The organism is Paenibacillus sp. BJ-4 (assembly GCF_020404765.1).
Classification (GTDB): Bacteria; Bacillota; Bacilli; order Paenibacillales; family Paenibacillaceae; genus Paenibacillus.
In genome coordinates this window covers 173015-230685 of sequence record NZ_JAIVEM010000097.1, presented here as the reverse complement: position 1 = coordinate 230685, position 57671 = coordinate 173015, and the positions used below count along the sequence as shown (strand labels likewise).

Sequence of the window (57671 nt, the reverse complement as noted above, 5' to 3'; positions counted from 1 at the left end):
CTTTCCCAGCGCAAAGCCAAGAAATTTGAAGTGTTTCTGCGCTACGACGCTAACGACCTTGCTCTTCTGTGCATTCATCTTGAGCTTTAGCCTGTTCTCCAGATATGCCCCACATGATTCCAGAAGCCGTGTGGCCGCTCGCTTGCTCTTCGCCAGCACGACAATGTCATCCGCATAACGGTGTAGCGGACTTTCACCGCCTAGTTATCGCCCATGCCGGGCGCACATGTAAAAAAGGCTATCCGCAATTGATGATTTGCGGATAGCCTTTTATTGTTATATGTCTAATCTGACAGTTGAACATTGCTGCGAAGTTAAGCCTGCGAATGCCCCAGCTTGGCCGTCAAATTACGCAGGGCTATGCCTCGATGACTGATAGCCTGCTTTTGTTCCAACGTCAGCTCAGCCATCGTCTTCTCATACTCAGGCAAATAAAACAACGGATCATAACCAAACCCGCCGCTGCCTGCGGTTTCCGTTGTTATCCAGCCATCCACCGAGCCGGTCGATTCCAATGTCTCCCCTGTCTGCGGATTATACAGAATTAAGGTACAGACGAATTGAGCCGGACTTAGCAAAGGCTGTTCTGTATCATCACCAAGCTGCTTCGATTCCAAAACATCGAGCAGCTTAATATTGTTTTCGTGATCGCTGGCACCTTCTCCAGCATAACGGGCTGAGTATACGCCCGGCGCACCGTCCAGCAAGTCCACACACAGGCCGGAGTCATCGGCCAGCACGGGCAATCCAAGCACATCTCCGACCGCTTTGGCCTTTTTCAGCGCATTCTCCGCAAAGGTTTTGCCATCCTCAACCACATCAGGAATGTCGGGATAATCGTACATGCTTTTGACTTCCTTGCCGAGCGGAGCAAAGGCATGTGCAAATTCACGTACCTTGCCTTTATTCTTCGTAGCGACAATGACAATCGGGCCGTCCAGTCGCATCAGACTCCAGCCCCGATCTTATCAGCAATCGGGCCGAGCACTTCTTTTTGACGCTCGATCATTTGCAGAATCCCTTGTTCACCCAAGCTAAGCAGCTGATCCAACTCGTTACGATCGAATGGACTTTCTTCTCCGGTACCTTGCAGCTCGACGTATTTGCCGCTGCCAGTCATCACCAGATTCATGTCGACCTTGGCCTTGGAATCCTCTTCGTAGTTCAGATCCAGCAATGCTTTCTCACCAACAACCCCTACGCTGACAGATGCCAGAAAATCCGTAATTGGAAAAACAGGTAGCTTGTGCTGGGTGGCAATTTTATTGACCGCAATCGCTAACGCTACGAATGAGCCGGTAATTGAGGTTGTGCGCGTTCCACCATCTGCCTGAATAACGTCGCAGTCCAGCGTAATGGTCCGTTCACCAAGCGCCTGCAAATTTACAACCGAACGCAATGCTCTTCCGATCAGACGCTGAATTTCCATGGTACGGCCCGTCAGCTTGCCACGCGCGGCTTCGCGCTGGTTACGGCTATGAGTCGCCCGCGGAAGCATGGAATACTCTGCGGTCACCCAACCCTTGCCTTGTCCCTTCATGAAGGGCGGAACGCGTTCTTCCACAGTAGCTGTGCAAATGACTTTCGTCTCGCCAACCTCTATAAAAACAGAGCCCTCCGCGTATTTATTTACTCCTGCTGTCAATTTCATCGGGCGCAGCTCATCACCGTTTCGTCCGTTAGATCTACTCATGCTTTTTCCTCCTACGTCGTATGCAACCTGTTCTTATATGTTTATTTTACCAAAGTGTGCAGGCAAAAGCACCCTCAAGGACGATTCCCCGCCCTTAAAGAGGAATTTCGTTAATGTGCTGCGGCTTGGCTACAGGTTCTCCATAATTCTGATTATTTTGTCCAATAACACTTTTCTCACCATTCAGTTCAATCCGAATTTTCGTTTTGGCCGCATCCTCTGAATTATCTGCTACTGTCAGCACGACCGATTCCAGAAATTCCGCAGGTACTGCCTCTCCCTTGGCGAACATATCATCTGAGAGTGACACCGTAATTACGTTGTCCTTGGAACGTTCTACCGATTTTAGCGCCGTCTCCCCTGTCATCACTTCCTGTAATCCGTCCTCCATCTGCGGTCCTTGAATCAATTGATGCAGCGCGGACTGGACACGATCTTTTTCCGGGCTGACCAGCCGTGTGACGGGTACATAATATTGAACTCCGGCTGGAGATGAGGATGAGAAATATACCGTGACCGGACTGGAATCCAGCGGTGACACGCCATGACCAACCTCCAAATTAATGCCTACTGCGCGCGTCAACGGATGATCCAGCGGCGTGCCGTCAACGGGCATTTCGTTCAGCTTTTTGCCATCCACCCAAATCTGTACGCTCTCAATATCGGGGCGGTCGGTCAGGGTCCAGGTCAAGCTTTCCATTAATTTGCGTTCTTCCTGTGGCTTATAGTTTGCAAAAGATTTATTGAATTCGACGACAGCCAGCTTGTTGTTCTTGTCCACTGTCACACTCTTCACTTCTGTACCTTGGGGCAATACGCCTTTGAAACCCTCTGGCAATAATCCGGCATACGGCCCACCCTCAACCAGTGTTTCCAGCGCCGACTTGGCATCTACCTGAACATCACCTGTAGCAATTGGTAAAGATATTGGGGCCAGCAAACCGTTATGATCTTGCAGAAAGACAGCTCTCAGTTGCCCGGTGCTCACAGGTTCTTTTCCGCTCACGGCCTTGATCATGGACTGCTCTAGCGTGGACGGCGGGGGATCAATAGATGCTGACTCATTGCCGAAGAGACTGCATCCGGACAACAACAGGGGTAGGGAAAGCAGCCCTGCTACAGAGGTCATACGCCATGGGTGTTTTAGGTTCATAAGTGAAGTTCCTCCCTAACAATTTTGTACAGATTGTACTAATATGTATACGAGCCCCGCGTAAAAAATAACTACTTTTTAAGCTGACTGGACACACTGGTCATATCGCAGCAAAAATCTGAATCTATACGAGGAGGGGAACTACAGCTTTATGGATAAGAAAAAAGCACCTTATAGCCTGAATAGTAAAAAGGTGGCTGATGCCACCCGTGAATGGCTGCACAAGCGTGGTGTAAGCATGACTGAAATCGCAGAACTGGTCATGCTGCTACAGAAAAAATATTACCCAAACCTAACGATGGAAGAATGCATGGAAAATGTAGACAAAGTCCTGATGAAGCGCGAGGTTCAAAATGCAGTGCTCACCGGCATCCAACTGGACATCCTTGCCGAACGGGGCGCCCTTCTTTCCCCGTTGCAGGATATGATTGAGAATGATGAGGGACTGTACGGGGTCGATGAAATTCTGGCTTTTTCCATCGTGAATGTGTATGGCAGCATTGGATTTACCAATTACGGTTATGTCGATAAACTCAAACCGGGTGTGCTGGAACGCCTGAATAATAAGAGCCTCGGGCCAATCCATACGTTTCTGGACGATATTGTGGGCGCTATCGCAGCTTCGGCCAGCAGCCGTATCGCCCATCGCAAACAGGCAGAGCGTGAACAAGAGCTTGGGGAAGAAAGCGCACCAAATACAACACGTTAGACAACAACAGATAGATATAGGGTAAGAGGAGAACAGGACATGGCAGACCCAACTGAAAATGTAAATGACGAATATACAATCCGCATGATGAGGGCTGATGATTATGATCAGACTTTTGCACTATGGAACGGTTTGGAAGGATTGGGATTAAGCGAAGCAGACTCGCCGGAGCGAATTGCACGCTTTTTGCAGCGAAATGAAGGACTTAGCTTTGTATGTGAGTATGAAGGCAGTATCATAGGTACGATTATGGCAGGACATGATAGTCGTAGAGGATTTCTGTATCATTTGGGCGTATCCACAGAGCATCGTGGTCAAGGAATTGCCCCGTTGTTGGTGAATGAAGCGTTGTCTGCTTTGTTGCGAGAGGGCATCGATAAGTGTCATCTTTTTGTGATGGAGCACAATGAAGCAGGGCAACGCTTCTGGTCGGCAAACGGCTGGGAGAAACGGGATGGAATTTTATTATATTCCAGAGGACTGGATTCCAGAAGGCTGGAGTAGCGAGCGTTTATTCATGTAAACAGAAATGCCAGGTCTGATACAGCTTAGAACCGATCAGACCTGGCACATGAAGTGCACCTGATGCATTGCTATTACTACAGTCCGCTTATTTTTGCGGACGTAGCGTACGTTCTACAATTCCCAATGTGGCTTGACGGGAAAAAAATCGGGAAAACTGAGCGACCCAATAGTTTTGGCGACCGGAAATGATGTGACTTTGGCCTTTTTGAAATGCTCTTAGCGCATTTTTCACAACCGTGTCAGGCGTTTCTCTAATGCCAACAGATGCTTCACTTGCGTTAACAACATCAAAAAATGGAGTTTCTGTTGAACCTGGGCAAAGGGCAAGCACTTTTAACCCTCGTTTTCGATTTTCGGCCCAGAGCGCTTCGCTAAAGGAAAGCACGAATGCTTTGGTTGCTCCATAAACGGCCATATACGGATCAGGCTGAAATGCAGCTGTGGAAGAGACGTTGATGATTCCCCCATCTCGGTTACGCAATAAATCAGGCATAAAAGCATGTGTAATATCTACTAAAGCAGCGACATTGAGCATGATCTCCTCATGCTGCCTTTCTCCTGAGACCTGTTCAAAGTACCCATAAGTAGCAAAGCCTGCATTGTTGATTAAAAGATCCACCTTCAGCTGATGTTTTTGAACCTCCTGATGCAATGTTTTTGATGCTCCTGCTACGGAAAGATCAAGCGGAAGCACTGTTGTCTTTACGTTATATTTTGCGGAAAGCTCTTTGGCGAGCGCCCTTAATTTCGTTTCATTGCGTGCCACCAATATAAGATTACATTTTTTAGCTGCGAGCGAATAGGCGAACGCCTCGCCAATACCGGATGAAGCCCCCGTGATCAGAGCCGTTTTATTTGCATACATAAACATGATGATGACCTCCATAGTATTGTTGTTTTTTTTTAGAAACATTGTTACCACTACTCTATAATGAACTGAAGCCATCTATTATGACGACCTCAGCACATTTCAAATCTTATAATTACAATGAGGGGACCTTACATGCAGCCAGCGTCTGCTTCATTGTAAATGCATAAATCTCTTGGGCCACAGAGGCATCCGAATAATGGCCTGCAAAATGCAGGTGTATAACCCCGTGTAAAGCAGACCACAGCATTCGGACGACCAGCAACGGATCTTGCTCCGCCAATTGACCCTGCTCCATAGCGTGTACGACGGTTTGCTGGAATCGGGACAGGGCTGTTGTCGTACCTTCCAGGCTCTGTTCATCCGGCTTGAAATCTGATAAGGCCCCGCCAAACATCATTTTGTAATAAGCCGAATGAAGCTGCGCAAATTCCCAGTACGCCCAGCTTAAGGCTTCCAAGTCAGTGAGTGTGTTTTCGGTGACGGGTACTTGCTGAAAGGCTCCCGCCAACAGTCGGCATCCATCCAAGTACATCTCGTTGGCCAGACCATCTTTGCTGCCGAAGATACTGTAAATAATTTTGGTTGAACAGCTTAATTTCTGCGCAACCCGTCGTACGGTCACGGCCTCAGGCCCTTCCTCTACAAGAAGGATGCATGCGGCATCAATAACATTTTTACGAAGCAATTGCTGCTGCTGAAGCTTCACTTCCGAATAGGTTTTATAGAGCTGCGATGACTCAGACATGATTTACACTTCCTTTTACTTAGTTGTTGCTCTTTTGAAGATACTGCCATTTTCAATATAAAACCTTACTCATGATCACAGAAACAGTGTTTCCATTAAGAATCATAGTATTCTAATCCTGATTGTTTGTCAAATAAAAAGAACGCAAATAAGTAGATACACTTACCGCGCTCTCGCTGAATGTTAAAAATGAAACTATGGTTGACGTTTTACGCTCAATAGGCAATGCCTACACGTGCATGTATAAATTCGTCACTCTTCCATTGACGATAGGTAAAATCAGCCGTATCCGCGGTAGTAATTTGAGAACCGCCTTCAGGCAAAAAATCTTTCTCCACACGATAAATTCCTGTCCGCGCACCGTCCGGCAGATAGGTTGGACAGACAATGGTCCAATCCAGCGTCGAAGCACGCAGCAATTCGTATACTCGCCGATGTTCCTCTGCCGCACGGGTACTGCGTCGCCGAGTCTCGGACGACTCATACCGATACAAGCCCGGCTCGGTGCGACTTTGCAAAATCCCTGCTGTCCCTACCGTAATAAGACGGGCAACAGACTGCTTCTGCATGTGCCGGATCAGCAGGTCGATATTCACGGATAAGGTTGTGAACCCATCCGTGTTCAGTGCACTGATGACAGCCAACGCCCCGTCCGACAGCGCTCGCGCTACATCCTCGGTATGGGTAGCATCCCCTTGCACGATCTGAAGCTGCGCCCCGTATTTTAATGCGTATTCCTCCAGCTTGCCTGGTGAACGGACAAGGGCCGTAACGGTATGACCGTCCGCCAATGCGTATTCCAATATAAACCGCCCTACGCGTCCGGTGGCTCCCAGCAGCAGCAGATTCATAAAAGCCTCTTTCCCGGCATGCATGCCGCTTTGTCATGTTGCTTAGTCTAGTTGCTATGTTCGGTAGCTATATTCGGTAGCTTTATGCGGTAACTATTCCCGGCAAAGGGGTAAAGCGCGTAATCTGCCCCGTCTCGCCCATCCAAACCCGATCCCGGCGTACCAGCTCCACCAGATGAGCCAGCGTCTCCGACATAGCAAACCGCAGTTGGTGTATCCCCAGCTTGCCACCAAACACGGCTATACATAGCTCATAGGCGGTACTCCCCTCCGGCTGAATCAACTGCTGGAACTTCTCCAGCCGTTCTTCATGATGCGCCAGCAACGCTTGCGTCCGTTCATGAAAATAGTCAAACGGATTGCGATGTCCCGGATAAGCCCACGCAACCTCCAGCTCGCCCAGTCGCTGCAAACCGTCTATATAAGACTGCAAGGGCTGGGCATCACTTCCCGGCAGCAGACCGATATTGGGTGAAATCTGCGGCAAGACCGCATCACCGCACAGGATCACGCCGCTATTCGGCTCGTACAAGGATACATGCCCAGGCGCATGCCCTCCTGTCTCGATAGGTTGCCAGCTGCGTCCGCCCAGCTCCAAACAGGCATTCTCCCTCATAGGAATGATCGTAATCTTAGGCTGTGGATTCACTTGCGAATACGCCTGCAGCATATGGGCTACCAAGTCGGGCACCTGCTCCAAAGGGAAGCCATGACGGACAAAAAAAGCGGGAAGCGTATGCTCCATCGCAGCAGTCGATGCCTGGCCGCCCCACATCGTTATCGCTTCCTGATGGCTTCGAGCTGACATATGTACGCGCGCCTGGCTTTGCTGCTGCATCCAGCCTGCCAGCCCGTAATGATCCGGATGATGATGAGTCACCACAATGTCCGAGATATCCGCAAAGGATATCCCTAGCTGTTGGAAGACGTGTGTCCATTCTGACTCTGTGTCCAAATTGCGCGGACCAGGGTCTACAATTGTAAAGCCGTGCTGTCCCTTGAGCACATAGCTATTCACCCAACGCAGCGGAAAGGACATCGATATTTTGACCTGAAAGCCTCCATCTATTCCTTCACACGGTGTAAGCTCTGGCAATTTCATGGCTTCCCATCCGCCTTTCCGTTTCAAGCCCGCATGCCGACAAAAATCATTCGGGGCGAAGCCTCTTCGATGTATTGATCTTCGTTATAGCTTCCGTGCACCTGTTCTACGGTTAATCCGGCTTGCTCCAGCAATGCCCGGAATTTTTCATATGGATACAGCTTTACCCGCTCATGATACACCCGCACGGATTCTTCCCCTGTAATAGGATCCAGACCAGCCGCAGCTTCAGCAGTCGCAGCCGATTCGGATGAGCGAATTGCGATCTGTTTTTTCACAAATCCATCTTCAATCACCCGATGCTCCTCAATCCAATTCCCTTCATCCTCGCGTGATGAATGCGGCACCAAATGGGCAGCTACATAGGCAGGGTTCAAATAATCTATGATAAAGCGTCCTCCCGGCTTCAGCAGTCGATAAATTTCCTTTAATACTTTAAGCTGCTCTTCATCCTTCTCAAAATAGCCGAAGGAGGTGAACAGATTCACCACCGCGTCAAAGCTTTCATCCAGTGGCACCGCTCTCATATCGCCTTGATGCCAGCTTACCCGGCCTTCGGGATCAGCAGCATGCGCCTCTCTCAACAGCACACCGGACAGATCCACACCTGTCACCTGATAGCCCGCATCGGCAAGTGCAAGCGAATGACGTCCCATCCCACAGCATAAATCCAATACGCTGGAGCCCTGCGGTAATTTGAGCCAAGAGATCATTTTCTGCACTTCCTGATAGGCTCCCTGAAAGTCGCGATGCTTATATACCAATAAATAATCTTCCCCAAAGCTCTGCTCGTACCATTCTGCCATATCGTTTCTCCTCCATGAGCTCATTTCACTCTATTACATATTATATTAGCTTTTTCAAACTGGAAACTCAAAAGCATTACGAATAAGGATGTTGAAAAATTCTGAATCAGGAACATGTTACAATAATCGTAATTGAGCTTAAATATTCATAGGAACTTCATACCAGCTTCATGCGGTTCACTCCATTTTATCATTAAAATGAATCGTGATGAATCGTGGGAATGCCTTTTGAGCGTATTTCATGAAGGAAAGGAGCGGCAAAGCTATGATTCAAATTGGACTGACGGGCTGGGGCGATCACGATGATCTGTATCCGACTGGCAGCAAAGCTAATCAAAAATTAGGCGTCTATGGAAGCCATTTTCCGGTGGTGGAGATGGATAGTTCTTTTTATGCGGTGCAACCGACGGATCGCATGGCACGCTGGGCGACTGAAACCCCTGACTCCTTTTCATTTCTCGTTAAGGCCTATCAGGGCATGACCGGACATACACGCGGCAAGCAGCCTTATTTTAAAACAATCGATGCAATGTATGAAGCATTGCATGCATCCATACAGCCTCTCCGCGAAGCGGACAAGCTCAAGGCGGTGCTGTTTCAGTACCCACCCTGGTTCGACTGTACACGCGAAAATGTCGCCTTACTGCGAGACACAAAAAAAAGGATGGGAAAGGTCCCATCCGTACTTGAGTTCAGACATCAAAGCTGGTTCACACCCGAGTTTCGGAAACAAACGCTGGCATTCATGCGCGAGGAAGGCTGGATACACAGCGTATGCGACGAGCCACAGGCCGGACCAGGCTCTGTTCCCATTGTGCCGCAGGCTACAGACAGTAATCTGACGGTCGTACGTCTTCATGGACGTAATGGTTCCGGCTGGAATCAAAGCTCCGCACCCAACTGGCGAGAGGTTCGTTATCTGTATCGGTACAACGAACAAGAGTTGATCGAATGGCGAGACAGATTGCTGGAGCTGGAGCAGCAAAGCCGTGAGATTTGCGTTATTTTCAATAACAATTCGGGAGGAGATGCCGCCGCTAACGCCAAGCAGCTGATGACGTTGCTCGGCATAGATCCCAAGCCTTTTCCCCCCCGCAAACCACCTCAGGAGAACGAGGGGCCAGAGCAGCTTGAATTATTTTGAAGGAGGGGCTGTGGCAGATCGATCGGGAATAGCCTCCCTGAGCTTGCAATCGTTAGCCAGCAAATGCGGATCGTCAGGCAAATAACGTAAAGCCGCCCGGTTATGCTCGTACGATGCGTCCAACTGACCCAAATGGGCATGGCAATGACTGAGCCGCACGTGGGGCAACCAAGAGTAGCATGGTAGCGAAACAGGTCTTACATCAGTAGCATGGTGCTGCTGCTCCAGTGCTTTTTCGTACCAGTACGCCGCGGTGCTCCATTCGTTGCGCGTGAAAAACCAGTCACCGATCATGCAGCATAAATCTGCTTGTGGCACACCGTATCGGAAGGACCGCAGCAGACTATCCAACTGCTGCTCCGGCTTGCCGAGATGGAGATAACATTCCGCCAATCGCGCGCAAGCGGTAATCCGATCCTCCCGGTACCCGCTCGGCTCCGCCAACAGACGGTTGAACGCCTCTGCTGCCTCGGCATATTCCTTACGGTCAAAGCATTCATTCGCGTAAAAATACAGCAATCGCCCCTCCAGCTTGCCGCTTTCGCTGATCCACCGGGCGAGGATACGTTGATTACGGAGCGTGTGGTCGCCCATTCGGCGGTGCGTTACAGCCACATCCGAATGGACGATTCGTCCCTCGGATATCATCAATTCCTCATGCAGACGCCCTTCCCAGCGGTATTGTCGTTCTCGCTTCACGAGGCGGATACGGCGTGAGGTGAACAACAATTCACCCTGCTCTCCTTCTGCCAAATGAAGTGGCATCACCACTGCGTCGATATCCGCGGACAAACGCTGCTTCAAGGAACGCAGGCGCTCGCGATCGGGTCCCAGCAGTACATCGTCCGCATCCAGCCACATGATATAGGAGCACGTCGCCTGATCGAACGATGTGTTGCGGGCGGCTGCAAAATCATCATCCCAGTCGAACGTATACAGCCGATCCGTATAACGGGCGGCTATCGACTTCGTCTGATCCGTTGAACCCGTGTCCACGATGATGATTTCATCCATCAGATCCGCGACTGAGTCCAGACAACGACCAAGTGTCTGCTCCTCGTTTTTCACAATCATACACAAGCTGATAGTCATTGCTTGTCCGGCTATGGGTTGTTCAGTCATGACTGCGCCTTGCCTAACTGTTCTACACGCGCATGCCTTTCCAGTGGAAGAATATGTTCCTCCATCTGTCGGATTCGCTGTACCGCCTTGTCCAATGCAGCCTTACGCTGATTCATTTTACGAACATGCTGCTGCTCCACCAGACGAAACTGCTCCTCATCCAGCTTCATCCAACGGGTCAGATGCTCTGTTTCCGGCTTGACCTCACGCAGTTCTTTTGACTTTTTGCGGCCTGCAAAACACAAATATTTGTGATGGACCTCCAGCGCCTTTTCATCAAAATAAGGGTACAGCACACGGGACAGGCTTCCGGCATAATAAGTCCGCTTGTGGTCGTGAAACGGATGGTATCCATAGGGTACGGAAAGAACGAGCGTTCCTTTTTTATTCAACAGGCGGTAAGCATGAGCAAGCAGGGTATGAGGGTGCGCAAAATGCTCTAAAATCTCGCCTAAAATAATCGTGTCAAATCCGCCGGGAGGACGTTCAAATTGTGAAATATCCTTTAACTGAAAGTGAACTCTTCCCCGGACAGGTGCAGATTCCTGACGAAGTTCTTTTTTTGCATATGAAATGCTGTCCTCTTCCAAATCAATGGCCATCACCTCAAAGCCTTCCCGCCCGAGCAAAATGGACGCTATTCCCTGACTGCACCCGACATCCAGCACGGTACGGCCCTGCACGTGGCGGCAAATCCAGTGGATTCTATGGCGGGTGGCCTCATGTGATTCCTCTGAATTGATCTGTCCGTAATAACGTTCATTCACCTGATCACGGTTAGCCAACAGCAGCGCCCCCTCCATCACCGGGATGCCCCAGTATCACAACGTGTCCACCCTTGCAATGCGCAGTCGCATTGCGTGTGTCGAAGACCAGCGGAGCATGGTCAACCAACTGCTGGTAGTCCAGCACAGAGTGGTCAGTCGTAATGACTACGATATCTGCACTTTCCCATAGCTGGGCATTAACCGTCCGGGATCGGATCACCTTACCGTTCAGCTTAAAGCTTGATACATGCGGGTCGGTAAAGCTTACCGAAGCGCCCTTTTCCTTCAGATGCTCAAACAGAGCAAGAGCAGGGGATTCGCGCACATCATCAATGTCTTTTTTATAGGCTACACCTGCCAGGATGATATTGGCCTTGTTTATGGCTTTCCCTTCCTGTGCGAGCATGGCTTCTATTCGCTCCGCGATATACAGCGGCATACGTCGGTTCATGCGATCTGCCAAATCCACAAACTCCAGCGGAAACCCATGCTGCTCGGATTTCCACGACAAGTACAACGGATCGACCGGGATGCAATGCCCCCCGATACCAGGCCCCGGGTAAAAAGGCATATAGCCAAATGGCTTGGTTGCCGCTGCATCCAGCACCTCCCATATATTGATGCCCATTTTTTCACAAGCAGCTGTCAGCTCATTGACCATTCCAATATTGACGCTGCGAAACGTATTCTCGAACAGCTTGGCGGCTTCCGCCACAGTTGTCGAGCTGACTGGGACGATTTGCTCCAGAAAGGAGCCATAAAAGCTTGCTCCTGCTGCCAGACAATCCGGCGTACAGCCGCCGATCACTTTTGGTGTGTTGCGAATATTAAAATGAACACTGCCCGGATCGACTCGTTCCGGTGAAAAACACACGTAAAAATCCTTACCTACCGTCCAGTCCCTCCGCTGTTCAATCACAGGTCGAATCAGTTCCTCGGTCGTTCCCGGATAGGTGGTGCTTTCCAGAATCAGCAGCGTTTGTCTGCGTAAATGAGGTATCGCCTGATCGATAGCCGTTTCAATATAGGATGTATCCGGCTGATGTCCGTCAGTCAGCGGCGTAGGCACGCAGATGACGACAATATCGACATGCTCCAGCACCTTGATATCCGTAACGGGATGCAACTGCTGCCCGATCAGACCTTCCAATGCATCATCGCCAATGTCTATGATGTACGACTGTCCTTGAAGCAGCTTGGCTACTTTGGCGGGATCGGAATCCACACCATATACATCATATCCGGCCCTTGCCATTTCCACTGCCATCGGCAGCCCCACGTAACCGAGGCCGATTACCGCAACCTGTACAGTTCCTTTAGTTATTTTTTCAATAAGTTGCAAAATACCCACCTCTTTCATCGGTTACTCCATTCCTCGAAGCAGCTCACCAATCCCCGCGCGGTCCATTAATTCATCGTCCGAGCGATATTGATCGAAGCTCACCCGTTCCAGTCCACCATATTGGCTCAACAGACGCTCGTCTGCTTGCGGGGGAAGAATAACAAAATAACGATCATCATAGCGGTACGTGTGCGGTACCTCATAGGGGGAAATCAGCACCTCATGCAGCTTTTCCCCGCCGCGTATGCCAATCTCCTTCACTTTCAACGTCGGCTGACCGGCCTGTTCCTTCATCACCTCTGCCAGATCAGCAATTTTACAGCCCTTCATTTTCATTACCAGCGTCTCTCCGCCAATCGCCATGACAGAAGCCTTCAGCAGCAAGCCGATCGCCTCGCCGAGCGTGAGAAAGAAGCGTGTCATATCTGGGCTCGTCAGCGTTAAATCCTGCCCTTCTGCGATCTGACGTTTGAACAGTGGTACGACACTTCCGCTCGTTCCCAGCACGTTGCCGCCGCGAATACACACAAAGCGAGTGCGCTCACTCAAAGTGTTGGCGCGAATCATCAGTCGCTCGCCAATAGCCTTTGTCATGCCATATACATTCACCGGATCTACCGCCTTGTCAGTAGAGACGTCAATAACCTTGGCGACTCCCTGCTCAATACAGGCCCGGATCACATTTTCCGTACCGTGTACATTCGTCTTGAAAGCCTCCTCGGGCTGTCTCTCGCACACGGGAACATGCTTCAATGCCGCCAGATGGAATACATAGTCTACGCCGCGACAGGCTTCTTGCAATGCCTGAAGATCCCGAATATCCCCAATGACAAAATTCAATCGGGGGTCAGACTGGAATTGCCGCTGCATAGCAATCTGTGCAAATTCACCACGTGAAAAAATACGAATTTCCGCCGGTCCCTCCTTCAGCAATTCAGCCGTTAGCCGTTGCCCCCAAGATCCCGTTCCCCCGGTCACCAGCAGTGTTTTTCCTTTGAACAATATAATCTCCTCCTGACCGTTACGAATTGGCAGTGTCCGTTTCCATAAATTCAGCCAACACAGCATTCATTTCACTCTCTGTCAGCCGATCCTTGGCCGGCACTTTCTTCACCGAGGTATTGGCAGCATGAATGACGTTCACATAGTTGCGAAGCGGAATCACCTCATGCGGAAGCTCTGTTACATATCCGTGTGTACCCTTGCCGGGAATAACGATACGATAATCATTCAGAAAATCCTTTACTTGATAGCGGAATACATAAAAGGAAGGCGAACGGTGGAATATCGGTGCCATCTGACCCTCAACCGCGTCCCATAGATACCCCAGCTGGTTCACCAGAGCAACCGTGTCCGGCTGAAACTCATAATCATGCAATTGTTGTACAAAAGAACGATGATACAAATCGTCAGAATCAATGCGTGCAATGAGCAATTCGTCTGCACCTTCGACATATGCCTGGATACGACGTTTGCTCTCGATGCTCGTGCCGAAGCGGATGTGGTCTGGAATGGGCTCCCGCTTGGCCAACTCCTCTTCCACGATGTCACTGCATCCGCCCGCCAGCTTGACGACAGATAGGAAATCCGTATTTGTCTGACTGAGCAAACTGCGCAGCGTGTAGGTTCTAAAAATATCTATGCGCTCGCTAATCCACTCACGTGTCAGGCGGTTGGGATTCATCCCATAGTTATTAAAATTAATTTCAATCACAATCTTGCGGTTCATGTATCTTCCTCCCTTTCAACCTTCTTCTCTCAAGTTATGAAGACGCTTTTGAAACGGCACGTACAAATCCAACGACTCTTGTAAAAATAGGTAGAATCCAAAAAGAATAGCCGTTCATACAAAAAACCTTTTTGCTTTCGACATATGATAGAATACAAAGTTCAATAGGGAGGAAACATGATATGACTAATCCAAGGTATCTGGAGATGGATGAGGTACTAAATGATCTGAAGCTGGCACTGGATCGACAACAGCCCTTCTCACTCATTCGTATTGGAGATGGTGAAAACTTAATTTTGTCTCAGGATACGGTCTGGCCGATGGAAAAAGTGCTACAGGAACGTTGGGCGGTCAAAGCCAATCTCGGTCAAAAAGGATTGTTTCTACCAAATACGGAGCTGCGAGACGCGGTGGCTGAAGCGGTGCGCAAAGCTACCATTACCGGCATTTTGCCATATGATGATGAATCTATTAAAGCTCCATCCTATATGAAGCGGGAGCTGACCGATCAGGTTTTTGCTCACTATGCTCTTTCTCCCGCGCTGACCTGCCATGCCTGTCTGAATCGGTACTTGGCTCAGACACCTGCTTTCTGGGACATGCTGAAGGATCGACGCATTCTGTTGGTCACCCGGACGGCCGCCGAAGTCAAACCCGTTCTTGAGGCTGAACCCTACGGGTTGCATATCGCGCATACGATCGCATTTCACCAATATGAACAGATGCAGGAAACACTCCAGTGGATTACATCGCACCAAGATGACTTTGATATTGCGCTGTTCTCTTGTGGCGTCAATGCAGTCGTGTTGGCACAAAAAACGGCAGAACTGACTGGCAAAGTAGGTATAGACTTCGGCAAGGCGATTAACATTGTCATGTTCGGCAAAGCGAATTAATGGATAAAAATAAAGCACCAGCAAATTCAAGCTTTGCTGGTGCTTTTGGCAATCATAAGCTGTCTTAAAAATAGACTTTGAGATTTCCCATCACTTCTTTTACAATATTATAGAAACTAGCATTAAATTGGAGATTCTAAGGAGGATATTGGGAATGGCACATAACAAGAGATTGAAGACATATCCACTTACAAAAGCTAAGCATGTAAAAGTTCATGGTCGAACTACGCAAACACTTTCACCACTAACTCTGTTTTGGACAGGCAGCAGCATTGAATTGAATATCAAGGGCTCGGAGCTGTGGATTGAGATAGAGGCAGATTACCAAGTGTATGAGCAATGGATCAGTATTGTCATCAATGGTGCCGCGATGAGTCGCCTGATGGTAACCACAGGACGGCATTGGATCTGTCTTTTGAGAGGGTTGAACCCTGACACGGTCAAAAATGTCCGTGTGGTCAAGGATGTCCAGCCTATGAGTTCGGACACGCGCTGCTTGTTGCAAATTCATGCCCTGAAGGTTGACGGAGAATTGCTGCCGGTCACAGATAAGCCCCACAAGGTGGAATTTATCGGTGACAGCATTACCTCCGGAGAAGGAGCGATTGGAGCGAAAGAGGAGACAGACTGGATTCCCATGTTGTTCACGGCACTACATAATTATACAGCCATAACTGCCGAAGCACTGAATGCGGATTACCGAGTGTTGTCCCAAAGCGGATGGGGTGTCCTAACGGGCTGGGATAATAATCCCCATACGAACATACCGGCATATTATGAGCAGGTATGTGGTGTACTCACCGGAGAGAGAAATGAAGCATTAGGGGCATTTTCCGACCATGATTTCACCTCATGGCAGCCGGATGTGGTCGTGGTGAATTTGGGAAGTAATGACGGGGGATCCTTTTATTCTCCTGCATGGACAGACCCAGTAAATGGGAAAGTGTACAAGCAACGCTTGAATGAGGACGGCACATTCAATGAAGAAGATTTACAAGCTTTTGAAAACGCTACCGAAAATTTTCTTGTCAAGCTTCGGGCCTGTAATCCTGCTGCCCATATTGTGTGGGCCTATGGGATGCTTGGTACTCCGATGATGCCGGCGATCTACCGGGCGGTAGACGCGTACAAGAAAAGAACGAGGGATCGGAATATTTCCGTGTTCCAATTGCCTAACACAACGGAAGAAACGTTAGGATCTCGCAGCCATCCCGGCCTCCTCGCCCATACCAAAGCGGCAGATGAGTTGACAGGGTATTTGCGAGAGATTTTAAAGAATTAGAAGCCGGAAGCAGAATCAACTCTGTTGAGCATCATAGCCACGAGCCTGCGACAGATGCCTGCCCAGGCTCGTGGCTGATCAGCTTTGAGCCCTCATATCTTGTTACAGTATTGGTGATCTGCTGTTAGTCGATTCCACGACCAACGCAGTCGCCTAATCATGGGAGAACTATGAACAGTCAGCGCGTTCTTAATCAAGAAATACTCGTCTGATATATTTAAAAAAACGGAGTCGAAGCGATGCCGGTGAATACCTCCGGACCATTGCGAACCGTCGTCGATACACCGGAAATATAAGAAGAATACACGGTTTGTATTGCCCATGGGGCAGACAGATCCTGCGCATTAAAAGCTTGCGTTTCATTAGCCCCTGTGGCTCCCAATACCCCCTCAGCTCGGTAAACTACCTCGCTCGGATCGTAGTCGGCGCCACGTACGATTTCAACCGCATACGTATCACCAAGTTCACCAAGCAGCCCAATTGAACCGCTAAAGGTCACAATCGGACTCGGTACAAGAAAGGTTCTCAAGGTAATCAAACCAAACCGCTCGGGTACAGGACCCAGTTGTATATTGGGACCCTCACCTGTTTGTGATGAATTGGTGGAGCCTCTCATGTCCAGAAAAAAACCCATACCTCATCCCTCCACATTGCAAGATACTCCAATCTATGCAAAAACATTTTGAACGTATTGGACAAATTAGCAATAAATCTATTAATTCAACTTAAAATAACCGATAGTAAATACATATAATATAAATATTAGAAATGAATATGCACGTAGAAAGCAGGGGGTTTGATGAAACAACTGACACGACTGACAAATTTAACATTACGCAAAAAATTGACAACAGCATTTCTGCTGGTCATGCTAGTTCCTTGTATTATTGTCAGCACGTTTTCCTATCAGGCAGCATATGACCAAACGGAATCTCAATTACTCGATAGTGCGACAACTAGCATTACCGCATCCGATCGCGCAATTACCCAAACCATTCAATCCGAAATCGACGATCTTGAATATTACACTTCTACGATGACAGCTAGTAATAACAGTGCAGAAGCAGATAAAGCTATTCAGGAAAGACTACTAGTGTATATAAAAATGCATTCGGAAGTCATCAATATATTTTTAGGAACTCCCGAAGGGAAACTCATTCTCGGCAAAGCTACCGGAGTCTATAACGACCCTCGTGAGCGTCCGTGGTACAAGCAGGCTATGGAGAACCCCGGCCAAACCGCAATCAGTCCTGTCGAGCTCAATACGAGTAAGGTTCCCGTTGTGTATATTTCACGTACACTTCCCGACAATAGCGGTGTTCTCGGCATTTCGCTGAACCTGAATAATTTGAAAGAACTTACAAAATTAAAAATCGGACAAAAGGGCTATATCGTCATATTCGATAATAACAAGCATATCGTTACTCACCCGACAGAAGTCAGCGGAAGTACGAAAATGGGAGAAATGCTGCCAAAACTGTTTGCCTCCAAGGAAGGCAGCTTTAACTATAATTTAAATGGCGTAGCCAAAAACCTGATTTTCAAAACCAATACGCTGACGGGCTGGAAAATTGCCGGAACGATAGACAAATCAGAAACAAGTGCCTCCGCCAAACCGATTCTGATCACTACTATCATTGTGCTGGTGATTTCAGCCATCATCATCGGTATGCTCGCACTATGGTTAATCAGCAGTATACTCAAGCCGATCCAAAAATTACGTAATTCCATGGATGCGATCAGCCAAGGTAATCTTTCCATCAATGTGGCGACAACCAACTTGGATGAAATCGGGGATTTGTCAAGGTATTTCCAACAAATGCTGGATAACCTGCGTAACATGATCCGAGAAATTCAAGCAATGACAGGCAACTTGTCAGCCTCCTCGCAAGAGCTTGCCGCAGGGGCAGAACAAACGACCCGTGCCATTGAGCATGTGACCATAGCTATTCAAGATGTGGCCGCAGGGAGTGAACGTCAAGTGGGCAGCGCTAAAGATAATCAGGAACGGGTTAGCGGCATGTCCGAGGACATTGCGGCTATGACCACAACCATGGCTGAAATGACCACCTACTCTTCACAGGCCATTCAGGCGTCGGATGCAGGCAGTGAGCATATCGGCAATAGTGTCGTTTCTATTGACGGCATTCGCACTACAGTGGAAGAGCTGGATACGATTATCAGCGCTTTGAGTGACCGATCCGGACGAATCGGAACGATTGTCACTGTCATTACCGAAATCGCCAGCCAAACTAATCTGCTCGCGCTGAACGCTTCCATTGAAGCAGCACGTGCAGGGGAGCACGGCAAAGGTTTTGCTGTCGTAGCAACCGAGGTCCGCAAGCTGGCTGAAAACTCGGCTCATTCAGCACAACAAATTCGTGAACAAATTCAAGGGATACAGAGCGGTGTATCTGAGGCCCTGATCGCAATGGAGTCCGCCAAAGAACGCGTAAACGAAGGCATCAATTCCATTGACCTGTCCGGTCGCTCCTTCGCTCGTATCCGTAGAGCGGTAGCCAAATCGGCGAAGCAACTTGATAACGTTGCAGCCTCTACGGCCGGGGTCGCAGAGGGTACAAGTACAGTCGTTAGCAGTATGGAGGAAATTACGCGTATTGCTGAGGAAGCTGCGTCCCATACGGAGACTGTATCCGCCGCTGCCGAGGAACAGCTCGCCTCGATGGAAGAGATCGGCTCTTCTGCTGCAGATTTGACTCGTCTGGCCGAGCAGCTTCAAGATTTGCTGCACCAATTCCAATTGGATGAAACAAAATAACCGTTCCAACCGATAAATATAGAGAAAGAGTCTTCACCATGAAGGAGGGTTGGAACATGGATATCGCAGCATTATCGACAGGTATGAGCCAGGCCAGTTTAGCTCAAGCCGTGAGTTTTAAGGTTGCTACTATGGCCAAGGATCAAGCTAGTGAACAAGGACAAGCGCTGATACAGATGATGGAAAAAAGCGTACAGCCTCATCTCGGAGGTCAGCTCGACATCCGGGTGTAAGTACAAGTGCAATCTATTCATGATAAAGGGCGATTCTATTCAGGTCTGGACGACAGACCGGGATAGAATCGTTTTTTTATCTCCATATTTTTCGTTCAGCGTAAAACGTAGTAAACTAGATATATCGTCCACAACCTCGGTTCGGGGGATAAAGCAAAAAAATCGCACGATTACAAGTGCAAAGGAGGATACATATTTTATGAGTTATTCCGCTTATTTCGAAAAAGCCAGAGAGCAACAGCTAAACGAGCTGCAGGAATGGTTGTCCATTCCAAGTATTTCCGCATTATCGGAGCACAAAAAGGACATTAATCAGGCCGCCGATTGGCTCGCTGCCAAACTGACTGCTGGCGGTCTGGAAAACGTTGAAATTATTCCAACCAAAGGTCATCCGCTGGTGTATGCTGATCATTTGCATGCACCTGGTAAACCGACCATCCTCGTATACGGCCACTATGATGTACAGCCCGTTGATCCGCTTCACCTGTGGGAAACGCCGCCGTTCGAGCCATCTATCCGCGATGGAAAATTATATGCGCGCGGAGCAACAGACGACAAAGGCCAAGTGTTCTTGCACATTAAGGCGGTTGAAGCCATTTTGAAGCAAGAGGGCAAGCTGCCGCTGAACATCAAATTTTGCATTGAAGGCGAAGAAGAAGTGTCCAGCCCAAACCTGCTTGAGTTTTTGCAGACCGGAGCTGAACGTCTGGCGGCTGACGCTGTACTGGTGTCCGACACCTCCCTGATCGAAAAAGGAAAGCCTGCGATTTGCACAGGCCTGCGTGGATTGTGCTCACTGGAAGTGGCCATTCACACAGCGAATACGGATCTGCATTCCGGCTCCTTTGGCGGCGGCGTACCGAATGCTCTGCATGCTATGGTGTCCTTGCTTGCAACTCTGCATGACGATAAGGGCCGTGTGAGCGTCGAAGGATTCTACGACGATGTTGCCCCGTTATCGGCAGAGATGAGAGAAGAATTTGTGAAGCATGGCTTCAATGAGGGCAAGCTGCAGCAGGAACTTGCGCTGGATTCTCTATATGGCGAAGAAGGATTCAGCTTCGTCGAGCGTGTTGGAGCACGTCCGACACTAGAGCTGAACGGCGTGTACGGTGGATTCCAGGGTGAGGGCACGAAAACGGTCATTCCGAAGGAAGCTCACGCGAAAATTACGTGCCGTCTGGTGGCGAACCAGAATCCGCAGGATATTCTGGACAAAATCGAGCGCCATTTACGCGCCCATGTTCAGCCAGGAGCCACTCTGGAAATCCAACAGGGTGAGAAAGCAAACGCTTTTAACATTGACCCATCACATGCGTTTTTGCAAGCAGCGGCAGATGCTTTTGAAAAAGTGTACGGTGTGCGTGCCCTGTTTACCAAAGATGGCGGCTCCATTCCGATCGTGGAAACCTTCTCCCGTGTGCTGACTGCTCCGGTTGTATTGATGGGCTTCGGCTTGCCGGATGAGAACCTGCATGCGCCGAACGAGCATTTTAATTTGGAGAATTTCGACAAAGGCCTGTTAACCATTGTGGAGTTCTTGAAATCGGTGTAAGTTCACAGCTTCTTATTAAGTATGTTACAATAGAGAGGGCGAAAGCCCTTTCTATTTTTTTAGGGGAGTGCTGCACCATATGATTATCCAATTCATTCGTTTACGGTAATGTGAGGTACAGTTTAAGTAAAGCTCAGCCATTTTTCAGGAAAATGGGTTGGGTTTATTTGGCTGTGCCTTTTTCATTCACCAAAATACGAATGAATGGGGTGCTCTTCTATGCACAAATGGAATAAACATGCGATAAAGGCCAATCAGATGGAGAAGCATCAACATCTCTTTAGATGCCCCCTATGCTCTCAACCGATGCGTATGGTAACATGTAAAAGCCTTTTATGTACTAACCAGCATTGCTATGATCTCTCCAGGCACGGGTATATACATTTATCCTCCCGAGCCTATAAAACCAAATATGATAAACAACTGTTTGCCTCCCGAAGAAGGATGTGCAACAGTGGATTTTTTGATCCCTTAAATGAAGCCATAACCAACCATATAGTGGAATTTATGAAGCCGCTGCTTGACCAAAATAGACAGCTTTACTTGCTGGATGCGGGCTGCGGGGAAGGCTCTCATCTGAGCCACATTCAGGATAAACTAATCCAGAGGGGAATCCGTGAGCTTACTAGCGTAGGTATGGATCTATCTAAAGAAGGCATTGCCGCTGCGTCCAAAAAATATCCGCAGCCTCTCTGGTGCGTTGCCGATCTGGCTCATTGTCCTTTTGCAAACCAACAATTTGACGGTATACTCAATATTTTATCTCCCTCCAATTATGCTGAATTTACAAGAGTTCTTTCAGCGGATGGCTGCATCCTGAAGGTCGTTCCAGAGCAATATTATCTTCAGGAATTAAGGTACGGGTATGAACAGAACAAGAATAGACCTGCTTATTCGAATGACAATACGTTAAGCCGATTTAAAGAGCATTTTCAACTTCTAAACGTCGAGCGGGTAACCTATTGTTTTCCGTTACATGCCGACCTTATGGAGCCTTTAATCCATATGACTCCCTTAACGTGGGGAGCCACGGAAGCAGATTGGCATCGAGTACAGGAAATGAACTTAACCCATATTACAGTAGATTTGCTCATCTTATGCGGTAGAAAATAGGTGCAAGCTAAAAAAGCATTCACGGCATGTGATTACACATGCTTCGTGAATGCTTTTTTTGGTTATTCTTGTTTTCGATCACAGAACTTATGTAAAACGGGTATAGCGCAGCAGACGCACCAGTTGATCCAACCGCTCTATTTCCCGATCCCATTCGTGAAGCGGCTGCCCGGCCAAAGCAGCATTCGCTCTCTGATCACGTAACGGGTTCATCCTGCGACCAATCAGCTTTAGCACCGTGGCCTTGCCCATATTATTAATTACCGCATATTGCGTTAAGGGATCTACCTCAATCCACAATACATGATGCTGTTGAAAAAACGATAGCAGCTGCTGTTTCAGCTCCTCCTGTTCATCAGGCTCACCTGCGATTTGCGGATGATGATGAAAAGCCACGTAGCCCATCACCCGCAGATCACTGATGATTTGTTCCAGTTGAAGCGTTTCGTTGATGTACACGCTGTTCGTACTCATGCGGTTTCTTGCACCGTTCGAATGATTTCCTTTAATAAAATTCACCCCCAATAAGAAAAACGTATATCGACGTACTTTCACAGAAGCCAGACCGCGCTTAGCGGGAGTTTTTCTTGCGATTATAGAATTGTTCAGCCCTGCTGAAAATTTATAAATTCTATAATCTTAATAAAAAAAACAACCGGCTTACACGCCAGTTGTTTCCCGGTCCACAAAATACTTATTCGTCATATAATGAGCCTTGCCTCTAGAAGTGTCAACCATTCCCTTTTTACTGTCAAGAAAGACAATCTCCCGGCATTTGGTGCAGTACCACTTGGTCCGCTTAATGGGGGATTCTGTTACATACGATGTACCACATTTGCAATCTACTTTAATCAAGGTTTCTGTTGATTTGTAAGCTTGGGACAGCTCTTTTAAACCAGTATCCGGCTGTTGAATCGGGATAATGACCTCCTGATAGCTTGAATACTGATTGTGCACTTTAAAATCTGCCACTAATTCCGCATGTAGTCCAAAGTACTCCTTGCCAATCTCGGTTACAAATTTTTTGCCGATTCTGTAACACTCAAGCCATTCCTGTATCTGTTGATTAGACAAAGGCACTGTACCCTTGATACCGCTATTTAATGTGTAAGTCATGATGTATAAAGTATCATCTTGTCTATGTCCGTACATGAGAAGCCTCCTTATAATACACTTGATAATGTACTACAAAGCGCAAAAAACATCAATTTTATTATTTGGCAAAAGATTATAGCCGATTTATAAAATTTAGGGAATGGACATATAGAATAAAAACAACTGACCTAAGTCAGTTGCTTAGTCTTTCCACATAGTACATGTTCGTCATATACCATGCCTTGCCTTTTTCCGTATCCACCATACCCTTCTTACGATCCAGAAATACAATGTTATTGCATTCCTTGCAGGACCACTTGGTTCTTTTGTGCGGGGACTCCTCTATATAGGAAGCTCCACATTTACATTCAACCTGAATTAACGTTTTATGCTGGTTGTACGCATCTACCAGCGGTTCCACATTTATAGCCTTGCGTTCTATTACAGGCTGTATCATGGATATGTGCTCTCTCTGCTCCGAGTATTCATTATGTACCTTAAAATCTGCTACCAACTCAGGGTTTAAACCAAAATATTGTTTACCTACGACCGTTACAAACTTGCTGCCAATTCGATATGCTTTGATCCATTCCTGCACCTGCTTACTGGATAGGTCGACAGTTCCCTTTATGCCGCTGTTCAGCGTATAAGTCATCAAGTGTTGGTTGGGTGTCATATGTCTCCTGTTCACCTCCAATCAAGAATATACCAGGTAGCTCTATGGAAAAGCTACTTCCTGCTACCCTCGAAACCTGATCCATCTTCCATTCTGTTGATACCCTGAATACTGATCTTTCAGGGATTCCATATTGGCATTTACATTCTTAGACTATCACCGAATGCATTTCTGCCTTGTATAACTTTGTGGTACAGCCTTCTGCATTGATTACTCATGTGATCTGCTACATGATTGAATGGTAGTTTCTTCCTTCTATATATAATACAACACTTACACACAAATTCCCACATATTTCAGCGGTTTAATCGTTTTATTTTTCTACCTTTCCGTGAGAAGTGCATATACTTTATCTAAATCTAAGAGCGTTCGATCGATACTAGCTGCAAATAATAATTTAAGCCAAAAAGCGTCTTCTTGAGCATAATTTTTAATGGCTTGCTCAATATTTTCCTCTGTCAATGACTTTACAATAAGATCTGGTGCTATTTCCTGTCCAACTTGATTCAGTTCAAGAACCGAATGGGTTCGATGGCATCTTAGGTATTAATTTTATGATGAGAGCAAAATTCAAAGTTAACTTTGAATCTATGCTGATTCACTCCCCTACTTAACCCATCATTTCCTACCAAGAGGTGACACAGATGACTCTAAATGTTGAGAAACATACCATCACGCTCTGCCCGTAGAAACCTTTAACCCTTGGAATTCCTGCGGGCTGAGCCTTTACCCAAGGGAGCGTGATGGTAATGAAATCTAATCAAAAAAATCGTAATCAAGCTTATTTAAGACACCACAGAAAGCGGGTTATTCAGCGTAAAAAACGACTTTCAGCACACCGGGGATGGGTCGTCAAATTCGATGGTGTATTCTCCAAAGGAAAAATCCATTGTTCCTGCTGGATGTGCAGTAGAAAAACAAAACGATTGGGCTATCCCAAATCGGAGCTATCAAGAATAGCTAACTGGCAAGAACAGCTTCTGGACTACGATTTCTAAACTACAAATGATCAAAACAAGCGGATGTCTATTTCTGAGACACTCGCTTGTTTTTTACGTCACTGTAGTCTCTCCAGCTTCTATCCTGAAACTCAAAGTATAAAAACCTTACTTGGTTTAGCCATCCTACAAAACAAAAGCCTTCCCGCCCTTCCTTCACTGTTGAAGGATCATCGAGAAGACTTTGTACCCCGCAAGGAACGAGAGGTCAGATTTTTAATTCGCCAAGCCTGATTAATTCCACGACCGCCTGTGAACGACCTTTTACGTTCAATTTTTGCATAACATTAGAGATATGGTTTCGGACCGTCTTTTCGCTAATAAATAGCTGTCCGGCGATGTCACGCGTCGTTTTGTCCTGCACGAGCAGTTCAAATACTTCACGTTCACGGTGAGTTAACAAAAACTTGTTTTTGTGGTCGTTACCCTTCGTCAATTTCACCCCTCCTTGCTCGGGTTTTGTGTGGTGTAACAAGGTTAAGGGATACAGTCAACACATTTTATGTCATGTGCTCAGGTATGGTTCAATATGCGGGTAAAAATGGGCATAGGCACCTTACTTGCGGCTTTAATGATGCGTTGAACTTTGTGTCTAAATTATGTATTGACAGGCATATGAGCCAGACTTATGATAAGAAAAACCGCGACTGATAATCATTATCAAATAATAATTCGATATAGATATCACGCAACAGACTATGGTTCAGGGCCAGTTTGGCCAGAAAGGGTGTCATTCATTATGAAACTACGTTATGCTGTACCGGCCGGAGTGCTGGTCTCTTCTATTCTGTTCGCAGGCTGCGGACAAACCGGGACTGCTACTCAGCAGCCGGCTGCAGCGACCAAAGATGCGGGAGCAACAACACAGACAACGACTCCTGCAGCTCCTGCTCCCAATTTCGATCAAGCGGTAGCAGCTTACCGCACCTATGCCATCGAGCAATGCGATACATTTGTGAAGAAGACGGAAGAATTCACGAATGCGGTCAAAGCTGGCGAGCTCGACAAAGCCAAGGCGCTGTATGCTCCTGCGCGCATGTACTATGAGCGGATTGAACCAATTGCAGAAGCGCTGGGCGATCTGGACCCGAATATTGATGCCCGCGACGGTGATGTGGATGCCGCGGATTGGCGCGGCTTTCATCGTATTGAAAAAACATTGTGGGAAGAGAACACGACCAAAGGATTGGACGAGTTTGCCGACCGCCTATTGAGTGATGCCAAACTGCTGCGTGCCAAGGTAGAAACGGTCAACATTGACGCCAGCCTGATGGTAACGGGGGCAGTGGAGCTGTTGAATGAAGTATCTACCTCCAAGGTAACCGGTGAGGAGGAACGATATTCGCATACAGATTTGTACGACTTCGCAGCCAATGTGGAAGGCGCCCAAAAGATATATGACATCTTGAAAACAGACCTGAACCAAAAAGATGCGGCGTTGGAAAAACAAATTGGTGAGCGCTTTGCCGCCTTACAGCAGGAGCTGGCTCCTTTCAAGGAAGGTGAAGGCTACGTGTTGTATACCAAACTGAAGCCGGAAGAAATTAAAAAGCTGAGCCAGAACCTCGATGCCTTGGCAGAACCGTTGTCCCAAATGGGTAAATTGTTAGGAGTGTAACGACATGAAAGGCTTTAAGCGACAAAAGGAGCAGGGAGCCCCGCAGCATGCGGAATCCCATAAAGAACAAGCTGATCTGGAAAAAAAGGATGCTCAGCCAGCGGATGGTGAGCTGTCAGGAAAGAGCACAACCGTATCACGCCGAGAGCTTTTGAAGCTGGCCGGGGTAGGTGGACTGGGTCTCCTGCTCGGCGGCGGTGTCGGAGCTGTGCTGTCAGCTGGTCAGCGCCTCGAAAGCATGGTGACGGAGGCAGATACCCAAGATGTGGTCCCTTTTTACGGCAAACATCAGGCCGGTATTGTGACTCCGGCACAGGATTTCATCTGCTTTGCGGCCTTTGATCTGACGACAAGCGACAAGGAACAGGTACGCAGCCTGTTCAAAGCCTGGACGGAAGCAAGTGCTACGATGACTTCTGGCACGCTGATTGGCACCGAGAATGAAAACCTCAACCTGCCTCCTTCCGATACAGGCGAGGCGGCAGGGTTATCGCCGTCCCGGACGACGATCACCTTTGGGGTGGGCCCATCCTTTTTTGATGGCCGCTATGGCCTGGCAGGGCTTAAACCTGCCGGGTTCCGTGAGCTGCCCCGTTTCCAGGGGGATGCGCTGGATGAGCAATGGTGCGGCGGCGATATCGGCGTACAGGTATGCGCCAATGACTTGCAGGTTGCTTTCCATGCCTTGCGTAATTTGGCGCGTATTGCCCGAGGAACGGCAGTGCTTCGCTGGACGCAGGAGGGCTTCCAGCGAACAGCACAGGCTGATCCGGCGGGAAGCACACCACGCAATTTGCTCGGCTTCAAGGACGGTACGGGGAACCCGGATACGTCCAAGGCAGACGAGATGAAGCGGCTCGTTTGGACACAGTCCAGTGATGGACCTGCTTGGATGGGCAATGGCAGCTATATGGCTGTACGCCGTGTACGCATGCGGATAGAGGTTTGGGATCGCTCAACACTGGGCGATCAAGAGGATACCTTTGGACGCCATCGCAGCAGCGGTGCCCCACTGGGCAAGGCCAAGGAGTTTGACAAGCTCGATCTGGCGGCTACAAGTCCAGAAGGCAAGCCGCTTACGCCCCCCACCTCTCATGTTGCATTGGCTCATGGAGATGGGAGCATTAATATTTTGCGGCGGTCTTATTCGTATTCAAGTGGATTGGACAAGCAAACAGGACAGCTGGATGCCGGACTGCTGTTCATCAGCTACCAGCGTGATCTGTTCAAGCAGTTCGTTCATATTCAGGAGAAGCTTGCACGCAATGACAAGCTGAACGAATATATTGTACACAAAGGCAGTGCGGTGTTCGCCTGCTTCCCGGGTGTATCGCAAGGCGGCTACATCGGGGATACGTTATTTTAGCAGCAGGCAAGGAAGGGGATTTATGATGAAGCGGCGCAATAAAAGCTTGGGATGGGTGTTTCTGCTGGCAGCTCTGCTGCTGACAGTGACTCCGTTCATATCCGATTCGGGAGCGGTTGCTTTGGCACAAGCAGATGCCAAAGCTGTCTCCAACGATCAGCTGATGCCTGTGGTGGGCGGAGCGCTGGTGGAAGCGGGACAAGCCCAATGGGCAGAAGCCTCCAAGGATCTTAAACAATTCCGTGCCCTGTGGGAGACTGCCAAGACAAATGGCGGTGATTCAGCCCACATCGCAGCTGTGGATCAAGCACTCACCGACGCGGAGCAGGCGCTTGCCAGTGGCGGCGGGGAGTCAGCAAAAGCTGCGCTATCCGTGCTGGCCCGCTCGGTCAATGAGTATGTGACTGCTGCCGAAGGAGATCAACCAGCTCCGGCTGGAGCCAAAGCAGCAGAAAAACTGCTACCTATGGCTAAGGGCAGTCTGGCTGCCATGCAAAAAGGCGACTGGACGGCTGCCCGGCTGGATTACGACCGAATCGTAAAAGCCTGGTATCAGGTGGAAACGCCGATTCGTTCGGACAATTTTTCGGTATACAGTGCGCTGGAAACTAAAATCAGTCTCATTCGCATTTCCATGCAAGCCGAGCCGATTCGTCAAGCGCAGGCTCTTAAGGAAATGCAGGAGCTGACGACCCTGCTATCCGATTATAGTCAGGGCAAATCCGTGAACACAGGACAGGGAGTTGGTGCAGGCAATGCGGCGGCTGGAACGACAAAAGGTTCGACGGCTTCCCTGGCCGATGCAGTCCAATTGCTCGAATCCGCACGGCAGGATACGGTAGCCAATCAGCCAGCGCCAGCGGCTGACAAAATAGGTCAGTTTATCGCTTTGTGGCCTTCTGTGGAAGGGCATGTGCAAATTTCCGATCCAGCTTCATATACTGCGATTGAAAATGAAATGACCGAGGCTTCCGGTCATCTCCTGTCTTCTCCACCAGACACGGCCAAAGCGATCCAGACGATCGATCAAATGCTGGACAGGCTCCGTCCGTTGACGGAAAATCGTTCCTACACCGCCTGGGATGCCGCTCTGATTTTGCTGCGCGAGGGCTTGGAGGCCATTCTCGTGCTTGCAGCTCTGCTGGCGTATGCCAAAAAAAGCGGCGAGGCCGTGGCTGGCCGCTGGATCTGGGCAGGCGCCGGTACGGGACTGGTGCTGAGCGGTGTCTTGGCGGTGCTGTTCACCACGCTGGTGGCGGCTGCCGCCTCAGGCAGCATGCGTGAGCTGCTGGAAGGCATCACCGGGCTGGTAGCGGTTGTGCTCATGCTGACTGTGGGCAGCTGGCTGCACAGCAAATCCAGCGCTGCTGCGTGGAACCGCTTTGTTGAAAACAGCGTCGGCAATGCGCTGGCGCGTGGCAGCCTGTGGTCGCTATTTGCAGTGTCAGCGCTCGCGATTTTGCGTGAAGGAGCCGAGACAGCCATCTTTTATATCGGTATGGCTCCAGCCATCGAAACCTCGCAATTGCTGATCGGTATTGGCTCAGCAATGGCTATACTGGTCGTCTTGGCATTTGCAATCATTAAATTCAGCGTACGTTTGCCGATTCGCGCCTTTTTCCTGACTGCCACTGTATTGATTTACTATCTCGTATTCCGATTTTTGGGCGAAAGTATTCATTCGCTTCAAGTGGCTGGCAAGCTTTCGGGGCATACTGACTCCGCGCTCCCAACCATTAGCTGGCTCGGAATGTACCCGACTTGGGAAACGTTTGTCCCACAAGTGGCTGTACTGATTTTTATGGTGTGGCAGCTCGTACGTCAGGAAATGCGCAGCTCCAAGCAGCGCTAATCCAATCGACAAAGCTTACAACGTAAAAAAACGCCAAAACAGGGGAAGCCGATTTGTATCGACTCCCCACGGTTTTGGCGTTTTTGCATGCTTATGCACATCTTTAGTTACAGCGCATCTTTGATTACAGCACATCCTCGGGCAACGGAATCATAAGCTGATGATGCAGCAAATCCGTGCGGTCACCGTGTTCACGAATCACATGTATCTCCCCGCGAAAATCGAGCAGCTCTGCCGGGGTAGCATGTCCTAGAAAATGTACTGGACTATAGCTTAATCCATAAGCCCCCGCGTTTGGAAAGACGATATAGTCGCCCTCCTGAATCGGGGGAAGCTGCGCTTTTTTCACAATACAATCCTCGGGTGTGCAGAGCGGGCCAACAATGCTTACCGTTTCCAGCTCCAGTGATGCTTCCACCGGATGCTCCCCGATCCGGCTTGCAGCCTCCCCTGGCAGCCCAAAAGCCATGGACTCCTGAACAGGAACGTTTCGCTGCTCCATGCGCATGTTAGCTCCCACTTCCTGTACTTCCCGTTCCGTCACTTGCTTGCGCATAATTCGCACCGGGTAGTTGTCCCGAATGCGGCGTCCCCGAAAGGCAGCCGAGGCATAATGATTCATGCCGCCATCAGCCACGACAAATTTTTCTCCTTTGGACTCCTTTGTATACAATGCCTGGCAAACGTACATGCCTGCTTGAGCGACCAAATACCTGCCGCTTTCGATAATCAGCGTAACCCCCGGCATACGGGACTGGGTCTGCTCCGCGAGTGCGTTTAGTCCGTCGATAACTTGTTCCATATCCAGCGGCTGCTCATGGGCAAAATAAGGAACACCAAACCCGCCGCCCAAATTTACCGTATGCATGGCAACCCCATACCGGGCCTGTACCCGTTCTGCCAACTGCAGCGTATTCGCAAATGAAGCCAGAATCTGATCCGCTTTTAGCATTTGCGTACCTGTATATACCTGGATACCTTGAAAATAAACATGTGGGCAATCCTCCAGCGCCTCAAAAAAGTGCTCCAGCTGCCCTTCATCGACACCAAAGGGACGGGGAACACCGCCCATTTTTATCGTCGCCCCCGACAGATCGTTATCGGGATTGATACGAACCGCAGCTCTGACAAACAAGCCCGCCTGGGCCGCAATATCCTCCAGTAGACGCAGTTCCCGCACCGATTCGACATGAATGCAACCAATTCCGCAGGCTACCGCCTCATTCAGCTCGGCTGCCGTTTTTCCCGGTCCGGCGTACAACACGTCTTCCGCTGCATACCCGGCCTCCATCGCGACGAACATTTCACCGGCCGAAGCGATCTCGACGCCGCAGCCTAACGAACGCAGCAATCCCGCCAAGGCTACGTTACCGTTAGCCTTAAGTGCGTAATGTACACGCACAGCCGGATGCAACCGGGCCAGTAGCGAACTGACATGAGCATACATCGCGTCTCCGTCGTAATAGTAAAATGGTGTCGGGTGCTTACCGAAACGCTCCAGCAAGGCCTTGTCCTTTTCAACCATCTGCTGAATCCCCCCTCTCTTCCCTGTTCTATCCTCAGCATTTTGCATCATTCGGTTCCCAACGCTCCTGAGATTTATGCAAAAATACTCATCCTGCATAGATCGTCTTGCCCGAACGTGCTGCCTCATGAATAGCTGCCAGCAGTCTGACGCGCTCGGCGGCCTCACGGAACGGAATCGGCTCCGCTTCACCCCGGATGATACTGCAGAAGGCCTCTAACTGATTGACATAATAGTTCATAGGCTCGAAAACGGTTTTCATTTTGGATTGCAACTGATGCGATGGTCCCTCTGTCGATGCATCCGTAGCTGTTATATTCGGCGTGATGTCCCTCATTTCCGTCTTGAGTGTTATTTTATAAAAGCCCAAATTTGCCCGAAAACAGTCCTGCAAGCTGACCACCGCCGAATCAAAGGTCAATACATGAGCACAGCGATAAGGCCGCTCAAATGAAAAAAGTGCTGACGCCTCCAAGCCACCCGGATAGTGGGCCTGTGCATGAAATGTCCAGTCACAGCCATGGGGACCATTGAAATCCGATTGACTGCGGAATTCCGCCTGCTCCAATCCAACGACGGCCTGAAGCAACTGGAGCCAGTACACGCCCAAATCCCAAAAACATCCCCCGCCTTGCTCCGGCCGGGATCTGTAATTGAATGCATGCCCATTCTTGGCGGGAATGCACAGGCTAGTCGCTATGGAGCGTAAACGACCGTAGCAGCCTGATTCCACGATCCTTCGCAGCTCACGCTGCCAAGGGTGATGCTGTACCATGACTCCCTCCAGCAGGTAGGCACTGCTCTGCTCAACAGTCGCGGCCAGGGGAATCAGATCCGCCGTACTCAGGCATAACGGTTTTTCCACCAGCACGTGCTTGTGAGCCTGCAGTGCTTTGCCAATCCACTCGGCATGCAAATCGTTGCTAAGTGCAATATATACAGCGTCGATGTCCGGGTCCTTTAGCAAATCCTCGGCATGTCGATAGACGACACTGACCCCAAAACGATCCGCCATTTCTCCTGCCTTCGCAACCGTACGATTCGCCAGCGCGGTTACGCGGGCCCCTGCAACGTGCCCAATCGGCTCCAGCAATGCACGCGGCGCAATGGCGGAGCAGCCAATGATTCCAAAGCGGATATCTCTCACCGCAGGTTCATGTGCAGCGGCAGCGACGTTCATGACCCTTGCTCCATTCCCAATGCGCTTGCCTGCATTTGGATGCTATTCACATACGACTCTACATAGCGCGGCGTCCGACTGCGCAGCTCCACGATCCTCCGATGCATATCCTCCAGTACTTTAGAACTGCCACCATAGGTTTCCATCCATGTCTCGTAGCGCATACCTAGTCCCAGACGTTCCCACAGATCCGCATTATGCTTCTCATGCACACCAAACGGCTCCAGCATAATAAGCGGAGTTGCTGTAGCGAACGAATCGGTCAGGCTGCCTCCACCAGGCTTACTGACAATGGCTTGGACATGGCACGCTCGGTCCACCATACTATGGTAATCCGGCCCAACTTGATACACCGTTTCCTCACCTGATTTTACCTCTCCGAAAGGGGGAAACGTATGCTCTCCGGCTTCATTTCGCTGCCATGTTCTCCACTGCGGATCCATTCGAAAATAGCGTATACTATCCCGCTGCCCATCCGGTTGATCCTGATCATACAACAGCAGGTCCAGCTCCCAGCCCGCCTCTTCCAGCTGCCCAATCTTGTCACGGTATGTGCCCATGCCCCAGCCGCCGCCATGTACGAATAAGCGGGATTGCCGTGCTTCAAAAGGGATATGCTCTACTGCCGGGATATCAATATAATGGCTGACTCTATTCTTGTCATTTTCAAAAAAAGTCGTTTCTCCACAGCCATCAGCAAAACGCGGGTTATGCTTGGCTAGATTTTTCCAGGAAGGAGAAGGTGTCGAATCCATATATACAATGTCCACATGCACCGACTCCGGCTCTCTTCGCTTGCGATACTCCTCCAGTACATATATCCAATGACCGGATAAGCATATAAAAAACCGCCGATCCTCCGCCATCCATTGGTTCAGCAGCACTTCCATCGCAGCGGGATCCAATGAATTGCGCATATCCTGCGGAACCTTCTGTGACATTAAGGCTACAGCAAAGTTGTCGTGATAAGCTTTGCGGCTCTTGTCGACCTTGAGACGGGCCGATTCCGGCAGCACATTTTCAAATACATGAATTGCCGTATCTACGCCCAGCCTGCGAAGACCCGCCTGCAACAACAAGCCGGGGGTATAAAAGCCCAATCCGAAGCCGGAACACAATATCGTCACCTTAATAGATTTATCCATAGGCTGATCCATAAGCTTATCCATACTCTTACGCATGCTCATACGCCTCCCGTTTAATTCAGCACTGTAAAATGATGCTCCGCCAAAAAACGCTCCAGCTTTGTAGTCAAACGCATTTTTTCTTCATCTCCCGCAGCAACCAGCTCTAAATAAAGACGACCTTTTCCTCGTGCCCGTTCGCTTCCGGCAGCTTCCGTTTTACCACTTAGACCCGGCTTCGCGACGCCATTCTCTTCCGATCCGCCATGGTCGGCACTCATCCCACTCACGCGAACCTGCTTGGCAGATGATCGGCCACCACGTTCGGTTGCATTGCTGCTTGGTGTGCTCGGATGGCCTACAATTCTGTTTTCCCCATCTCTTCCACCTGTGTTCACATATAACGTATTGGCACCCAGCGGCATGACACCTTCCTCACGTTCACCTGTGAACAGCAGCCCCTCACATTTCAACCCTTCCAGCAGCTCCTCATAAGACAGACTGCCGTCATGGGACAGCGAATAATTCGTCAGCGTGCCACGCATGTTTTTCGCAGCAAGAAAATTATCGAGCTGATGCTTGATCAAACTCATCGACTTGCGGGCGTTAATTTCGATAATGGGCTCCAGCTTCCCGCCACGGAGTGTCATGGAGTCAATGCAAACATCACCGTAATATCCATCCTGATACAGCTGCCGTCCCACATCCTGCATTAAGCTAAAATAGCCCTCACGCTCCAGCCGTTCCATAAAAGCCTCATCCGGCGACAAAGATTCCCGATAGGCAAATTGAGTGTTAGCCAGCCATTGCACAGATAAGATATCGACTCTTCCATCATCACCAATCGAAAATTGGCATGAAAAATCCCGCTCTTTTTCCAAAAAAGGCTCCAGAAGGAATAGCACCTGTTTGCCTTTACGCTCCTGTTCACGCAAATACGATACGATCCGGTCCAGCATTTGCGTCGAAGTAATGTGGAGGTTTCCTTTGCCCGATACGCCAAAATCATCCTTGATTAAAAAGCTTCCATCCCGCAGCAGCTTACGCCCCGCCTCAGCTACATCCGCAAACGAAGTCACGATATGGCCCGGGTTACGCAGACCGAGACTGCGTTTTAGATCAGAGGAATAGGTTTTGGCATTTACCTTGCGAATCGTCTCCAGCGGTGGCTGATGCAATGTGATTCCCCAGGCACGGGCAGCCTCCTCCACATACGGCAAACCCGCAAACGGACTCAGCACACAACCCTCCAGCTGAGGAAAATCCTCGCCGCCATCGGCCTTGAGGCTGTCCAGTAGCTCAAAAACGGAAGCCGCCGACACGTTGCCACCGGCTTGCTCCATTCCGTCAGTCAAATCCCGTTCGTTGACAGCCGGTTGAAAGCCCAGCTCGGCGATATACTGACGATGCACGGGTGACATTGCATAACGGGTCAATAACGCGTCCCCTGGCTGGCAAAAGCTGAACAACAGCTCATCCATCGCCGCTACAATCGCTGAAGAAGCTCGGTCAGGCAGGGCGGGCAGGGAAGCCAACTGGGCATCCCGCCAGTATGCCTCCGCTTCGAACGTTCCCATATACAAATGACGCTGGTTCGGTATCGCATTCATGTCATTCGCTTCCTTTCTTGCTTCGTTATTAGCTTACTATGACTAGCCTACTATGACGGTAGCGCTACTGGCTTGCACTTGTATAATCACGCAGTGCAAACTGCCATATCAAGCGGATGATCGCCAGCAGCCAGAGAGGTGCGAGAAATGCCCATACGATCAAACCGATATCCATTTTGCCGAGGATAAACATGGGTGGAAAATTACAAATGACAAACACCGGAAGCACAAACAAACCGATACGCTGAATCAGATTGCTATACACGGCCATCGGCACATAGTTGGTCTCGAAAATGCTGTTGGACAGCTCCGTTACGCCGTTCGTACGGATAATCCAAAAGGCCAGCAATTGTGGCAGCAAAAACACGGAATAGGCCGTAAGCACCCCGCATCCAAGCAGCACAGCGAAGCCTCCCACGGTTTCCAAATCAAATGGCAAACCAAGCCGATACCAGCCAATGCCCGTCATAATTCCACCACCCACTACATTCGGCACAGTGTAGCCCAGCTCAAATTGACGCAGTGTCACCATAAATTGCAGCGACACCGGCTTGGTGATGAGCACGTCCAGTGAACCGGTACGGATTTTGTCAGGCAGACTTGTAAAATTACTGTAGAACAAGCCACTGTAAAATCCGCTCATCATCGTAAATACGCCGATATATAGCAGCACCGCATCGGGAGTCCAGCCGTTAATATCCGTCCCGGCCCGGTATGGAACCGAAGCGTACAGCAGCTTGATGAGCAAATAAGCCGTTTCAACCAGAAACGCAGTAATAAAGTTTATGCGGTATTCCATTTGTGACATGACGGAAAACTGGACGAATTTCCAGTACAGCCTGAGGTAACGTCCAACGTTTCGGAAAACATTTTTCATGTTAGCCTCCCACCGAGACAAAGCGTTTGAGCCCAGCCTGCCACACCCAGCGCGATACCGCCGCCAGTACTGCAATCCAGAGCCATTGCGCGCCAATGCCTTTAGCGGCTTCCAACACAGTCAGCTTACCTGTTAGCGCGTTCACCGGAAAAAATACGGTGTAGCTGAACGGTAGCAAGCTGAACAGACGGGCCAAAGCATCTCCAAAAATCGTCAGCGGGAACACGGTACCGCTAGCGACATAAATGACAAGCGACAGCGTGTAAAATAATCCTGCCGATTCCGTCACCCAAAAGGCTATGCCGCTCAGCGCGTAATAGACCACAAAATTGAGCACAAGCGCTCCCGGCAACGCCAATATGTAAAGCAGAATATACGACAGCCTGAAGCCGATATGTCCGTCCAGACTGAGACATAACAGCAAAATAGCCGCCGCCAGCAGCACGACCGCAGATTGTACCGCTTTGCCACCGATAAATCGGGAAAAACGGTAAGCAAAATAATGCACAGGCTGCACCATGAATTTGGCCAATCCGCCTTCCTTGATGTCTGTAGCAATTTCATATTCAAAGCCCGTGGCGATCAGTTTTCCAGTCACGCCCGCCATGACGACATAGACCAGCATTTCCGGCAAAGAATAGCCCAGCACTCTCGCCTGTCCCGAAGAGCCGAATACCGCAAGCCAGAGAAAAATTTGCGTCATGATCGGCAGCATAACCCCCGCCATCTGGAGCCAATAATTGGCCCGGTATTCCATTTCATTTTGCATGCCAAGCTGGAGCACCTTTACATATTTGTTATTTCGCATCGGCCAGCCTGCCCCCATCATACAAATTGGCTATCCCCTCTTCCAGCGGGACATCCTCAATCGTAAAATCAACGACAGGCAGTGCATCCAAAATCTTTTTGGACCAAGTCAAAGTATCTTCTGCATCCAGCTCAAATATCGCCTCCAGCTCCGAATTGGAGCGCAGCTTGCCGAGTCCCGCCAACGTCAGATTGGGTACGGGGGTCTCCAGTCGAACCTTGAGCAATTTACGAGCACCAATGACCTCATTCACCTTGTGCAAATCTCCGTCATAAACCAACTGGCCACCGCTAATAATGATGGATCTCCTACATAAATCCTCAATATCCTTCATATAATGGCTTGTCAGCAGGATGGTCGTCCGGTGCGCGCGGTTATAGGCTTTAAAAAACTCACGAATCCGCCGCTGAGAAACAAGATCCAGTCCGATCGTCGGCTCGTCCAGTAAAATAACCCGTGGGCGGTGCAGCAGCGCGGCAATTAGCTCCATTTTCATACGCTCGCCGAGAGATAGCCGCCGCACCTGTACATGAAGCTGCTCCTCCACACCAAGCAGGGTGACCAGTTCGTCCAACGCCTCCTTATAACGCCTTTCATCTATTTCGTAAATAAGCTTGTTCAGCTCGAATGACTCACTGGCAGGCAGATCCCACCAGAGCTGGTTTTTCTGTCCCATCACGATGGAAAACTGACGTTTAAACTCTTTTTGGCGCTTCCACGGAGTAAAACCGAGTACCGATGCTTCCCCGTCGCTGGGATGGAGAATGCCGGACAGCATTTTGAGCGTCGTTGTTTTGCCCGCCCCGTTCGGACCGAGAAACCCGACAATTTCACCTTCCTCAATGCTGAAGCTGATATCTTGCACAGCCTTCTTGGTCAGCTTCTCCCGCCTGAACAGGTTTTGTAACGATTTGCGCACGCCCGGCTCCTTTTTGTAGTACGTAAACGTTTTCGACAATTGATTCGATGTAATGGACGGCAATGAATTCCCCTCCTCTTTCCTCTGTCCGTGACACCTTGATGAACGTGCCTGATACGACTGGCCATGACGATTTAACCGAACGATCGACCTGAGCTAATCGGCTGCTTGCTCCGCCAGAAGCATCAATTCCTCCAGCATATGCCGCTGTCTTTCAATCAGACTCAGCGCGCGTTCCGTAATCTCAGGTATCCGCTGCTTGCGCAGTTGGAGACCTGTTTTGTAAATATGCAGATTGAGCTTGTGCCAATCCGCGTGCAACGACTGTGCCAATTCAATCACCTGCTGTACTTGAGGTCCCAGCGTGTCTTGATGCAGCAGGCAATAATCAGCCGTGTAATCCGTCAAATGAAGGGCACTGCCCAATCGCAGATTGTAATAGATTTCATGGCAGTACGTCCGAAAATCCTGATCCTCCATGTCTGCCAGCAGGCGGAAGTCGTCAACAAATGCCCGGTAACCCGCATCCCCCCGCTTGACCCCCTTGCCTGTTCCGGCCTTTCCGGTCTGACTTCCCGACTCATCAGGCGAAGGCACACCTCTCCAGACAGCTTCGTGCCCAGTCACATACTGACGAATATGGTATGCACACGCAGCATGCAGCTCGCCTGGCGAAAGCCGGGCAGGCTCCTCTACCAGCCATGCATACTCAATAATCCCTTGCATCAAATCATCAAGACGGGCCGGGCCCACGTAAGTCATAGCCTGTCCCGAGGAATCCAGCAGGAAGCTATCATTGACCTGTGCCGTCCGCTCTCCCAGGTCCAATCCGCACAGCTCAATCACATGACCCCTTGGGTAATTTTTCACATATACATCGTGATAGGTTAAGGCGGTGCTCGACGTATGCAGCATCGTACTGTAGCCTGACGTGAGCACCCGCAGCAGATCGGTTTCATCACTTACGCCAGCAATCCACGGCTCCACCCGAATCACGGGTCCGCCACTGGCCGCCATTTCTTGCAGCTGTTCCGGGTATTTCTCAGGTCCGAAGCGCTTCAAATCTCCGCTATACTCCGCGCACATACTCCCACACAACATGAACAGCTCGGACTCCGCCATGTTCACCCCATAGCGCCGCAATGAAGTGCGCAGAGAAGAATATACACAATGTTTCCCCGGAAGAGCGTTGGCTACTTCTGCAACAACGTGGTCAACAATGGAATCAGGACGACTATCTATGCCAGATTCCTGCACAAGTCTGGTCTTCTCAGCGCCCTTATGCATATTTGCCCAGCAAACGTTCAATGCCTTGCAGTGTAGATAGATGCTCCAGCACGAGATCGTCGTCCTCCATCGTAATATCAAGCTCATTCTCCAACTCTACAATCAATTCAACAGCGGACAGAGAATTCAGTCCCAGAGTTCGCAGGTCCTGATCAGGAGCCAACTGTTCAAGCTCGCCCGGAGCCAGCTTTAATACTTTTTCCAGCAAGGGTACTACATGGTATACATCTGTTTTCATCTTGAATTCCTCCCGAATTATGAGCATCCCAATCCAGCGATAATCCCTTCCAACTTGTGCGCATAAGCTTCTGCTTCCTGCCAGCTGTCTGCCAAAATAAGTGTGAATATTCGGTTCACATATCCCCGTTTTACAGGAATACCGGATAGCGTACCCGCCGTATAAACAAACACTCCTTGAGGGCGTTCCGGTGTGTAAAGCAAGCCCTCCTCCGCGAGTAAATCGCACAATCGGCTATAGGTAAGAGGTGAGGCGGTAACGTTGCGATAGTAACGAGACAATGTTTTATGCTGCTCCCCCAAGACAGAGGACAGGAACGAGATGTAAGTGGACAGGGTAAACCTGCCGTTAATCTCGATCACCGGAACCAGCAGTCCGCCTTCATCCACAAAACCGTCAATGGAGGCCATACCTGTATATCCGATGGAATACAGATAGGTTCCCAGCTGATAGGCGCAGCGTCTCACTTCTTCCTCCAGCGCAGTGCCAATTTCAGCCGGAACCTGAGACCCGATATATACAGTCCCGTCCACGTTTTGCTTTTTTAGCGAAAACATCGTCACACCGCCGCTCTCGTCGATACAGAGCTGATAGTTGAGATCCATCTGTTTGTTGTGCCAGCGCTCCACCAGCCAACCGCCGGAGGATGGCGACGAGCCGCCGAAGCGCCTCATCACACTCAGCAGCGTGTCCAGCTTGGACAGCTCGTCCAGCATATACATGCCTTGTCCCGAAGCGCCGTGCGGCTGCTTGATAATCAGCTTCACAGGTCCGTCCGCCAATTCAGCTAGTCTGACACACTCCCTGCGGATCGCTGCTTCGTCTTCACATACAGCCCCTTCACTGACAGCAAAACCAAGCTTTTGCGCGGTCAGGCGACTGAATATTTTATCATTCACCCGAGCGCTGACCGAGGACGGAGCGCCAATCAGCTCCAACCCGCAGCACTCCGCAATCGCTTCCTCCTGCGGTGTGACCGCATATGGAACGAGCCACGCTTTGGCTCCACCGCCGCTGTGGCCTGCCTCCGCAACCGCGCGCAGTCGTGCCAAAAGCGCCTTGTCCGCCAGCACCAGCTCCGAAATCGGCGTTAGTAGGTCAGAAGGCTCCGGCACCTCAATACGCGGCAGGCTAAAGCCCAACCGCTGAAGCATGTCCAGAAAAGCCTCATCCGGCTTTTCACGAAGTACAATGATATCCTGACTTCGACACAGAAGGAGATTCATCTCCTCCATCCGGTTTACGACCTGCTGTTCATCCTTGTCCACCATCCCCCCCTTGCGGGGGGACGGATGCCATACCTGCTCTGCGCCAATATTGAACAGCCAAATCAGTACACCATGATCTCGTTCATGAGCAAGCGCTTCCACGAGATTTATCGTTTTAGTCGTCACGTCCTGTCATCCCTCTCTTCCATTCCGTAACAAACAACATTCATAGGACACTAGATATATTTCAAAGAGCCGGCTCCATGCAGGTATAAAACGCTGCATTTGGAGCATACAGGCGTCAAGCCTTCGTGATTAATCTTTTGACGGGTTTTCTCATACGCATCCGAATTCCATATCTCCTCCAGACTGTGCTCACGCAAGCTTCCAATCGTGAACTCACTGAAAAATTTGCAAGGCATAACCTTCCCATCCGGCAAGATATCCGTTCTGGAGGTGAGTGCCAGGCATTGATTGGAACAACGGCTGACCATTTCCTCGCCATGTATAAATTTATCAATCTCCTCATAGTCCAGACCGGGCTGATAGCGCACACGAATGTTCCATACCCGCTCATTGATCCGCTGCAGCTCCTGCATCAGAGGGTCGATGTTATCCGGGTTGATTTTATATTTGAAAGCATGCCAGCTACTAATATTATTTTCTTCAAGCTGTCGGAGCCAAGAGAAGTTACGTGTAAAATATTCATCCATTTTGAGGGAGGTTTCTTTGGAAATGTACCAGGGGAACGTCAGCAGCACCAGATCCAGCCGTTTGTCCTCCAGCATTTGCAGAAATTCGTACATCCGTCCGATCATGTTATCGTTAATGACCGCATGGACGGTTACCCGCCCTTTGTACAATCCCTGGTCACGCAGTTCAATCAGCTTATCCATCTGCCGCATCGTTTTTTGAAAGGTGCCTTTACCGCGAATCAGATCATGTTCTCTTTCAAAACCTTCAATCGCTATTAATAGTTCCAGATTTTCAGATAAATCCAAAATCTGGTCCAAATATTTATCAATGAGTAATCCGTTCGTACAAAACGTCATTTCGCGCCGGTCTTCCGCCAGCACGTCCAAAATTTCATCAAAGCGCCGGTGAAACATCGGTTCACCGCCCCACATGTATAGACGGGACTTGGCTTCCTTGGTCTCGCTCAAAATTTGCCGAAGCATGTCCGGGGCAAGATCCATGTTTTGCTCTTCTTTATCCATTTGATGATGATAGCCTTCCTCGTTCCATTCAAAGCAGTGAGTACATCTCAGGTTGCAGCGGTTGGTCAGCTTAATGCCGATCGTCTGGGGCATGTCCGTTTTGAAAGCAGGGTTCTGGGTTGCGTTACGATAAGACACGGAAGCGTTTTTCAGGTTACGCTTGATGAGCTTGAACGCCTTCTCATCAATCAGCACATTGCTTTTGGGCTGCATGCTAACACCTCGTTTAATGGATTTTCAGGCAGAGTATGCCTACGCCAAAGCCGCCTCTTAGACCGTCTTCATTCCTTCCGAGTGCGGCACTTGTTCAGCCTCGCTGATCCCCTGTATATAGCTGCAAAAGGCATCTACCGAGCACAAATGTTCCAGCTCAAAGGAATCAAAATCGATTTCCACATCAAACGCATCCTCTACTTGCAGCATGAAATGAACCAACTGCAACGAATCCAGTCCTGCATCATGAATAATATCCGAATGTCCATCCAGCTTACCGACCAGTTCAGGATCTTCCTTGACCGCGCTGATCATTTCAATCACTCGGCTTTGCATAGCAACTCCTCCTTGTGAATGAGATTCTGTTTGTTCTGCCCAACGATAACCTTTGCAAGCTCCTAGAAATATCCCTTCACTGGAACTTTATTCAATTATACTCCTCCAATGAAGAGACAAGTCAATAGGTTGTTTTGTAAATAAAACTCGCAATATGTAAATTAATGTATGATAATTTCTACAATTTTTGCAGTCTATTTTTTTTTAAAATCCAGCAAATATTCTCCTCACTTCTCTTGCAGGAAGGACATAATTATTTTACAATATACATGAAAATATTTTTCTCATTTTCATTATATTTAACGGTAATTTTTTTCACAAAAGCATTATACAGCTAAAGGAGTACAGCTCATGTCCCCCATTCTTCATACATTAGCCCATAGACTGGAGCAGCTCCCCGTACAAGAGCGCAGGCTGGCAGAATCCATTCTGCAATCCCCGGAAGATGTGCTGCATCTGGGTATTCGGGAACTGTCAGAGCGTTGTGGTGTGAGTGCGGCGACCGTTACACGGTTTTGCAAGTCATTACATTTTAAAGGCTATCCTGATTTCAAAATGAAGCTGGCCACCGAATTGTCCCATTCAAACCGTAATGGTGAAGAATCCTATCAGGACATTGTTGCCGGAAATTCACTTTCCCGTATCGTGCAGGCTATTCAGGCCAACCACACCGCATCTATTGCGGACACGACTCGGCTGCTGGATTTCGAAAAGCTGGAGCAGGCCATTACTTGGCTGTCGGATACAAGCCGCATTGATTTGTACGGGATGGCGACATCCTCCATAGTGGCGCAAGACTTTTACCAGAAGCTCATTCGTATCGGCAAAAACAGTACCGCCTTCGCCGATTCGCATATGCAGATCACCTCGGCCTCCTCGCTCGGACCGGGAGATGTCGCCTTTGCAGTCTCCTACTCGGGGGAAACCCAGGAGACGATCGCAGCTCTGCGCTGTGCAAAGGAGCAGGGAGCCAAAACACTATCCCTAACCTCCTTCGGAAACAATACGCTGGCGGGTATTTCGGATATTGCTCTATTTTCCTCTTCACTGGAGGAAGGAATGCGGCGGGGAGATATGGCGTCCCGCATCGCCCAGCTTCATATCATAGATATCCTGTTTACAGGTATGGTGAGCGCGAATTTTGACAAATATATTCCGAGATTGGAAGGTTCATATCAACAAGTGAGCAAGCTCAAAAAACAACCAGGAGGTCACTAAGATGAACATACGCATTTTGAACAGCCGTGAAGACCTGAACGCTAATGCCGCCGCTGTGATATCCGGCTTGCTGCTAACCAAACCGCAGGCCATGCTTGGTCTGGCTACCGGTAGTACGCCTATTGGCATCTACCGACATCTTGCAGATATGTACCGCAAGGGACAGATCAGCTTTTCCCGAGCCTATACTGTCAATCTTGATGAATATGTCGGCCTTTCCCCGGGTCACCCGCAGAGCTACCGCAGCTTTATGAATGAACACCTGTTCCAACATATCGATATTCCCATTGCCCATACGCGCGTACCTGACGGGAATGCAATGGATTTGGCAGCAGAATGTGCAGCACACGAGCAAGCCATTCTGGATCATGGGCCCGTGGATCTCCAATTGCTCGGCATTGGCCATAATGGTCATATCGGCTTTAACGAACCTGGTCACAGCTTGACTGGGTCCACACATGTTGTCGATTTGGAAGAAAGAACGCGGACGGCAAATGCCCGATTTTTTGGCAATATAGATGCTGTACCCCAGCAAGCCATTACGATGGGCGTAGGCACGATTTTAAAGGCAAAACAAATTGTACTGGTGGCTTTTGGCGCGGATAAGGCTGACATTATAAAGCAGGCTTTGACTGGACCCGTCACTACAGAATGTCCGGCTTCCCTGCTGCAATGCCACCCCAACGTGCTTATATTACTGGATCAGGAAGCAGGAGGATGGTTCAATTGAACTCAGATGAATCGAGTGGCAGCATAACTCAGCTGCTGTATGGACAGGTTGTTATCGGCAACGACATTATTGATAAAGGGGTTGTCGTCATTAAGGGACAATCCATTGTATACGCTGGTTCAGAGGAGAATTTGCCTACGGATTGGACATCAGTTGACAAGCCAAGTCAGGCAGATGGTACAACTGAAGCAATGAATATAGTTCGTTTGGAAAGCGGCTATCTGCTGCCGGGCTTTATTGATATTCATGTTCACGGCGGGAACGGCGAGGATTTTATGGACTCCGATCCAAGGGTACTGAATGCGATCACCTCCTTTCACGGCTCGCAAGGAACGACTGCCATGCTGGCTACCACGATGACCGCACCCAAGGAACGAATTGACCGGGTGCTGAGTGAAGTTCATGCCTATATGAAACATCCCATGCCCTATGCACAGCTGGAGGGTGTGCATCTGGAAGGGCCGTTCATTAGCCCGAACTGGCCGGGAGCACAAAACCCTGAACACATCGTGTCTCCGAATCTCGCGTGGATGGCAGAATGGGAGCAGCGCTACCCGGGCCTTGTACGCCAGCTGACGCTTGCGCCCGAACGGGAGGGCGCGCTGGAACTGATTGCATGGCTGCGCAGCCATGGCATCACCGCGGCTCTGGGTCATACGGATGCCACATATGAAGAGGTGGAGAAGGCAGCGGCGGCGGGCCTGAACCATGCGGTGCATACGTTCAATGCCATGACTCCACTGCATCACCGCAAGCCGGGAGCGGCTGGAGCGGTACTAGCTGATCCGCGCATTGAAGCGGAGGTCATCGCGGACGGCATCCATGTGCATCCTGCCGCCATTTCTCTGCTCGCCAAGCTAAAACAGAATCATAATCTCATTTTAATTACTGATGCCATGTCTGCCACCGGGCTGGAAGATGGACACTACACGCTCGGTGATCTGCCAGTGATCGTGCAGGATGGTGTGGCACGACTGGAGGATGGGGTCACATTGGCGGGAAGCACACTGACCATGATTGCAGGCTTTCGTTATCTGGTTCAACAAGTGGGCTTGAGTATCCCCGAAGCATCACAAATGGCCAGCCTGAATCCGGCACAATCCCTGAACATTCATAATCGTACAGGTTCGCTTGAAGCAGGCAAACAAGCAGACATCCTGTTACTGGATTCCGACTTTAATCTGCAAGGCGTATGGATTAAAGGAATGCGCCAACCATTTATATCGTTCCCCTAAACCAAAAAGCTATCCGTCGGCACATTCGCCGAAATGGATAGCTCTTTTTTTGGGCATTACACACATATGTGGTGAATTAGCGATGATTCATAGGTGCAGGTGTATGATTTTGTGGACGTGTTGGTGGTGTATTTAGCATTGGACGGTTCGTACCAGCCGCAGGGGTTGGGAACACGCGTTCAATGACATCCACCATTTCATTACTCAAGCCTCGAATTGGATGACCATTTTGCACACTGCGCGTAAAATCGGTAGTGTGCTTGATAAAGTCTGGGTTAGCAGATACATACACCTGTTCAATCGAAGGTGCAAATTGCTTAACCTTGTTGGCTATACGACTCTTGACTGCATCGGTCATCGCACTTGGTTCATATGCAGTTCTTGCTCCTTCAATTGTCGTATCTGTACGATTGTTGTTGTCTGTCATACCACGCAGCATGCCGTACGAACCAGTTCCCATCGTACCGAACAACCCGTCATCACGACGCGCAGGTGTTCCGTTTCCGGTAACGCCATTGCCTGTCATACCGGGCGTTGTAGTCCCCGTCGTATAGTTGCCTCTCGTGCCGTTAACACCATTCACGCTCGGTGCGTTTCTGTAACGTTCAGTACCGTTAGCGCCTGGAGCACCAACATCTGTACCGTTGACGCCTGGAGCACCTACACCTGTTCCGTTGGCTTGATCCTTCATGGAAACCGCTACATATGCATTACGTTCACCAACCAGCACTGTCGCAGATTTTACATCCGGCAGCTCAGATATGCGTTTGGACAGATTGCGATCGACTTGCAAATTACGAACTGGGTGTCCTGCTCTGTTGGTATTGTCATTCAATGGCGCCCCGTCCATACCGTTGGATTTCACCCCATAACGGTTTACACCGTCAATACGATTCACGCCGTCCATACCATAACGGTTCACACCATCCATATGATGTGTGCTTTGCGCGTTATAGCGGGTAGCGTTCGTGCGGACGTTATGATTCGCAGTCCCACATCCTGTCAAAGTAGCCATGCTGGCAAGTAAAGCAGCAGAAATCGTCAAACTGATGACCTTCTTAGTTCCTGGCATGAACTCATCCTCCATACATATAAAATGTGTGACGAGAATAGCATGCGCCATGAATCGTAGGGATATCCTGACTAAAAAATGACTGAAAAAATAAAATTTTAATGTAAATATGAAATACAATTGATGATTCACCACATGATGGAATATATAATAGGTTGGGAAAAATACTTTATTTTACAAAAGGAGGATTTCAAGTTTGAAAAAAATCACTGTTTTGATGTTTATTTTTTTATTATCTGTCACTCTTGTTCCTGTCGGCGCATTTGCAGGCTCCACTACACCCCAACCCCCGAAAGATCCCGCCGGAAGCTGGGCAGAAGGCCCGCCACCTAATCGCGTTGATCCTGCCAAGCCCGCACTATTGTTTGTACATGGTTTGAACAGTAGCGCTGAAGTCTGGACCAAAAATAACAACGATATGCTTCAGCGCGCTCGTGACGCCGGATACCAAACAGCCACCATTAATCTTTACGACGCAAACGGCACATCACAGGATATGTGGGACAATGGTAAACTTCTAGCCGACAAAATCAAGGTCATTAGTAATCATTTTGGAAAAAAACTCATCGTCATCGCCCACAGCAAAGGTGGAGTAGATACTCAAACCGCTCTCGTATATAACGGAGCCGCTCCTTATGTACAACGTGTCATCACCCTCAGCAGTCCCCATCATGGCTCGCAACTTGCAGATCTCGCCTACAGCAGCTGGGCCGGATGGCTGGCAGATATCGTCGGCTCACAGAATCCCGGTACCTCTACTTTACAGACATCTTATATGAAGTATTTCCGATCCAAGACCGATGCACTCAGCAGCGCGACTACCATTCCGTTCTTCACGTTTGCTGGTGATAACTGGTCAGACGGCACCGCATCCTACATACTCGGCGGACTTTACCTCGCAACCTTTGGCAAGAATGATGGAGTGGTCACAGTCGACAATGCAAAGCTTCCCGGTGGACGTATAGTCAAAGTCGGACCATGGGATCATGCCAAAGTTCGTACCGGCTCCTACGTTTTTTCCCTGATCCAGCCCTACCTCCAAGCGAACACTCCAGCTTTGAATCAGGAAGCTGAGGCACTTTCAGCAGCATCTTCCCTGCCTGCTTCTGCTCTACAATCCACCTACAGCGAGATCGACAATTCATACTTTATCCGCGGCGGAGACTATAATGGAAAAGCCTCCGAAATCCTCACTGTTGAAAATGGTGTTCAATCCATTGATCTGGATTGGATCAGCGATAAGCGTGTAAGTCAGCTTGAGCTGACTAAGCCTGACGGTACCAGCGAGACTGTTAATCTGAAAGCAGGTTATGATGACGAAATTTTTGCTGGTGCCTGGCATCATAACGCTGTCATTCAAAATCCAAAACCGGGCACCTATAAACTGAACGTCACGACTCCTGATCAAGGAGCATATCTCCTGATTGCTCGCTATCAAGCCGTTCAGGTGCCTGAACTAAAATACAAACTCAACGCAGTGGGTCCGAAGCTGAATCTGAAACCACAGGATTCTATGGACAGCGTTACAGAAGTCACCTACCAGGTTCAATACTACGGTGACCCGCAGCAAGGGATCACTTCAGCGTCCAAGGGTTTGACGTTACAGCAAAAAACCGTTAATCCTACCGGACAAATCGAGCTTTCCAAAGCGGACAAGCCCGGCATTTATTCCGTAACCTATGAAATTAGTGGCACCACGGAGGCCGGCTATCCTTACCGCCGCACGGCTGTTCAATCCATTTATATTGACACTGACGGTAACAAGTATGTTGACTAATTTATTTTAAATATCAAAAGCCTGAGGACGCTTCCTATGAGCGATTTCAGGCTTTTGATCATGTTAACCTCACTTATCTTTAGGGACAGGCTGATGAGTCTAATCGTCAGAATTTGCAAGCTTATGATATCCATTGTCCACCTTTTCTATTTGAATTCTTGCCGTAATTCTTCGATAAAATCAGTCACAATACTTTGAACGGCATCCTCACGGGACATGCGGATATACCGGCTGGTTTTCCGAATGTCTTCCTCAAATAAATGAAGTATTCTGCACATAGCCTCCTGATCACCACTTCGTGCTAATTTGAGCAGTTGGATGAACTCAGCATCCGAAATAATTCCTTGAGCATTTTCTTTTTCCATTTATTCACCGCCTGTTGGGATAGCTTTAACTCTCCTGCAATCTGTGCTTCGGTTTTGTCTAGTATGTAAAGATCAAAGATGATGGTTTTGCCGATCTCAGACGGTAGAGAGTTGATGAGCTGTAGGGTATACATTTTAGAGTTTACAGAGTCTGTAAAAGATGGAGTACCGACGGCTTCGTTCTTCTCCATTACAAATTCATGATTGGTTTGTACCCGCGCACGGTATTGAATTCTCCATGCAATGCGGTATAACTTCTTTCGGTATTGTTCCACCAAAGTTAGCTGAGATGTACTGATTGTAAATCACCCTTTCTCTTTGAATTTGGCCTTTCGAAATCCTCATATTATAGGGTAATTTGGGAACCTATTTAACAACCAAAAAGGGAACATTTGTTCTTATTTATTATACTATTTTTCCAAGCAGTTGTATATGGTTCTTTTAATTTACCTTCATTTATATACGGCTAAAAAGGAGGGAATACATTGCAGATGGATGATGCTTTGTCTTTGGTAACCAACGTCGGATTTCCAGCTGGGCTTTGTTTTATTTTGTTGCGGCACATCCTGCACACGATGGAAGAAAAATTGGATAAGCTGGATCTCTCGCTTCATGAGCTGATTCAGGTCATTAAGGAATTAAACGATAACAACAGCCCTTCTTCCAAAAGCAGTAAACCTGATGAATAACGAACACAAAGAAGCTCCGGCAGACGATTATTCGCCGTTGGAGCCTCTTTGCATACATATAAATTAAATCATCTATTATTTATTTTTTAGTCTGAGCGTGGTCGTGTCCATTTTGTTCGATACGGTTCACCTCAGATACTGACAGACCATAGGCCCAGTTACTTTGTGGAGGTACGACCCACACCGTATCCGGATCATCGTTAAGCGTCCAGCCCTGATAAACCAGCTGGGATTTATCCTGATCCAGCGATACACTCAGCGTAAAGCGATGAACAGGCTTGCTCAGCTCAGAGGCTTTGCGCAGGGGCAGATTGCTGGCCAGATTTTTGATTTGCTGCGACAAGGAGGTCGCCGTATCACCGGCTATTGACTTTCCGTTCAGCGTCCAGGAAGTGGATGCACTATCTCCGGCTTGGCTGCTGCCAGAGGACTTGAGCATCCATGAGGCCTTTTCGCCTTCCCACTCTAGTCCGCTTAGCTTGGCATCATCCCAGTCGAACGGTGTTGTATCAGTAAAATCAGCAGTACCCAGCAGCAACCCCGAAAGTGTATCTATAGGTACGGAGGCTACCTCTTTTTGATCTGATAAAACATAAGCAGCATCTCCCGAAGGTAACGTTTCACCAAACGCAAAGGTATGCACATCGCCCTTCTTGGTCTTGATCTCAATCCGGTCATGGGTAGCGCTGATTCCGTATTTGGCTACATCCTTGGGGGAAGATTCTACCGTTTCACCCAGCTTCACATCTTGGATTGCCGCTAACCAATTGTCTATTGTATATCCGTTTAACGGGTAAGACTGTGGCTTGCTCATGCTCCATTTGCCATCACGCTGTGTAAGCTCCACCGTGGTGCCGTCCTTTCCTGTGATAGCGAAAGACGAAATATCTTCCCTAGTAAGCTGAACCAGCTGGCGGGCCGCCGGTGCTTGTTCACGAAAAAAGTTTTGGCTCTTGGCATAGATTATACCCGCTCCCAATACAACTAACAGCAGCACTGTGGGTATCCATTTTCTCATGCTCTTCTTCGCCTCCACCATAATAAGATTCCGATTACCGCGAACAGCAACGGCAATCCGATGACGGATAGGGTCAATATCGTTTTCGCTTGCGCGGGAGTCAAATAAGCTACCTTGTAATCCTGCTCCTGACGAGGCCGAATGGTGAGTCCATCAGAGTGTTCCTGCACATAATTCAGACTGTTCAATACAAAATCCCGATTTCCTCCCGTGCTGATCTCGGTGTCGCTTAGAAGCGCAGACGTTCCGAGAATCACCGCTTCGGGCTTGCCGTCTTTCCCATCTACTGCGTACCCTAGATCAAGCGGCCCCTGCGGGTCCTTGCCATCCTTCTGTGTTTCGTTGTTCAGCAGCCCCTGGATATTCGTTTCACCATAGCTGGCAGCAGAAGATTTTAGCAGAGACGTCGTCTTCCAAATCTTTTGCTCCTCCGCCTGTAAAGCAATAGACAGCGAAAGAACCGGGTACAGATTGGAGGCTGCCAGCTTATCGGTGATCGCATGACTGCCGAAGGTAGGAACTGTCCATAAAGGTCCCAGCGTATTCGTCTGCTCCTGATCCACCACAATCGCATGCGTATCCTTCACTCCATAATCAGCCGCCAGGCCGTCAAGGTTCTTCCAGTCGGATTGCATGTTCGGATGAAAGCCCAACGCCATAAAAAGCTTTCCACCGCCGTCAAGGTACGTACGAATACTCTTCAGCTCCGTTGTGCTGATATCCCGCTGTGGCCCGACAATCGCCAACACGGATGCATCTTTAGGCACACTGCCGGCCCGATTGAGCTGTACTTCTTCTGTTTTCACATTATCCTGTGCCAGAGAGCTGCTTAATTCAGTCATTTGAGACAAAGGGATTTCCTCATGTCCGGTTAGAAAAACCACTTTCCCCTGACGGGTCGATGATAGCCCCAGCAATCCGCTGGTCAGCTTTTCTTCACCGGTAAACTGATATGCTCCTTCACCACTCCCCTGCGCTTGCGTAAACAGACTCCCAATATCTATAACCCGTTTCTTTTCACCCTGCACCAACACAATAGATGCTGCGGTAACACCATATTGCTTGGCCAGCACCGGTTCCTGATTCAGATCGTATTGCTCGACCTTGAGCTTGCTGTTACGCTTGGCGTATTCGCTCAGCATATCCGTAACATCGCGGTTCAGCTTCTGATTTTGTGAAGTGGATACGGTAAAAGCAATGAATCGTACGTCTTCCTTCACTCCCTGAATAGCCGTTAACGTCTGGTCAGACAGCGTATACTGCTTGCCTGACGTCAAATCCAGTTGAAAGCCTCCCAGCGAACGCAGAAATAACGTCAGCAAAATAAAAATTCCTATAGCCGCAACCGATAATACCACACTGTTTGTATGACCCAGCCATTTTTTCATCCTGATCACCTCCACCGTTTCCGTTCGACTACTTGGATGCTAAACAGCAAAAAGAGTGCCGCCACTGTCACGTAATACATCACATCGGCTCCGTTCAGCAATCCTTTGGTGAAACTGTCAAACCGTGCGGTTAGTGAAAAAGGCTCCAGCCATTGCTGTACCGCCGCAGATGCGCCCGTTTGTCCACCAAACGAATCCAGCATCCAAAATACGAGTAAAATAATAAAGCTAACAACCGCCGACATCATCTGATGCTGTGAAAGCGTCGAAGCAAACAAGCCGATCGCCATCATGGATGCGCCAAGCAAAAACAGACCGATCACGGATGTAAGCACCACCGTCCAATCCAGCGATCCATAAAAGGACATCACCACCGGATACGCCAGACTGCACAGCACTAAAATCAACAACATGCCCAGCGACGCCAAAAATTTACCGATAATCATTTCTGTCACACTTACAGGTGAGGTTAGCAGCAGTTCATCTGTACCCTGCCTGAATTCCTCCGCGACCAACCGCATCGTGAGTAGTGGAACGACAAATACCAGCATGGACAGCGTATCACCAAGCACTAACCGATAGTCCAGAATACTGGGCTGATACAGGACAAAATTCGTATAAAAGAGTAACCCCGTCAGCAGCATGTACACTGCCAGCGCAAAATACGTCGTGGGTGTCCACAAATAGGCCTGTAGCTCTTTTTGACAGACCGCGAACAAACGCCTCATGACTGATTACCTCCTGTATCCTTGTCTTCTACGACCATGTTACCGCTGGATGCGGACTCTTCATGACCTACTTTAACGCCTGTGGATGCTGTATTCTCCGTGAAGGATACAGCATAAACTGCTTGATCGCCGACCTGACCTGCCCCCGTCTCGCGGGTCGTCAACTGCTGGAAGATATTTTCCAGACTAAGACTCTCTTTTTTCATCTCCAAAATCGGAAGCCTCGCATCAGACAACACATAAAACAGCTCTTCGCGAAAATCCTCACTGGAAGCTCCTGTTAGCAACACTCCAGTCAAATCCTGCTCTCTTGCAGTCCGCTTCATATCCGCATGAGACAGGGCAGATGCTAAAGGCTCGACCTCCACTTTTCCCCAAGCCTGCAGGACATCCAGCACCTGCTCACGTTTTCCTTTGACTTCCACCTTTACCTTAAATCCATCTTCCATCGAACCGCCGAGTGTATCAGGTCGCCCATCCAGCACCAATTCACCCTCATGGATGATAAGGACCCGATTGCATAAAGCGTCCACCTCAGGCAAAATATGCGTGCTGAGCAGTACCGTATGATTTTCACCAATCTCCTGAATAAGCTGACGAATCTCCAAAATCTGATTAGGATCCAAGCCTGAGGTCGGTTCATCCAGCACCAGCAAGTCCGGGTTATGGATCATCGCCCCCGCCAGTCCCAAACGTTGTTTATACCCTTTGGATAAACTGCGTACCAGTTGTTTTTCACGCCCGTTCAGCCCCAGCCGGGAAATCATTTCAGAAATACGCAGCTTCTGCTCTCGCGCAGGTACGTCCCGAATACTAGCTACAAATTTTAAATAGGATTGGACGGACATATCTCCATACAAAGGTGGAGTCTCCGGCAAATAACCGATTTTGGAACGAGCCTGTCTGCCCTTATCCTGAATCGGGATGCCGTCAATCGTAATTACTCCCTCATTCGGCTGGAGATACCCTGTAATCATGCGCATTGTTGTTGTTTTACCCGCACCATTCGGCCCCAAAAAACCGACAATTTCACCGCGCTGCATTTCAAAATCCAGCTTATGTACGCCCCGGTTGCCCTCATACCACTTGCTTACCTGTTGCACCTTGAGCACACGTTTCACCCTTTCTTTTATCGTATTACAAAATCTTACCGCCCTACCACGTGGCAAAAGAATCCCCACAATAACGTTCGAAAGCCCAAAGCCTTCGCGCAGCAGTCTTCCCCTACCTGCTCCCCTACCAAAATGTGCATGAGTAGCGGGTAGCAGCGGAGCGGAGGGGTTGGAGCTGGAGAAGCGCCAGCGGTCGCCTTTGCTGGAGGATTCTTACCTTTATATGTCTCATCTAATCCAAAGAATCCTACAGCAACAGCGATCGAAAGCCCAAAGCCTTCGCGCAGCGGTCTCCCCCTACCTGCTCCCCTACCAAAATGTGCATGAGTAGCGGGTAGCAGCGGAGCGGAGGGGTTGGAGCTGGAGAAGCGCCAGCGGTCGCCTTTGCTGGAGGATTCTTACCTTTATATGTCTCATCTAATCCAAAGAATCCTACAGCAACAGCGATCGAAAGCCCAAAGCCTTCGCGCAGCGGTCTCCCCCTACCTGCTCCCCTACCAAAATGTGCATGAGTAGCGGGTAGCAGCGGAGCGGAGGGGTTGGAGCTGGAGAAGCGCCAGCGGTCGCCTTTGCTGGAGGATTCTTACCTTTATATGTCTCATCTAATCCAAGAAGAATCCTACAGCAACAGCGATCGGAAGCCCAAAGCCTTCGCGCAGCGGTCTCCCCCTACCTCATGCTACACTTTTAAATTCTAATGATAATCCCACACATATAGCCTTAGCTTAACGTCACTTAAATAGAAGCTTAAAATAATGTGTCTAAAATGTGAACAGGAAAATAGGCTTTTATCCTCGTAAACTTGTACGGTTCGCCATATTATGGATTCGCATCTACTATCACTACAACGTATGAAGGGAATGTGCAAAAAGCGATGAGCGTATTGTTTACCAATCTAATCTCAAACGGTGACTTTGAAACCGGATCAACCCTTTTTTGGAGCTCTGTCAATGTGACCGTCACCAGCTTATCTGTCAAAAAGACCAACTTTTATAGTGCGATTCTGGCAGGAGGCGCGGTGGATGCATCTCTTTCCCAGGTCGTTTTAGCCGCTCCAGGCGAAAGCTATACATTAAGCCTTTCAGCTGCGAAAATTGGAAGCCAAATTAATCCCCAGCTCAACATTTTTCTATACTACTATGATGCTGCTTTTACCTTCCTTGGTACGGGGCTGACTACCTATTTGAGCGCAGGCACATTGCCTGACGCTATTAATGGAACATGGCAAAGCCTTTATGAAGTTACAGCTCCTGTTCCGCCAAACACAGCCTATGCTTTTTTGATTATTAGTAAAAATGCCTTTGCTAACACCGCTGATATAGCCATTGATTCCATTGCTCTTGTTAAAGCAAGCGCAGCTGGAGCCGTTGGACCAACCGGACCTGCCGGACCGACTGGAGCCACGGGCGCTACAGGCAACGCAGGCGTTACCGGACCTACCGGTGCTACGGGGGCCAAGGGAGACACGGGCGCTACCGGACCGACTGGGGCTACAGGGGCCACAGGCAACACGGGCGCTACCGGACCGACTGGGGCTACGGGCGCTACAGGCGACACGGGCGTTGCCGGACCGACTGGACCTACCGGACCGTTTGGCCTTGGATTTACAGGCCCAACCGGGCCTACGGGGGCCACAGGCGACACGGGTCCACAAGGGCCAACAGGTCCAACCGGACCTACGGGACCAACTGGGCTCTAACCTTCTTTTACGACCTCCTCATGGACTCAACCGATGTAACATACCCTGTTGACAAAGCTGGCTAGTACGTTCGGCTTAGTCATCCTTGCCCTGCCGTGATTACGGCAGGGCTTCTATAAATCAGAAATGACTTACAAAGGAGTGATGCTCCATTGATCAGTATCAGCCTGTGCATGATCGTCAAAAATGATCAGAACACTATCGGCCGCTGTCTTGAATCCGTGCATCATATCGTAGATGAAATTAACATTGTGGACACCGGTTCACAGGATCAAACCCTTGACATATGCCGCGCCTATACAGATCGAATTTTTCCGTTTGATTGGGTAGATCATTTTGCCCTTGCACGTAACTATTCGTTTGAGCAAGCTACACAGGAGTACATTCTCTGGCTTGATGCCAATGACATGTTAAAGGAACAAGACGCAAACAAGCTGCTTGAGCTAAGGCATAATCTTGATTCATCAGCCACACCTACCGTCGACTCGGTGTCTATGAAATATCACTATGCCTTCGATGATTATGGCAATGTCACACTGCATTTTCATCGAAACCGCTTGGTAAGACGTTCGGCAGGATTCCGTTGGTACGGAGCAGTACATGAGTATCTCACCGTAGATGGAAATATTCAACATGCCGATATAGCCATAACTCACACCAGAACACACACAGTCGCCCCAGGCCGAAATCTGCGAATTTACGAGAAGCAGCTCGCCCAAGGCAAAATCCTCTCTCCACGCGACCTCTATTATTACGCCAATGAGCTTAGGGACAATGGAAGGTATGAACAGGCAGTACAGGCTTATCAGGATTTTCTCGATACCGGACAATGTTGGATAGAGGACGCAATAAGTGCATGTAGCAAAATGGCCGACTGTCTGCAACAGCTTGGCAAGCTGGAGCAAAGTATCACTGCAGCTCTCCAAAGCTTGACCTTCGATACGCCCAGGCCAGACCTGTGCTGTCGAATAGGTCATTATTTTTTGCACAAAAATGAGATCACCAAAGCTATCTACTGGTACGATATGGCTACCGTTCTAACTCCCCCTGACACGATGGGCCCGGTACAGGAGCCGTATCACACTTGGTTTCCTCATATACAGCTATGCATTTGCCATTTTCGGCTGAAGGACTACACACGTGCGAATTGGCACAATGAGCAAGCTGCGACGTATGTCCCCAACGATCCGCATGTCCTGCACAATCGACAATTTTTCAGTTCAATCCTGCAGCCTCCCCAATAGGTGTGCCTCCCATACTTCACCATCATTTCTAAGTAAGTCAAAGGAGGAGCAAGCACAATGCAACAACCGAATCGGTACAAAATAGCTGTCTATGCCATCAGCAAAAATGAAGCCCGATTCGTCAAGCGCTGGATGAACTCCATGCGGGAAGCCGATATTGTCATTGTAGCGGATACCGGCTCTACAGACGATACCGTGTCCCTACTGCGCGAGGCGGGTGCAGATGTGCATTGCATTCACGTGGACCCTTGGCGCTTTGACGAGGCTCGTAATGAGTCCCTGCGATGGGTCCCCGATGATGTAGATATTTGTGTATGTACGGATCTGGATGAAATCTGGGAAGAGGGTTGGCGATCGCGATTGGAACGCCATTGGAAAGAAGGAACAACCCGAATGCTTTACGCCTTCACGCATGGGCAGCCCGGGCAAGATACCGCCTATACTTGGTTCTGGAAAGAAAAAATACACACTCGCCATGGCTACCGCTGGGTACGTCCAGTGCATGAGGTGCTTGAATATATCGGGGAAGACGAGGAACGCAGCATCCGGTCAGACCGGCTCTGCTTGTATCATGATCCCGATCCGCACAAGTCCCGCAGCCAATACCTTCCACTGCTGGAGCAGTCTGTGCGTGAGTTTCCCGAGGATGACCGCAACATGCATTACTTGGGACGGGAATATATGTACCATGGCCGTTGGGACGAATGCATCGCCACACTACAAAGACATCTCGCCATGCCGCAGGCGCGCTGGGCGGATGAACGCAGCGCTTCCATGCGCTTTATTTCCAGAGCTTATCAGGCAACTGAACAATGGCAAGAGGCTGAACGCT

Annotated in this window: 59 protein-coding genes and 2 pseudogenes (2 of these 61 running past the window's edge); 22 read left to right on the top strand and 39 right to left on the bottom strand. The window is 49.3% G+C overall.

The window, feature by feature from the left end; genetic code table 11:
* The 4 genes and pseudogenes from LCF57_RS17705 to LCF57_RS17690 form a co-directional block, all read right to left on the bottom strand.
* A pseudogene (locus tag LCF57_RS17705) lies at window positions 1–177 on the bottom strand (group II intron maturase-specific domain-containing protein); its annotated part reaches 450 nt to the left of the window's first position; the annotation flags it as partial.
* Window positions 178–314: 137 nt separating this feature from the next.
* Complete coding sequence (locus tag LCF57_RS17700; protein ID WP_226001867.1) at window positions 315–947, bottom strand: XTP/dITP diphosphatase; 633 nt, start codon at window positions 945–947, stop codon at window positions 315–317.
* Window positions 947–1693, bottom strand: coding sequence for a ribonuclease PH (rph, locus tag LCF57_RS17695; RefSeq protein ID WP_226001866.1), 747 nt, complete (start codon window positions 1691–1693; stop codon window positions 947–949). Before rph ends, LCF57_RS17700 begins: the two co-directional genes overlap by 1 nt.
* A 94-nt stretch (window positions 1694–1787) precedes the next feature.
* The gene (locus LCF57_RS17690; protein ID WP_226001865.1) at window positions 1788–2846 is read right to left on the bottom strand and encodes a GerMN domain-containing protein; all 1059 of its coding nucleotides are present in this window, start codon (window positions 2844–2846) and stop codon (window positions 1788–1790) included.
* Window positions 2847–2997: 151 nt separating this feature from the next.
* Here LCF57_RS17690 and LCF57_RS17685 point away from each other — a divergent pair, with 151 nt between their 5' ends.
* Window positions 2998–3555, top strand: a complete 558-nt coding sequence (locus LCF57_RS17685) for a phosphatidylglycerophosphatase A (RefSeq protein WP_226001864.1) — start codon at window positions 2998–3000, stop codon at window positions 3553–3555.
* 39 nt (window positions 3556–3594) lie between these two features.
* The gene (locus tag LCF57_RS17680; RefSeq protein ID WP_226001863.1) at window positions 3595–4059 is read left to right on the top strand and encodes a GNAT family N-acetyltransferase; all 465 of its coding nucleotides are present in this window, start codon (window positions 3595–3597) and stop codon (window positions 4057–4059) included.
* A 106-nt stretch (window positions 4060–4165) separates the two neighbouring features.
* On the opposite strand, the gene LCF57_RS17675 is transcribed toward LCF57_RS17680, so the two are convergent.
* The 5 genes from LCF57_RS17675 to LCF57_RS17655 form a co-directional block, all read right to left on the bottom strand.
* Entirely contained in the window at window positions 4166–4951 is a 786-nt protein-coding gene (locus LCF57_RS17675) for an SDR family NAD(P)-dependent oxidoreductase (RefSeq protein WP_226001862.1), read from the bottom strand.
* A 112-nt stretch (window positions 4952–5063) separates the two neighbouring features.
* Window positions 5064–5696, bottom strand: a complete 633-nt coding sequence (locus tag LCF57_RS17670; protein WP_226001861.1) for a TetR/AcrR family transcriptional regulator — start codon at window positions 5694–5696, stop codon at window positions 5064–5066.
* A 215-nt stretch (window positions 5697–5911) separates the two neighbouring features.
* Window positions 5912–6547: an NAD(P)-dependent oxidoreductase gene (locus LCF57_RS17665; protein WP_226001860.1), complete on the bottom strand. Its 636-nt coding sequence runs from the start codon at window positions 6545–6547 to the stop codon at window positions 5912–5914.
* An 82-nt stretch (window positions 6548–6629) separates the two neighbouring features.
* Window positions 6630–7649: an MBL fold metallo-hydrolase gene (locus tag LCF57_RS17660; RefSeq protein ID WP_226001859.1), complete on the bottom strand. Its 1020-nt coding sequence runs from the start codon at window positions 7647–7649 to the stop codon at window positions 6630–6632.
* 23 nt (window positions 7650–7672) lie between these two features.
* Complete coding sequence (locus LCF57_RS17655; protein ID WP_226001858.1) at window positions 7673–8455, bottom strand: class I SAM-dependent methyltransferase; 783 nt, start codon at window positions 8453–8455, stop codon at window positions 7673–7675.
* Window positions 8456–8720: 265 nt separating this feature from the next.
* On the opposite strand from LCF57_RS17655, the gene LCF57_RS17650 reads away from it, so the two are divergent.
* On the top strand, window positions 8721–9599 hold the full coding sequence (locus tag LCF57_RS17650) for a DUF72 domain-containing protein (RefSeq protein WP_226001857.1): 879 nt from the start codon (window positions 8721–8723) through the stop codon (window positions 9597–9599).
* Here the strand turns inward: LCF57_RS17650 and LCF57_RS17645 are convergent.
* From LCF57_RS17645 to LCF57_RS17625, 5 genes are read right to left on the bottom strand one after another with little or no spacing between them, the layout of a single operon-like run.
* Window positions 9591–10721, bottom strand: coding sequence for a glycosyltransferase family 2 protein (locus LCF57_RS17645; protein ID WP_226001856.1), 1131 nt, complete (start codon window positions 10719–10721; stop codon window positions 9591–9593). The two genes, LCF57_RS17650 and LCF57_RS17645, sit on opposite strands and share 9 nt — an antisense overlap.
* A complete protein-coding gene (locus LCF57_RS17640) occupies window positions 10718–11506 on the bottom strand; it encodes a class I SAM-dependent methyltransferase (protein WP_226001855.1) in 789 nt (262 codons plus the stop codon). The genes LCF57_RS17645 and LCF57_RS17640 overlap by 4 nt, the downstream gene beginning before the upstream one ends.
* Window positions 11499–12848 (bottom strand): nucleotide sugar dehydrogenase, encoded by a 1350-nt coding sequence (locus LCF57_RS17635; protein WP_413232201.1) that lies wholly within the window; start codon window positions 12846–12848, stop codon window positions 11499–11501. The genes LCF57_RS17640 and LCF57_RS17635 overlap by 8 nt, the downstream gene beginning before the upstream one ends.
* A 3-nt stretch (window positions 12849–12851) precedes the next feature.
* Window positions 12852–13832, bottom strand: a complete 981-nt coding sequence (locus tag LCF57_RS17630; protein ID WP_226001854.1) for a polysaccharide biosynthesis protein — start codon at window positions 13830–13832, stop codon at window positions 12852–12854.
* A gap of 19 nt (window positions 13833–13851) precedes the next feature.
* Window positions 13852–14559 (bottom strand): glycosyltransferase family A protein, encoded by a 708-nt coding sequence (locus LCF57_RS17625; RefSeq protein WP_226001853.1) that lies wholly within the window; start codon window positions 14557–14559, stop codon window positions 13852–13854.
* 182 nt (window positions 14560–14741) lie between these two features.
* On the opposite strand from LCF57_RS17625, the gene LCF57_RS17620 reads away from it, so the two are divergent.
* Complete coding sequence (locus LCF57_RS17620) at window positions 14742–15455, top strand: GT-D fold domain-containing glycosyltransferase (protein ID WP_226001852.1); 714 nt, start codon at window positions 14742–14744, stop codon at window positions 15453–15455.
* 154 nt (window positions 15456–15609) lie between these two features.
* Window positions 15610–16737: an SGNH/GDSL hydrolase family protein gene (locus tag LCF57_RS17615; protein ID WP_226001851.1), complete on the top strand. Its 1128-nt coding sequence runs from the start codon at window positions 15610–15612 to the stop codon at window positions 16735–16737.
* Between the two features lie 217 nt (window positions 16738–16954).
* Here LCF57_RS17615 and LCF57_RS17610 read toward each other — a convergent pair whose 3' ends face one another.
* Complete coding sequence (locus LCF57_RS17610; protein WP_226001850.1) at window positions 16955–17371, bottom strand: hypothetical protein; 417 nt, start codon at window positions 17369–17371, stop codon at window positions 16955–16957.
* A gap of 165 nt (window positions 17372–17536) precedes the next feature.
* Here LCF57_RS17610 and LCF57_RS17605 point away from each other — a divergent pair, with 165 nt between their 5' ends.
* From LCF57_RS17605 to LCF57_RS17590, 5 genes and pseudogenes are all read left to right on the top strand, one after another.
* The gene (locus tag LCF57_RS17605) at window positions 17537–19516 is read left to right on the top strand and encodes a methyl-accepting chemotaxis protein (RefSeq protein WP_226001849.1); all 1980 of its coding nucleotides are present in this window, start codon (window positions 17537–17539) and stop codon (window positions 19514–19516) included.
* 56 nt (window positions 19517–19572) lie between these two features.
* On the top strand, window positions 19573–19749 hold the full coding sequence (locus LCF57_RS17600; RefSeq protein ID WP_226001848.1) for a YjfB family protein: 177 nt from the start codon (window positions 19573–19575) through the stop codon (window positions 19747–19749).
* 199 nt (window positions 19750–19948) lie between these two features.
* Entirely contained in the window at window positions 19949–21304 is a 1356-nt protein-coding gene (locus tag LCF57_RS17595) for a dipeptidase (protein WP_226001847.1), read from the top strand.
* 204 nt (window positions 21305–21508) lie between these two features.
* Window positions 21509–21679, top strand: a pseudogene (locus LCF57_RS28230) (putative RNA methyltransferase); the annotation flags it as partial.
* Between the two features lie 69 nt (window positions 21680–21748).
* Window positions 21749–22417 (top strand): methyltransferase domain-containing protein, encoded by a 669-nt coding sequence (locus LCF57_RS17590; RefSeq protein ID WP_226001846.1) that lies wholly within the window; start codon window positions 21749–21751, stop codon window positions 22415–22417.
* 87 nt (window positions 22418–22504) lie between these two features.
* Here LCF57_RS17590 and LCF57_RS17585 read toward each other — a convergent pair whose 3' ends face one another.
* The 4 genes from LCF57_RS17585 to LCF57_RS17570 all read right to left on the bottom strand — a co-directional run bounded on the left by LCF57_RS17585 (window position 22505) and on the right by LCF57_RS17570 (window position 24650).
* Window positions 22505–22891, bottom strand: a complete 387-nt coding sequence (locus LCF57_RS17585; RefSeq protein WP_226001845.1) for a hypothetical protein — start codon at window positions 22889–22891, stop codon at window positions 22505–22507.
* Window positions 22892–23077: 186 nt separating this feature from the next.
* Window positions 23078–23569, bottom strand: coding sequence for a hypothetical protein (locus LCF57_RS17580; protein ID WP_025716815.1), 492 nt, complete (start codon window positions 23567–23569; stop codon window positions 23078–23080).
* Window positions 23570–23705: 136 nt separating this feature from the next.
* Entirely contained in the window at window positions 23706–24188 is a 483-nt protein-coding gene (locus LCF57_RS17575) for a hypothetical protein (protein ID WP_226001844.1), read from the bottom strand.
* Between the two features lie 321 nt (window positions 24189–24509).
* The gene (locus LCF57_RS17570; RefSeq protein WP_226001843.1) at window positions 24510–24650 is read right to left on the bottom strand and encodes a hypothetical protein; all 141 of its coding nucleotides are present in this window, start codon (window positions 24648–24650) and stop codon (window positions 24510–24512) included.
* 287 nt (window positions 24651–24937) lie between these two features.
* On the opposite strand from LCF57_RS17570, the gene LCF57_RS17565 reads away from it, so the two are divergent.
* Window positions 24938–25186, top strand: a complete 249-nt coding sequence (locus LCF57_RS17565; protein ID WP_226001842.1) for a hypothetical protein — start codon at window positions 24938–24940, stop codon at window positions 25184–25186.
* Between the two features lie 208 nt (window positions 25187–25394).
* Here LCF57_RS17565 and LCF57_RS17560 read toward each other — a convergent pair whose 3' ends face one another.
* Window positions 25395–25622, bottom strand: a complete 228-nt coding sequence (locus LCF57_RS17560; RefSeq protein WP_007431813.1) for a helix-turn-helix domain-containing protein — start codon at window positions 25620–25622, stop codon at window positions 25395–25397.
* A gap of 303 nt (window positions 25623–25925) precedes the next feature.
* Here LCF57_RS17560 and efeO point away from each other — a divergent pair, with 303 nt between their 5' ends.
* Genes efeO through LCF57_RS17545 form a run of 3 tightly spaced genes read left to right on the top strand, consistent with a single transcriptional unit; the run spans window position 25926 to window position 30022 of the window.
* Window positions 25926–26804: an iron uptake system protein EfeO gene (efeO, locus tag LCF57_RS17555; protein ID WP_226001841.1), complete on the top strand. Its 879-nt coding sequence runs from the start codon at window positions 25926–25928 to the stop codon at window positions 26802–26804.
* A 4-nt stretch (window positions 26805–26808) separates the two neighbouring features.
* On the top strand, window positions 26809–28170 hold the full coding sequence (gene efeB / locus LCF57_RS17550; RefSeq protein WP_226001840.1) for an iron uptake transporter deferrochelatase/peroxidase subunit: 1362 nt from the start codon (window positions 26809–26811) through the stop codon (window positions 28168–28170).
* A gap of 25 nt (window positions 28171–28195) precedes the next feature.
* Window positions 28196–30022 (top strand): FTR1 family iron permease, encoded by a 1827-nt coding sequence (locus LCF57_RS17545; protein ID WP_226001887.1) that lies wholly within the window; start codon window positions 28196–28198, stop codon window positions 30020–30022.
* A 124-nt stretch (window positions 30023–30146) separates the two neighbouring features.
* On the opposite strand, the gene LCF57_RS17540 is transcribed toward LCF57_RS17545, so the two are convergent.
* The 12 genes from LCF57_RS17540 to LCF57_RS17485 all read right to left on the bottom strand — a co-directional run bounded on the left by LCF57_RS17540 (window position 30147) and on the right by LCF57_RS17485 (window position 42564).
* On the bottom strand, window positions 30147–31547 hold the full coding sequence (locus tag LCF57_RS17540; RefSeq protein ID WP_226001886.1) for a type III PLP-dependent enzyme: 1401 nt from the start codon (window positions 31545–31547) through the stop codon (window positions 30147–30149).
* An 88-nt stretch (window positions 31548–31635) separates the two neighbouring features.
* A complete protein-coding gene (locus LCF57_RS17535; protein WP_226001839.1) occupies window positions 31636–32727 on the bottom strand; it encodes a Gfo/Idh/MocA family protein in 1092 nt (363 codons plus the stop codon).
* Window positions 32724–33908 carry a UDP-glucuronosyltransferase gene (locus LCF57_RS17530; protein WP_226001838.1) on the bottom strand — a complete coding sequence of 395 codons (1185 nt, stop codon included), beginning with the start codon at window positions 33906–33908 and terminating at the stop codon, window positions 32724–32726. Before LCF57_RS17530 ends, LCF57_RS17535 begins: the two co-directional genes overlap by 4 nt.
* 17 nt (window positions 33909–33925) lie before the next feature.
* A complete protein-coding gene (locus LCF57_RS17525) occupies window positions 33926–35461 on the bottom strand; it encodes a hypothetical protein (RefSeq protein ID WP_226001837.1) in 1536 nt (511 codons plus the stop codon).
* Between the two features lie 64 nt (window positions 35462–35525).
* On the bottom strand, window positions 35526–36338 hold the full coding sequence (locus LCF57_RS17520; protein WP_226001836.1) for an ABC transporter permease: 813 nt from the start codon (window positions 36336–36338) through the stop codon (window positions 35526–35528).
* Window position 36339: 1 nt separating this feature from the next.
* Entirely contained in the window at window positions 36340–37164 is an 825-nt protein-coding gene (locus LCF57_RS17515; RefSeq protein WP_226001835.1) for an ABC transporter permease, read from the bottom strand.
* A complete protein-coding gene (locus LCF57_RS17510; RefSeq protein WP_226001834.1) occupies window positions 37136–38128 on the bottom strand; it encodes an ATP-binding cassette domain-containing protein in 993 nt (330 codons plus the stop codon). Before LCF57_RS17510 ends, LCF57_RS17515 begins: the two co-directional genes overlap by 29 nt.
* Before the next feature lie 93 nt (window positions 38129–38221).
* Window positions 38222–39352 (bottom strand): hypothetical protein, encoded by a 1131-nt coding sequence (locus tag LCF57_RS17505; protein WP_226001833.1) that lies wholly within the window; start codon window positions 39350–39352, stop codon window positions 38222–38224.
* Window positions 39345–39590 carry an acyl carrier protein gene (locus LCF57_RS17500; protein ID WP_007431825.1) on the bottom strand — a complete coding sequence of 82 codons (246 nt, stop codon included), beginning with the start codon at window positions 39588–39590 and terminating at the stop codon, window positions 39345–39347. Before LCF57_RS17500 ends, LCF57_RS17505 begins: the two co-directional genes overlap by 8 nt.
* 17 nt (window positions 39591–39607) lie before the next feature.
* The gene (locus LCF57_RS17495; protein ID WP_226001832.1) at window positions 39608–40984 is read right to left on the bottom strand and encodes a peptide ligase PGM1-related protein; all 1377 of its coding nucleotides are present in this window, start codon (window positions 40982–40984) and stop codon (window positions 39608–39610) included.
* 50 nt (window positions 40985–41034) lie between these two features.
* Window positions 41035–42228 carry a radical SAM/SPASM domain-containing protein gene (locus LCF57_RS17490; protein WP_226001831.1) on the bottom strand — a complete coding sequence of 398 codons (1194 nt, stop codon included), beginning with the start codon at window positions 42226–42228 and terminating at the stop codon, window positions 41035–41037.
* Window positions 42229–42285: 57 nt separating this feature from the next.
* On the bottom strand, window positions 42286–42564 hold the full coding sequence (locus LCF57_RS17485; RefSeq protein ID WP_226001830.1) for an acyl carrier protein: 279 nt from the start codon (window positions 42562–42564) through the stop codon (window positions 42286–42288).
* Between the two features lie 351 nt (window positions 42565–42915).
* Here LCF57_RS17485 and LCF57_RS17480 point away from each other — a divergent pair, with 351 nt between their 5' ends.
* From LCF57_RS17480 to nagA, 3 genes are read left to right on the top strand one after another with little or no spacing between them, the layout of a single operon-like run.
* Entirely contained in the window at window positions 42916–43782 is an 867-nt protein-coding gene (locus tag LCF57_RS17480; protein WP_226001829.1) for a MurR/RpiR family transcriptional regulator, read from the top strand.
* Between the two features lies 1 nt (window position 43783).
* Window positions 43784–44512 carry a glucosamine-6-phosphate deaminase gene (gene nagB / locus LCF57_RS17475; RefSeq protein WP_226001828.1) on the top strand — a complete coding sequence of 243 codons (729 nt, stop codon included), beginning with the start codon at window positions 43784–43786 and terminating at the stop codon, window positions 44510–44512.
* On the top strand, window positions 44509–45747 hold the full coding sequence (gene nagA, locus LCF57_RS17470) for an N-acetylglucosamine-6-phosphate deacetylase (protein ID WP_226001827.1): 1239 nt from the start codon (window positions 44509–44511) through the stop codon (window positions 45745–45747). Before nagB ends, nagA begins: the two co-directional genes overlap by 4 nt.
* 76 nt (window positions 45748–45823) lie before the next feature.
* Here the strand turns inward: nagA and LCF57_RS17465 are convergent, their stop codons facing one another.
* Complete coding sequence (locus LCF57_RS17465; RefSeq protein ID WP_226001826.1) at window positions 45824–46819, bottom strand: YhcN/YlaJ family sporulation lipoprotein; 996 nt, start codon at window positions 46817–46819, stop codon at window positions 45824–45826.
* A 196-nt stretch (window positions 46820–47015) separates the two neighbouring features.
* On the opposite strand from LCF57_RS17465, the gene LCF57_RS17460 reads away from it, so the two are divergent.
* Entirely contained in the window at window positions 47016–48596 is a 1581-nt protein-coding gene (locus LCF57_RS17460; RefSeq protein ID WP_226001825.1) for an esterase/lipase family protein, read from the top strand.
* A 146-nt stretch (window positions 48597–48742) separates the two neighbouring features.
* Here the strand turns inward: LCF57_RS17460 and LCF57_RS27625 are convergent, their stop codons facing one another.
* Window positions 48743–48874, bottom strand: coding sequence for a hypothetical protein (locus LCF57_RS27625; protein ID WP_264083671.1), 132 nt, complete (start codon window positions 48872–48874; stop codon window positions 48743–48745).
* Between the two features lie 23 nt (window positions 48875–48897).
* Window positions 48898–49260 (bottom strand): sigma-70 family RNA polymerase sigma factor, encoded by a 363-nt coding sequence (locus LCF57_RS17450; RefSeq protein ID WP_226001885.1) that lies wholly within the window; start codon window positions 49258–49260, stop codon window positions 48898–48900.
* Window positions 49261–49446: 186 nt separating this feature from the next.
* Between LCF57_RS17450 and LCF57_RS17445 the strand changes: the two genes are divergently transcribed.
* Window positions 49447–49650, top strand: coding sequence for a hypothetical protein (locus LCF57_RS17445; RefSeq protein ID WP_318840707.1), 204 nt, complete (start codon window positions 49447–49449; stop codon window positions 49648–49650).
* 79 nt (window positions 49651–49729) lie between these two features.
* Here the strand turns inward: LCF57_RS17445 and LCF57_RS17440 are convergent, their stop codons facing one another.
* The 4 genes from LCF57_RS17440 to LCF57_RS17425 are packed head-to-tail and all read right to left on the bottom strand — an operon-like array spanning window position 49730 to window position 53896.
* Window positions 49730–50668 carry a DUF4340 domain-containing protein gene (locus LCF57_RS17440; protein ID WP_226001823.1) on the bottom strand — a complete coding sequence of 313 codons (939 nt, stop codon included), beginning with the start codon at window positions 50666–50668 and terminating at the stop codon, window positions 49730–49732.
* On the bottom strand, window positions 50665–52056 hold the full coding sequence (locus LCF57_RS17435) for a GldG family protein (RefSeq protein ID WP_226001822.1): 1392 nt from the start codon (window positions 52054–52056) through the stop codon (window positions 50665–50667). Before LCF57_RS17435 ends, LCF57_RS17440 begins: the two co-directional genes overlap by 4 nt.
* A gap of 5 nt (window positions 52057–52061) precedes the next feature.
* A complete protein-coding gene (locus tag LCF57_RS17430) occupies window positions 52062–52784 on the bottom strand; it encodes an ABC transporter permease (protein WP_226001821.1) in 723 nt (240 codons plus the stop codon).
* Complete coding sequence (locus LCF57_RS17425) at window positions 52781–53896, bottom strand: ABC transporter ATP-binding protein (protein WP_226001883.1); 1116 nt, start codon at window positions 53894–53896, stop codon at window positions 52781–52783. The genes LCF57_RS17430 and LCF57_RS17425 overlap by 4 nt, the downstream gene beginning before the upstream one ends.
* 874 nt (window positions 53897–54770) lie before the next feature.
* Here LCF57_RS17425 and LCF57_RS17420 point away from each other — a divergent pair.
* The 3 genes from LCF57_RS17420 to LCF57_RS17410 form a co-directional block, all read left to right on the top strand.
* Window positions 54771–55595: an NTTRR-F1 domain gene (locus tag LCF57_RS17420; protein WP_226001820.1), complete on the top strand. Its 825-nt coding sequence runs from the start codon at window positions 54771–54773 to the stop codon at window positions 55593–55595.
* A 152-nt stretch (window positions 55596–55747) separates the two neighbouring features.
* Complete coding sequence (locus LCF57_RS17415; RefSeq protein ID WP_226001819.1) at window positions 55748–56839, top strand: glycosyltransferase; 1092 nt, start codon at window positions 55748–55750, stop codon at window positions 56837–56839.
* Between the two features lie 57 nt (window positions 56840–56896).
* Window positions 56897–57671: the 5' portion of a glycosyltransferase gene (locus LCF57_RS17410; RefSeq protein ID WP_226001818.1), read on the top strand. It continues 320 nt past the right edge of the window; only the first 775 of its 1095 coding nucleotides appear in the window; its start codon is at window positions 56897–56899; its stop codon lies off the right edge, out of view.

Bases quoted from the DNA above. Each gene is read 5' to 3' on its own strand.
- LCF57_RS17565 (WP_226001842.1), top strand. From the start codon at position 24,938: ATGAAATCTAATCAAAAAAATCGTAATCAAGCTTATTTAAGACACCAC.
- LCF57_RS17625 (WP_226001853.1), bottom strand. From the start codon at position 14,559: ATGAACCGCAAGATTGTGATTGAAATTAATTTTAATAACTATGGGATG.
- LCF57_RS17490 (WP_226001831.1), bottom strand. From the start codon at position 42,228: ATGCAGCCCAAAAGCAATGTGCTGATTGATGAGAAGGCGTTCAAGCTC.
- LCF57_RS17660 (WP_226001859.1), bottom strand. From the start codon at position 7,649: ATGAAATTGCCAGAGCTTACACCGTGTGAAGGAATAGATGGAGGCTTT.
- LCF57_RS17595 (WP_226001847.1), top strand. From the start codon at position 19,949: ATGAGTTATTCCGCTTATTTCGAAAAAGCCAGAGAGCAACAGCTAAAC.
- LCF57_RS17430 (WP_226001821.1), bottom strand. From the start codon at position 52,784: ATGAGGCGTTTGTTCGCGGTCTGTCAAAAAGAGCTACAGGCCTATTTG.
- LCF57_RS17435 (WP_226001822.1), bottom strand. From the start codon at position 52,056: ATGAAAAAATGGCTGGGTCATACAAACAGTGTGGTATTATCGGTTGCG.
- LCF57_RS17675 (WP_226001862.1), bottom strand. From the start codon at position 4,951: ATGTTTATGTATGCAAATAAAACGGCTCTGATCACGGGGGCTTCATCC.
- LCF57_RS17610 (WP_226001850.1), bottom strand. From the start codon at position 17,371: ATGGGTTTTTTTCTGGACATGAGAGGCTCCACCAATTCATCACAAACA.
- LCF57_RS17540 (WP_226001886.1), bottom strand. From the start codon at position 31,547: ATGGTTGAAAAGGACAAGGCCTTGCTGGAGCGTTTCGGTAAGCACCCG.
- LCF57_RS17465 (WP_226001826.1), bottom strand. From the start codon at position 46,819: ATGCCAGGAACTAAGAAGGTCATCAGTTTGACGATTTCTGCTGCTTTA.
- LCF57_RS17485 (WP_226001830.1), bottom strand. From the start codon at position 42,564: ATGCAAAGCCGAGTGATTGAAATGATCAGCGCGGTCAAGGAAGATCCT.
- LCF57_RS17680 (WP_226001863.1), top strand. From the start codon at position 3,595: ATGGCAGACCCAACTGAAAATGTAAATGACGAATATACAATCCGCATG.
- efeB (WP_226001840.1), top strand. From the start codon at position 26,809: ATGAAAGGCTTTAAGCGACAAAAGGAGCAGGGAGCCCCGCAGCATGCG.
- LCF57_RS17685 (WP_226001864.1), top strand. From the start codon at position 2,998: ATGGATAAGAAAAAAGCACCTTATAGCCTGAATAGTAAAAAGGTGGCT.
- LCF57_RS17665 (WP_226001860.1), bottom strand. From the start codon at position 6,547: ATGAATCTGCTGCTGCTGGGAGCCACCGGACGCGTAGGGCGGTTTATA.
- LCF57_RS17515 (WP_226001835.1), bottom strand. From the start codon at position 37,164: ATGGGGGCAGGCTGGCCGATGCGAAATAACAAATATGTAAAGGTGCTC.
- LCF57_RS17505 (WP_226001833.1), bottom strand. From the start codon at position 39,352: ATGCATAAGGGCGCTGAGAAGACCAGACTTGTGCAGGAATCTGGCATA.
- nagB (WP_226001828.1), top strand. From the start codon at position 43,784: ATGAACATACGCATTTTGAACAGCCGTGAAGACCTGAACGCTAATGCC.
- LCF57_RS17575 (WP_226001844.1), bottom strand. From the start codon at position 24,188: ATGACACCCAACCAACACTTGATGACTTATACGCTGAACAGCGGCATA.
- LCF57_RS17500 (WP_007431825.1), bottom strand. From the start codon at position 39,590: ATGAAAACAGATGTATACCATGTAGTACCCTTGCTGGAAAAAGTATTA.
- LCF57_RS17530 (WP_226001838.1), bottom strand. From the start codon at position 33,908: ATGCGTAAGAGTATGGATAAGCTTATGGATCAGCCTATGGATAAATCT.
- LCF57_RS17535 (WP_226001839.1), bottom strand. From the start codon at position 32,727: ATGAACGTCGCTGCCGCTGCACATGAACCTGCGGTGAGAGATATCCGC.
- LCF57_RS17700 (WP_226001867.1), bottom strand. From the start codon at position 947: ATGCGACTGGACGGCCCGATTGTCATTGTCGCTACGAAGAATAAAGGC.
- LCF57_RS17635 (WP_413232201.1), bottom strand. From the start codon at position 12,848: ATGAAAGAGGTGGGTATTTTGCAACTTATTGAAAAAATAACTAAAGGA.
- LCF57_RS17585 (WP_226001845.1), bottom strand. From the start codon at position 22,891: ATGAGTACGAACAGCGTGTACATCAACGAAACGCTTCAACTGGAACAA.
- LCF57_RS17480 (WP_226001829.1), top strand. From the start codon at position 42,916: ATGTCCCCCATTCTTCATACATTAGCCCATAGACTGGAGCAGCTCCCC.
- LCF57_RS27625 (WP_264083671.1), bottom strand. From the start codon at position 48,874: ATGTGCAGAATACTTCATTTATTTGAGGAAGACATTCGGAAAACCAGC.
- LCF57_RS17580 (WP_025716815.1), bottom strand. From the start codon at position 23,569: ATGTACGGACATAGACAAGATGATACTTTATACATCATGACTTACACA.
- LCF57_RS17440 (WP_226001823.1), bottom strand. From the start codon at position 50,668: ATGAGAAAATGGATACCCACAGTGCTGCTGTTAGTTGTATTGGGAGCG.
- LCF57_RS17545 (WP_226001887.1), top strand. From the start codon at position 28,196: ATGAAGCGGCGCAATAAAAGCTTGGGATGGGTGTTTCTGCTGGCAGCT.
- LCF57_RS17670 (WP_226001861.1), bottom strand. From the start codon at position 5,696: ATGTCTGAGTCATCGCAGCTCTATAAAACCTATTCGGAAGTGAAGCTT.
- LCF57_RS17520 (WP_226001836.1), bottom strand. From the start codon at position 36,338: ATGAAAAATGTTTTCCGAAACGTTGGACGTTACCTCAGGCTGTACTGG.
- LCF57_RS17525 (WP_226001837.1), bottom strand. From the start codon at position 35,461: ATGAATGCGATACCGAACCAGCGTCATTTGTATATGGGAACGTTCGAA.
- LCF57_RS17655 (WP_226001858.1), bottom strand. From the start codon at position 8,455: ATGGCAGAATGGTACGAGCAGAGCTTTGGGGAAGATTATTTATTGGTA.
- LCF57_RS17620 (WP_226001852.1), top strand. From the start codon at position 14,742: ATGACTAATCCAAGGTATCTGGAGATGGATGAGGTACTAAATGATCTG.
- LCF57_RS17615 (WP_226001851.1), top strand. From the start codon at position 15,610: ATGGCACATAACAAGAGATTGAAGACATATCCACTTACAAAAGCTAAG.
- LCF57_RS17690 (WP_226001865.1), bottom strand. From the start codon at position 2,846: ATGAACCTAAAACACCCATGGCGTATGACCTCTGTAGCAGGGCTGCTT.
- LCF57_RS17645 (WP_226001856.1), bottom strand. From the start codon at position 10,721: ATGACTGAACAACCCATAGCCGGACAAGCAATGACTATCAGCTTGTGT.
- LCF57_RS17605 (WP_226001849.1), top strand. From the start codon at position 17,537: ATGAAACAACTGACACGACTGACAAATTTAACATTACGCAAAAAATTG.
- efeO (WP_226001841.1), top strand. From the start codon at position 25,926: ATGAAACTACGTTATGCTGTACCGGCCGGAGTGCTGGTCTCTTCTATT.
- rph (WP_226001866.1), bottom strand. From the start codon at position 1,693: ATGAGTAGATCTAACGGACGAAACGGTGATGAGCTGCGCCCGATGAAA.
- LCF57_RS17650 (WP_226001857.1), top strand. From the start codon at position 8,721: ATGATTCAAATTGGACTGACGGGCTGGGGCGATCACGATGATCTGTAT.
- LCF57_RS17420 (WP_226001820.1), top strand. From the start codon at position 54,771: ATGAGCGTATTGTTTACCAATCTAATCTCAAACGGTGACTTTGAAACC.
- LCF57_RS17590 (WP_226001846.1), top strand. From the start codon at position 21,749: ATGTGCAACAGTGGATTTTTTGATCCCTTAAATGAAGCCATAACCAAC.
- LCF57_RS17600 (WP_226001848.1), top strand. From the start codon at position 19,573: ATGGATATCGCAGCATTATCGACAGGTATGAGCCAGGCCAGTTTAGCT.